Source organism: Bradyrhizobium zhengyangense (assembly GCF_022012555.1).
Lineage (GTDB): Bacteria > Pseudomonadota > Alphaproteobacteria > Rhizobiales > Xanthobacteraceae > Bradyrhizobium > Bradyrhizobium zhengyangense.
Genome location: NZ_JAKLTZ010000004.1, coordinates 678,721 through 735,183, shown reverse-complemented (window position 1 = coordinate 735,183; position 56,463 = coordinate 678,721). Strand labels below are relative to the sequence as shown.

Genomic DNA, 56,463 nt, shown 5'->3' with positions numbered 1-56,463 from the left:
GTTGCCCAGCAATAGCGCGCCGATCAGTTCCGCACCGTTGGCGCGGGCCGCTTCTTCGACGATGACCCAGTCGAATTGATCGCCATCGGCAATCATCTCCTCGATGATGTGCGACGATGTCGTGGCAAGCGTGACATCGGAAGAGCGCAGCAGCAGATTGTCGGTATCGCGAAATACGCGTTCCGCAACCGTCGCTTCCGACGCATCAACGGGCCGGAGCGCCTGCTTGATTTGATAGCGTTGGTTGACCATCATGCTTTCAGCGGCGTGGTCGACCGTCGAAACGGACCTAAGAAGATCAACGGAGCTCGCACGCAAGGAGCTGACTTCATCGGTCGATCGTGTCCGCTCGACACGAACGACGATCTTCGTGCCGCTCGCCAGTGTCGCCTTGAGTTCGTCCTCCATTTGAATCAAGGTCTCGTGGTTTTGCGCCGACACTAGAAGCCTTGCGTCCGGTGTTTTGTCCAGAATGCTTTTGACAAGATTCGAAATTAGGAACGTCTTGCCGACGCCAGGAGGGCCAACAACGACATTGATGGACTTGCCTGATACGATTGCGTCCCATGCCACCTTTTTCGAACCGTCCATCTCGTCCGGCGGCACCGCATTCGGGGTCGCAATATCACGTAATACTTCGTCCAGCGCGACCTGCGCCGGATCGTCAATCGCTCTCAAGAGTTCAATATTCGTCCGGGCCGCCACAATATTTTGAAGGCGGCGGCGAATTGCGCGTTCAAATCCACCATCTCTTCGAGGACGAAGAAAAAGAAGCTGCCCCGGTACAACAGCTTCGCTTGTCGCGAACGTGAACGGTAGGCGGCCGTCGACGACACCGCCCGTTCCCTCATAACTGAGTTCCGGAAATCGCTCCCGATCGCCGGCGAGCGCGTCGCTGCGTGAAAGAGTCCAATTTGGTTTGCCGTCGTCGTACTTCAATTCGCGCGCCAAGGCGTCGTATGCCGGGCGCAGTCCCATCAGCTTGCGTCGCATGTCCCGGTCGGGATCTTCGCGGGAGGCGATCCAGGCCAAATCTGAATCCCCGCCGGACGGCGGGTGAAGCACTTCGACGGGATAGATTCGGAATTGCTCCCGCAGCCAAGTAAAGGCTTCGAGAAGAATGAGGGCGTACCAAGTGGGAATCTCTTCGACTGATCGGCTCACTCCTGTTGTGACACTCGCGTCAATCCACGGTTTGGCGCCAGGGCCAAGCCTGCGTACTCGCTCTTCGGCGCTTCTCCGAGTTCGCGCAAGATGAATCCGGTGGCGAACCTCGACGGCATCATAGATGTAGTCGTCAGGCCGCCTCTTGTTGGCGTTCTCGATCATGCCGACATAGTCATCGATGACTTTCACGCCATACGCGGCAAGGTCGGTGACGATACGCACGAAGGCCTCATCTACGACAACAGTGCGTACCGTTGGTCCGCTGAGATCCTCTTCGACAAAACGGAGGACCGCATCCCTATCGTCAGCCGGGATGGTGCCCGATGTAAGCGATGCAAGGTCGCTTTGGGTAACCTGGGTGGAAGGGTAGAGAATTAGCTCGCCTTCGCCGCTTGACCCCGACCGGTCAAGATCGGCCACGACCTCGGCGATCTCGTTTAGCACGATACTTCCGTCGAAAAGCTGGTAGCGTGGCGGATCGGCAAGACGATTAAGCATGCGTCGCTCGATCGACAGCAGGGAAGGACCGCCGCCGTCCTCGGTCAGGCCGAGGATCCGCGACGCTGCCTGCCCAAGATCACTCCAGTCCCGGCGAAACGAGACGGTGCCGGAGGGCCGCAGCAGATGTCCCGCGCCGCCCACATCGCCGTCGGCAATGTGTACGCACGCTTCGTAGCCGCCGAGTCGGAAATCCTCTTTTTCATCGCTATGCGAAAAGATCGTATGTTCGCTGACAGCGCCGTGCACGATGCCCGCATCATGACAAAGTGCAAGTCCTTCAGCTACGCGCAAGATATTGCGCCAAAACATCTTGCGGCCGGTCGTCGTAAGCAGCCGGCCTTCTCGCGCTCGAACCCTGTGCAATGACCCGCAGATCGGACTGCCAGGATCAACCATTAAGATACCGATCTCTTCCTGGTCCTCGACGATCTCAAGAACCTCGACCAATAACTGGCGCGCACGGCGTGACGACAGAACACGCCGGACACGCCTGAGGCCGTGCGTGATGAGCCGCTTCAGGTCCTCGTCCAGCGGGGTTCCGGTCTTCTTGAACAGACGAAGAAGATAGTCCTCGCCGTCGGCGATGCCGGTGGCAAAACGAAGTTGAGAATTCCAACCTTCGGTGCCGCTCGAAAACGCGGTATCAGCAAACTTGAATCGTGCGTCGAGCGTCGCTTTGCCTTGCATGGTAGCTCGCGCCATAGCGCCGTAATCCATCCTTGAAACAGTACAAATGCGGTGATTCGTATATGATAGCGCAGTATATGCTTTGGGTCAGAGTTATCGACTGCAAAGCGATATTTTGCGCGTTTTCCCAAGCATGCTCTGTGTAAATTGGGGGAGTGGATGGCACCTATTGCAAGCAGCAACGAGATGCGGTTGGACCCGCCAAATCAAGCCAGCATGAGTGGCAATTGATCATCATCGAGCCCTGACCCAACAAACCCCCGAAACAGAGATACCGATTAACCGGATCGGCCTCTTTGGCGGCATAAGTTGCGCTAATAGTTCAAGAGCCAGGCTAGAGAGATCGTCCGCGGTGTCGTTCATGCGTACGGACGTGCTGCGAGTGATCAGCTCGAAATCTGAAAAGGATCGCCGTTTGGCCTCGCGCGCCCGTCGCCTCGCAGTGTTGCCGGACCTTGTCGACCAGTGGGCGCAGTTCGATGGTCAGCGCTTCGTGGTCTGCCAAGTCCCGCGAAACGTGCTTTCGGCGCCGACGGACCTTCGGATTCGGTTGGCACGGACAGGACGCTCGTCAATCCCCCGCGAGATCCAGTAATAATACGCCCCAGCTTTCCCAAAATTGGCGTTCATGAACTCGAGCGACTGATTGCGCATATTCATGCCGGTGAAGATGCCAAGGCCATGCATCTTCGCACTGGTCGCCGGTCCGATTCAATGGAATTTGCCGACTGGGAGATCCTGAACGAAGCTCGGCCTCATCTTTGGCGTGATCACGAACTGTCCGTTGGGCTTCCGTTGGTCGGACGCAAGTTTTGCCAGGAACTTATTGTAAGAGATGCCGGCAGACGCGGTCAGGCCTGTCTCGCTCAGGATCTTGACTCTAATCAAGGTCGCGATCTCTGTCGCGATTGGGAGGCCTTGGATGTTCTCGGTGACATCTAGGTAGGCCTCATCTAACGACAGGGGCTCAATGACGTCAGAATGCTCCGCGAAGATTGTCCGGACGTGTCGAGAGACCTCCTTGTAGACTTCGAAGCGCGGCGGCTTTACGAAAATTAGCTCTTTGCATTGCCGTTTGGCTGTCACTGACGGCAATGCCGACCTAACTCCAAACTTTCGCGCCTCATAGCTCGCTGCAGCTACGACACCGCGCTCTTTCGATCCCGCCCACAGCGACTGGCTTGCCACGCAAGTCCGGATTGTCCCGCTGCTCCACTGATGCGTAGAAGATGTCTATATCGACAGAATGATCTTGCGCTGATGCGGTGCTGGCCCCGTTTGGTAGTCGGTCTCGTCCGTCACGTCGTCGGCCCTATTGGGTCTTCCTTGACGCCGCGAGCGACGACCCGGAGGCTTCCGTCCGGAAGCGGCCTTTGCAATTTCAGTACTTCGTCCGCAGGGGCCGTCATCCAGGTCTCGACTTCATCTGGCGTTGTCAGGATCACCGGCATCGCCTTGGGGTGGATGGCGCCGACCTCGGCGTTGGGCTCCGTCGTGAGGAACGCGTAGAGGTCGTTGGTCGTCTCGCCTTCCTTGACCTTCCGGACGGACGTCCAGTTGGTCCAGATACCGGCGAAGCAGGCGAGGGGACGTGTCTCATCGAGCGCGAACCAGATATCACCGCCCTCGGCCTTGTTGAACTCGCTGAACGAGTTGAACGGCACCACGCAGCGATTTTCAGTCCCCAGCCATCGCGTCCAGTGCTTGCTCTTCACATTGCGGATGTTGGTCGTGCCGCCGTCCGGCTCCATTCGCAGCAATTCCTTGAAATCCACTGCCTTGCCCTTGGCCTGCAGCTTCTCGGCTCGCTTCTTCGTGGCGTCCATCAGCGCCTTTGATGACGACGGCATTCCCCATCGCGCCGTAGCGAGCTCGCGGCCCTCCACTCCGTTGCGCACGATCGGTGCCTTGTAGTCGGGAAAATCCCCCGGCATCGGCGCCAGATTTCCAACGTATCGGTTGACAACGCGGAACAGCGCGTTGATCGCGGCTTGATTGGTCGTGATCGAATAAAGATTGCACATCGGTCAGGATTCGGCTCGAGGGTGGCGCGGCTGCCAGGTCAACTGTAGCAGAGTCGCGGATGGACGCCGGCCGGCCTTGGCACATTTGCGACAGCGCAGCCGGCTGGCGAGATCGTGCACGAAGGTGGTCGGCGGGTGCTTCATCGCGGCCAGGTCGACATCGCTCGGCGTCTTGCAGCGCGCGCACCTGATCTCCAGCCAGGGGAAGCCTCCATTTACGGCCTGATCGATGGTCGGCGACGGATCGATCGGTTCGCCGTCACTCCACATCCGCTCGTTCCAGCTTTCGCAAAGCAGCCTGTCGGCTTGCTGGATCATCGCCCCGCCTTTGGCCCGCATCTCCGCCGATTGGGTCGCCAGCATGCTGGCCATCGCGCGTGCCTTGCCGAGCTCTTTCGCCAGAGCCTTGCGATCGCCGCCCGACAAGGGCGTAGGGTGATACTTCGGGGCCATCCAGACATCCAGGCGCAAAGAGATCGGATCGGCAAATCCAGAGCGGCTACGGCGTCTCGAACGCTGGCCAGCACCCGTCTTCTTCATGCCTGCCGGTGCGCTGCCGGCAGGTATTGTCGAGCAGCCGCTGCGCGACGTCCTTCCAGAGCGCGTTGGCGCCATACAGTCGAACGGCATCAGCGGTCTGGATTTCCACGGTCCGCTCGCAGCGGCGGCAGGAGACGCGCAGCACGTGACGCTGAATCTCGGAAAGACGTCGCTGCCGCATCTGAGCCCCGGTCGTGCCGGCGCGTGCGTCTTTCAGGACCGATTCCCAATATTCGGCCGGGAGGGGGGCATCTGGACCCGCAGCGGGCGGCGCTCGTCTGCGGTCGGCTTCAGCGGCCAATTTTTCCATCTGTTTCGGGGTCGGCATGCGCCAGCTCGCGGGTCGGTCGGTCATGCCCGAATTAGAACATAACAAGAACAAATGTCGAGTCCGGCCAGGCAGGCCGATGAGAAAAATCCCGCTGTGGGGCGGGTCGCGATGTCGGAACCAAGCCCGGTCGTTCGTCTTTAATCCGGCATCAGTAATGGAGTTCCCCGCGATGGCCCCCCGCGCCAACTGGAAAGGCTTCCTGCGTCTTTCCCTCGTCACCTGTCCGGTTGCGCTCTATCCGGCCACGTCGGAATCCGAAAAGGTCTCGTTCAACCAGCTGAATCGAAAGACCGGCCATCGGATCAAGTACGCTAAGGTGGATGCCGATACCGGCGAGGAGGTCGACAACGAGGACATCGTCAAAGGCTACAAGGTCGACACGGACACCTTCATCGAGGTGACGAAGGAGGAGCTAGAGAACGTCGCACTGGAATCAACGCGAACGATCGAAATCGACGAGTTCGTCGACCGCAGCGAGATCGATCCGCGATATCTCATTCGCCCCTACTATCTGCGTCCCGACGGTAAAGTCGGGCACGATGCTTTCGCCGTTATTCGGGAAACCATCCGCGAGATGAACAAGGTCGCGATCGGCCGTGTGGTGCTGACCAATCGCGAGCACATCATCGCGCTGGAGCCGTTGGACAAGGGCCTGATGGGAACGCTACTGCGCTATCCTTACGAAGTCCGTTCAGCTGATGAGTATTTCGACGACATTCAGGATGTCAAAGTCACCAAGGACATGCTTGATCTCGCCAAGCACATCGTCAATCAGAAGGCGGGCCATTTCGAGCCGGACAAGTTCGAAGACCAATACGAAACCGCCCTCATCGAACTGATCAATCAGAAGCGCGCCGGCAAACCCATCACCGCGAAAGCGCGTCCCCGCGGCGAGAACGTGGTGGACCTGATCGACGCGCTGCGAAAGAGCATCGGAAGAGAGGGCGCCTCAGCGACAGAGGCACCCAAGAAATCAGGAAAAAAGCCGCGCAAGGCGGCGGCCGGGCAGAAGGAAATGCTGATGCCGATCGCAGGCAAGAAGCCGGCGAAGGAGGCCGCGGCGAAAAAGCCGGCGGCCAAGCCGCAGCGGAAGTCGGCTTAGGTGTCGTGAAGCATCCGGTGACGCCGGACGGCACTCCTTCGTCGTCCGTGGCAGGCTCTGGCGAATGGCAAATCCGTCTCAACGAGGTCACGCGAGATCATCTCGTCGCCGTCTAATGGCGACCCGGCGGGTAGGTGCGTGCGCCAGGAAGGCGGCCGAGCGCGAGGCCGAAGTAACGGTGCATAGGACCGCGGACGAAGCTAAGCAGGCGCTTGGCGAACGCGGTCCCGTATGGCGGGACGACGGCTCGCCGGCTCTCGATTGCTCTGCAAAGTAGGAGCCATATGGCTGCGGTGAAAAAGACTTCCAGGAGATCGACCTTGAGCGCGGGCATTCTCGCATACCGCAAGGGAGGAGCTCGGGGGCTCGAGGTTCTGCTCGTTCATCCCGGCGGTCCGTTCTGGCGTGAGAAGGATGATGGCGCCTGGTCCATTCCAAAGGGCGAAATCGATGCCAATGATGTTCCGGAGAACGTTGCTCAACGAGAATTTGCCGAAGAACTCGGCCCGAGCGCTTCGATTGGTCCACTCCAGGCGCTGGGGGAGGTCCGACAGCGAGGAGGCAAGCGCGTCATCGCATTCGGCGGCGAGGGACACTTTGATCCGGCAGCACTGACCAGCAATACCTTCGATGTCGAATGGCCGCCTCGAAGCGGTCGACGGCAGAGCTTTCCCGAAGTCGACCGCGCGGAATGGTTTGATATCGAGTTAGCGCGGACCAAGATGCTGTCCGCTCAGGTAGAGTTTCTCGATCGTCTTTTGGCGATCTCGGCTGAGAGCGTCGGGAAATGATGTTCAGGATTGGAGTCATTTCGGACACGCACGGCCTGTTGAGGTCCGAGGCGGAGCGAGGCCTGACGGGCGTCGATCACATCATTCATGCCGGCGACATGGGACGCCCCGAGATCGTCGACGCGCTTCGCCGGATCGCACCCGTCACGGCCGTTCGTGGAAACGTGGACAGTGGCAAGTGGGCTCGCGACTACCCCGACACGAAACTCGTCCGTCTGGCAGGTAAGTCGATCTACGTTCTGCACGACCTGAAGACGCTGAAGACCGATCTCGGCGCCGGCTTCGACGTCATCGTCTCCGGGCATTCCCACGTACCGAAGATCGACACGGTCGGTGGCATTCTCTACCTGAATCCCGGCAGCGCGGGACCTCGGCGTTTCAAGCTGCCGATCACGTTTGCGACGCTCGAACTCACGCCTGACGGCATGCGACCGGAAATCCACGACCTTGGAGGCGAGTGAGTGTCGGCGGAGAGTGCATCAATCCTTTTTGCCGGCTTTCGCCGAAGGGAAGCTACTTGCGCGGACGTTCTCGCTCACGCACGACATCCTTCGCCCGCTTGTCGGACCTGAGCCCGAGGTAGACGGGCTGGCGCAGTTCGCCCTTGCTCGTCCACTGCGCAAATTTGACCTCGGCGACCAACGAGGGCTTGACCCAGGTCGTGGCGGCCTCGTCCTTCACTTTGGCAGGGAAGGGTGATTTCGGGATCGTCAGCTTCACGAGCTTGGCGTGGAGGTCTTCCAGGACCTTGTGGCTGAAGCCAGTGCCAACATGTCCGATATAGCGCCATGTGTCGTCTTCCCGCACGGCGAGGACCAGGGCGCCGAAGTATGGTCTTGTACGCCTCGGCGCCGTGAAGCCCGCGATCACCACTTCCTGCCGCTTTGCTGTCTTGATCTTCAGCCAATCCGCCGTCCGGCTTCCGGACGCATACGCGCTGTCGGCGCGCTTCGCCATGACGCCTTCCAGACCCTTCCGCTCGGCCTCGGCGAAGAATTTCATGCCGTTCGCTTTGCGGTGATGGCTGAAGGCGATCAACTTGTCGCGCGGCAGTATTGCCTTCAACCGCTTCTTCCGCTCGAGGAGGGGGTGGTTGCGCAAGTCCGCTGCGTTCTCAAACATGAGATCGAAGGCGCAGTACAGCAGCTTCGCCTCATGGCGCAGCGCGTTTTGAAGCAACTGGAAATGTGAGACGCCATCCTTACCGATCGCGACAAGCTCACCATCGATCACGGCGTCGCCCTTCACGCCCTCCAGCGCTTTGGCGACCTCAATATAGCTGCGGCTGATTATCTTGCCGTTGCGGCTGTAGAGCGCAACTTTGCCCCGCCGGATTTCCGCGATCATCCGGAAGCCGTCGTACTTGTCCTCGAAAACCCAGCTGGGGTCGTCGAACGGCGCCTCGGTAAGCGTAGCAAGCATCGGCTGCAGGCGCTTGGGCAGGGTCGACATCCGGCTCATTCAAGGCCAATCCTTAAGAGCGCGTTGCGAAATGCATGGACGTCCTTCAAGGATTGGGGAACGCTTCGGGGCCGCGTCGTGTTCCGCAGGCATGGTGGCGTGCGAGACGTTGACGATCGACGAGGGCGGATCAGACCGATGGCCAGAAAACTGAAGACCTATCAGACCTCGCTGGGCTTCTTCGATCTGGCGATCGCCGCTCCCTCCATGAAAGCGGCCCTCGAAGCCTGGGGCGCTGACAGCAATCTCTTCCACCAGGGCGCGGCGAAGGAAAGCGACGATCCGGACGTCATCGAGGCGACTATGGCTGCGCCGGGCATCGTTCTGAAGAGACCCGTCGGCTCCAACGGGCCATTCAGGGAGCATGCCGAGCTACCTACCGACCTTGCCAGCGGCAGCTCAAAGAAGACAGGCCGCCGTCAACCGCGGAAGCCTTCTAAGCGGGCCCACGACGATGCGGCCGACCGGAAGGCTGCACTTGCTTTAGAGAAGGAGCAGATGCAACGGGAGCGCGAACGTGCCAAGGAGGAGGCCGTCCGGCAGAAGGAGCGTGAGCGACGGCAGCACGCCGTCGACAAGGCGCAAAGTGCCTTGGACGCGGCCCGTCGCAAGCACGAAGAAAAGGCCGCTGACATTCAACAACAGCTCGAAGTTCTTGAGGAAAGCGCGCGGGACGAGGAAGCGCGTTGGGAAAAGGAGAAGGCCCGGTTGGAAGTCGCGTTACGACGCGCGCGAGGCTAGGTCTCAAAGTGCGACCATCTCGTGTCTTAGCGTTGACGCCTGATTTGCCGCCGAGACCGGAAATTGCCAGACTCTAAACTGCCAAGTCGCGAGCCTTAGCAGTTGCGCTCTTCCCGCAAGATGCGCTCCAGATCATCCTCGAAGATATTTTGCGTTGCTTCAAAGAGAGCCAGGAGCTTCAGAGCTTCTGCGATGTTTGCGCCACCCTTGCGGACCATCCGTTGCTGCCTTTCGACGATCTGACGTCCTTTGGCAACATGGTGACGGGCAAGGATGACACGTTCGGAATAATGAGACATTGGTGGCTCCTGCTGCAGGCGGGAGCGCGATTGGTCTCTCAGTCACCGGTGCCCGCGGGCAGAGTGCCTTTGCCGGTGATGACCAGATCATACTCCGTTTCGCGAATTCGGACACTGTCCAATTCAAGCAGGTCAATCTTGAATGGTGGGTCTCGAGCGGGCGCGCTCAGACTGGGCGCTCGCTGGTAACTATCGGTCGGAAACCGCCCGCCCTGCGGCCTCATTGACCTTTGCGCGGTCCCGCCTGTCCTCCGGAGACAGCTCCATAACCGCTCGATGGAGCTCCGCAGGGATCGTCAGCGGACTATCGAGCGGCTTTTCCGCCCACTCCCAGAAGCGGTCAAAGGCATCCATTACAGATCCTCCCGAAGCCCCCTGAAGAAGGGATGACGGACTTTTCCCTCCGCTGATTTTGCACGGTACTCTATCTCGGCCAGCAGCTTGGGCTCGACCCAGATTCCTTTGTGCGCAATCCGCTTTGCATAAGGCTGCGTCTTGCGGATCAGCGGCTTCAGACGCTTCTGAAGGTCGGCGGCTGATGCCTTGTCGAATCCATGGTCCACCTTCCCGGCGTATATTAGATCGTCGCCCTTACGCCGGCCGACGTAGATGCCGTCCCACTTCGTTCCATCGAGCGCGAAACCCGCAATAGTCAGGGTCTCACGCTGCACGCAGGTCTTCTTGACCCAGTCATTCGTGCGTCCGGCCGGATAGGCGCCGTCCCGGACCTTCGAGACGACACCTTCGAGGCCAAGCTTGCAGGCGTGCGCAAACATCTCGCGGCCGTCTATCGCGAAGCTTTCGCTGAACTGGATGTCGGTGCCGGTCAGGATCTTCTTGAGTTCGGCCTTGCGCTGAAAAAGCGGTAGCTTCCGGATATCTCGGCCGTTCAGATAGAGCAGATCGAACGCCACGAGCACGATGCTCCTCGACTTACCCTTGAGCTCGTTCTGCAGGACCGAGAAGTCGGTCGTGCCATCGGCAGCTGGCACCACGATCTCGCCGTCCACCACCGCAGAGTTCGCCTTGATCCGCCAGGCGTCATGAGCGACCTTCTTGAAGCGGTGCGTCCAATCGTGGCCGCGCCGGGTGGAGATCTTCGCCGTCTCGTTGGCCAGATGGACCTGAACACGGTAGCCGTCGAACTTGATTTCGTGGATCCAGCGCTCTCCCGACGGCACTTTCTCTGTCGAGGATGCCAGGGCCGGTTCGATGAAGGCGGGGAAAGGCGCCTTGACGCCGATAGCCGCCGGCTTGTTACGCTGAAACGCCACTGAAGAACTCCACGCTACAGCCGATTCAAATTGGCACAGTTCGAATCGTTCCGGAACCTGCGAATCCCTGTCGCGTTGCTTCGATGTCCCAACAGGAGGCACCGATGGCGGCAGCGAAGAAGAGCAAAACGGCGCGCGGACGAAAGCAGGACCGGGCGCGGGTGGCAGGCGGGCAGGACTACGAAGTGCAGTACGAGGCGAAGAAGACCGGAAAGTCGGCGCCGGCGGTGAAAAAGGCCGTCAAAAAGGTCGGCAACGCGCGCAAGCGGGTGGAGAAACGGCTAGGCCGCTGAGTAGCAGACGGGTCGGCGTCGGTGCTTAGCGCGGGTCCTCCTCGTCAGGGGGGCATTCTGGGCAGGTATCGCCAATCGAGTCGAGCACGTCGTGAAGCGCGGCCTCCGCGGCTTGACGGGAGACGTCTGCTGGCGGGTCTCGACGGGCAATATCGAAGGCTCGCTCTCGTGCATGCGGATCGGCGCGGTCCTGCATCCAACCATGCTCTTCGCATTCGCGGATGGCGCCCGCTTCCTGGAGCACGTGGATCGCCCAACCCTGCAGTGTCCGTATCGCCGGCCTTCGCTCACTGGTCATCAGCATTGAATAACTCCGAATACACGAATCTAGTGGTCCGCCGTTTGTTCCGGCTGCTAACACAAGGCTGGGATTCTCAGTCAGCAGAGGACAAGGTTTTCGCCCGTTCTGAGACCACTGTGAAATTGCCAGGCTGTTCTCGCAGGATTGCCAGCATCACTTTCGCTCAAGTCTTTTAGTGGTTGTGCGCGTGCGGCCAGGGCCGCACCGGGCTCTCGTGAACCGAGCCGCGCCGCGTCTCGGCCTGCGGCTTCGATCCCTCGCGCCAGAGCTTTGGTGCTCCTCGCCGGGGGCACTCGGAAAAGGGGCTCGCCTGCGGCGATCGTTATCACTGCCCCGTTCCCGGGTGCCCTTTTAACCGGTCTCGTCGCTGCACTCGGTCCCGCGTGCCGCCTTCGGCGTCGCTATGCTCACGCTCCTGCGGGTGCCATTTCTCTTGGGGCGATGCGCCCCTGGCGCACGCCGGATCAGGCCTGCGGCCTAAGGCAAGAAGCTGAGAGTAAGAGTGCAGGCTGGTTTTCCGTGACGGGTTACAATCTGCGAGAGAGGCTCGCGGTGCCCGTCGCGGAGACCCGCGATGTCAAACCCTAATGCTTGCGCGCGCGCCGGCCAGGACCGGGCGAACCTCTACAACGAAATCACCGACAAGATCATCGCCGAGCTTGAGGCCGGACGCGTCCCCTGGGTTCAGCCCTGGGGTACTGCCGCGGCGAAAGCGCCGCTGGCCATGCCGAAAAATGCGTCGACCAACCGGCAATACAGTGGTGTGAACATCCTCATCCTCTGGGGAGTCGTGATCGAACGCGGATTTACCGGTCAAAGTTGGCTCACTTTCCGCCAGGCACTCTCTCTTGGCGGCCACGTTCGCAAGGGAGAGCGCGGGACTACCGTCGTCTACGCGGATCGTTTCGTGCCGAATGATGAAAAGCGCCGCGCCGCCGAGACCGGCGAAGACGCGCAGGCGATCCCGTTCCTCAAGCGATTTACCGTTTTCAACACCGATCAGTGCGAGCAACTGCCCGACGACATTGCCACCGCTGCGCCGCCGCCGCCGGCCGGCCTCATCGAACCGACGGTCGATGCCCTGATCACGGCCAGCGGAATTCCATTTCGGATCGGTGGAGATCGCGCATTCTATGCAACAGCCGAAGACTATGTTCAGGTCCCGCCGCCGCAGGCCTATTTCGAACCCATCAACTGGCACCGTACGGCCTTGCATGAACTCGGTCATGCGACTGGGCACCCGTCGCGTCTCAATCGCGACCAGAGCGGATCCTACGGTACCAAGAAATATGCCTTCGAAGAGCTGGTCGCCGAATTGAGTTCCGCGTTCAGCTGCGCGTCGCTAGGGATCGTCCCCACCGTGCGCCATGCCGACTATATCGGCTCCTGGCTCGAAGTCCTGCGTGAAGACAATCGCGCCATCGTGCGGGCCGCCTCGCAGGCGAGCAAGGCCGCGGACTATTTGCTCGGTTTCGTTCCCGGGTCCATTGAGCCCGCATCGCTGGATTCGGCTGTCGCCGATCACGAGACGGCGTGATGCCTGGCCTCGCGCGAGAGTGAGAGGAGGGGAGGCTGTTCGCGACGGGTTGGAAGCCGAGAGAGAGTCTCACGGCCACCCGTCGTGGAGAGCCAAAATGACGAAAGCCGTACAAAAGATCACGCTGTCCCCTTCTCGGGACATTCCCTTCAACAAGCTCGTGCTCGGCCAGTCGAACGTTCGCCGCGTCAAGGCCGGTGTCTCGATCGAGCAGCTAGCCGAGAGCATCGCGCAGCGTACGCTTCTGCAAGGTCTGAGTGTCCGGGCCGTCGTCGATGCAGATGGCAACGAGACCGGCATGTTCGAGGTGCCAGCGGGCGGCAGGCGCTATCGCGCTCTCGAGCTCCTGGTAAAACAGAAGCGGATGTCAAAGACGCAGGCGGTGCCGTGCGTTGTGCGTGAAGGGGGCATCGCCGAGGACGATTCGGTGGCGGAGAACGATGAGCGGGTCGGCCTGCATCCGCTTGATCAGTTTAGGGCCTTCCAGACACTCCGCGATCTCGGCATGAGCGAGGAAGACATTGCCGCGCGTCATTTCGTGAACCCTGCAATCGTCAAGCAGCGCCTGCGCCTGGCGTCGGTCTCGCCAAAGCTGCATGAGGTCTATGCCGAAGACGGCATGACCCTCGAGCAGCTCATGGCGTTCTCGGTCACGGCCGATCACGCCCGCCAGGAGCAAGTCTGGGAGAATGTCAGCCGCTCCGGTTATGACGAGCCATACCAGATCCGCCGGCTGCTCACGGAGAACACCGTGCGCGGTTCCGATCCCCGGGCCCAATTTGTGGGCCTCGATGCCTATCAGAGCGCGGGTGGCGGCGTTCTGCGGGATCTGTTCGAGCACGACGACGGCGGCTGGCTTCAGGACGTCGTCTTGCTCGACCGCCTCGTAACCGAGAAGCTCAAGGCCGAAGCTGAGACGATTGCTGCCGAAGGCTGGAAGTGGATCTCGGTCGCCGTAGATTTCCCCTACGGTCACACTCAAGGCCTACGACAAATCGAAGGCAAGCCCGTCGATCTCTCGCCTGAGGAGCAGGCCACCATCGATGCGCTGAACGCCGAGCAAGCCAAGCTGGAAGTCGACTACCGGGATGCCGACGAGTTGCCCGACGAGGTCGATCAGCGTCTCGGCGAAATCGAGTCGGCCCTGGCTGCATTCGAAGACCGGCCGATGCTTTACGAACCGGCGGAGATCGCCCGAGCTGGTGTCTTCATCAGCATCGACTCCGAAGGACGCCTCGCCGTGGACCGGGGTTACGTCCGGCCGGAGGACGAGGTGCCGGCAACTGATCCTGATGTCGGGCAGGGCGCCGATGCGTCGTCGACCGAAGGTCTTGAAGTGGGCCCTTCCGTCCAGCGCACGGTCATCGCGGTCGCAGGCGGCGCTGCTGATGCCGAGGAGGATGATGAGGACGCGACCAAACCTTTGCCGGATCGTCTCATCATCGAGTTGACGGCGCATCGTACACTGACATTGCGTGATGCGTTGGCGGGAAATCCAGCGGTCGCGTTCCAGGCAGTTCTGCATAACTTCGTGCTGACGGCCTTTTACCGGTTCGCATCGTCCGGGAGCTGTCTTGAGATCAGCCTTCGCACGCCGAACTTTCCCGCCCAAGCTCCGGGGCTGAGGGAAAGCGTCTCGGCCAAAGCAGTCGAGGCGCGACATGAGGTCTGGAAGGCACGGTTGCCAAAGAGCGAGAACGATCTCTGGGATGCGCTGACGGCTCTCGATGGTGGTGCACAGGCGTCGCTGTTCGCCCACTGTGCGTCGTTTGCGGTCAACGCCGTCCATGAGCCAGCCAATCGCTACAATCAGGGTCGCGTCTCCGCCCATGGCGTTCGCACGCGTCTCGACCAGGCCGATGTGCTGGCGCGCGCGGTCGGGCTCGACATGGTGCAGGCCGGCTGGCGACCGACCGTCGACAACTATCTCGGCCGGGTTACCAAGCCGCGTATTCTGGATGCCGTGCGGCAGGCCAAGGGCGAGTCGTCGGCGCAACTGATCGACCATCTGAAGAAGGCCGACATGGCCAAGGAGGCTGAACGACTTCTGGATGGCTCGGGTTGGTTGCCGGAGCCGTTGCGTCTCCTCGATCCCGATGCGGCGTCAGAGCAGGAGAGCGAGGCGGGCCGGCTGCCCGAATTCCTCGCCGACGAGGAGGATCAGGAGACCGCCGCCGACGAAGATCCGCAACATCTCGACGCGGCTGAGTGATCATCACAGAGCGGGGCGGCTTTGGCCGTCCCGCGGTTGCTTGGGGACCGGTGTGTAGCGCTGGTCCCCATTCTTATTGGGAACGGCGGAGAGTGAGAGTCGGGCCGGGAAGGGTTTGAGCCGTCGGGGGCAAAGGAGAGCGCCTGATGGTTCGACCCATTCCTGCTCTCCGAAAGAATTCCTGCCATGACCGAATCTCTTGCCGGCGGCATCGCCACGCCGCTCTCCATGCGTGCCGCTGCAAATCTCACCTCTGCCGCTGTCAGGGCCGCGCGACAGGTCCTGACCGAGCTCGAACGCGGCCGTCGCATCGATGCCGCTGTTCTGCGTAGCGCCATGGAGTCTGCCTTTGGCGCCTCGGACACGGCCGGCGTTTGGAATTGGAAGACCGCCTATGACGTCTGCGAGGCGGCAGCCGTTCTGTTCCTTCGCAAGTTCGGCCCCGCGATGCGTGCCAAGGCTGGGTCGACGGCAGCAATGCTGCCGATGCTCACGAAGATCGCTAGCTGTCTGCCGACCCACACGCGGCGTTCCGAGGACAGCCAGGCGCTTCAGCAATTCTCGACGCCGATCCCGCTTGGGCTGGCCGCATGCGCCGCGGCTGGCATTACGCCGGCCGATCGCGTTCTTGAGCCTTCTGCTGGGACCGGTTTGCTCGCCGTCTTTGCCGAGCTCGCCGGCGGCGTTCTGGTCTTGAACGAGTTGGCCGAGGCCCGCGCGGCGCTGCTCGATCATCTCTTCGCAGGCGTTAAGGTCTCGCGGTTCGATGCTGCACAGATCGACGACCACCTCGACGCGAGTGTCGTGCCGAGCGTCGTTCTGATGAACCCGCCGTTCTCGGCATTGACGAACGTAGACCGACGGATGACGGATGCGGCTCTCCGTCACATCGCTTCAGCGCTCGCGCGTCTTGGCGACGGTGGACGCCTTGTCGCCATCACTGGCGCCAGCTTCGCACCGGATAACCCGGCATGGCGAGAAGCCTTTGTGCGGCTCCAGGAACGCGGGCAGGTAGCGTTTTCTGCGGCGATCGACGGCGCCATCTACGCGAAGCACGGAACACAAATCGACACACGGCTGCTTGTGATCGACAAGCTGCCCGCTGCCGATCCGACGGCTTTTCCGGCTTCGCCAGGCATGGCGGCCGACGTCGCTACCTTGCTCGACTGGGTGAACCAGCATGTGCCTCCAAGGCTGCCCGTCGCCATATCACCGGAGATCGTCGCTATCGAGCGGCCGGCTATGTCGCGATCGCTGGGCGCCGTTGCACCACGCTCATCGTCTTCTTCGAGAGACGCCGCGCCAGAAGGCGTCGAACTTACATACGAAACGGTCGAATGGTCGCCGCCGGAAGGCACCCGGCTCACCGATGCCCTTTACGAGGAATACGGATTGCAATCGATCCGTATTCCCGGATCGTGCGCACACCCGACCAAGCTCGTGCAGTCCGCGGCGATGGCGTCCGTTGCGTCACCGAAACCATCCTATCGTCCGCACCTGCCTTCGAGTCTGGTGGCAGATGGAGTTCTGTCGGACGCCCAACTTGAGAGCGTCATCTATGCCGGCGAGGCGCATTCTGAGTTTCTCGTGGGCTCCTGGACGGTCGATGCGACCTTTGATGTTATCGCCGCCGCGCGCGATGACGCAGAGAATGCCGTCCGCTTTCGCCGCGGCTGGTTCTTGGGCGATGGCACCGGCGCGGGCAAGGGCCGGCAGGTCGCCGGGATTCTGCTCGACAACTGGCTCAAGGGCCGCCGACGTGCCGTCTGGGTCAGCAAATCCGACAAGCTGATCGAGGACGCGCAGCGCGATTGGTCCGCGCTCGGGATGGAGCGCCTGCTCGTTACGCCCTTGTCCCGGTTTCGCCAGGGCACCCGGATCCGGCTTGCGGAAGGCGTCCTATTTACCACCTACGCCACGCTACGGACCGACGAGCGTGGCGAGAAGCTTTCGCGCGTCAGGCAGATCGTCGAATGGTTGGGCTCGGACTTCGACGGAGTGATCGTCTTCGACGAGAGCCACGCCATGCAGAATGCGATCGGGGGCAAGGGCGAGCGTGGTGACCAAGCGGCCTCTCAGCAGGGGCGCGCGGGCTTGAGGCTCCAGCACGCGCTGCCGAATGCCCGCGTGGTCTATGTGTCGGCGACGGGCGCAACCACGGTCCACAATCTCGCTTATGCCCAACGCCTCGGCCTTTGGGGCGGCGCCGACTTTCCGTTCGCCACCCGTGCCGAGTTCGTCGAAGCGATCGAGGAGGGTGGGGTCGCGGCCATGGAGGTGCTGGCGCGCGACCTCAAGGCGCTCGGCCTCTACGCAGCCCGCTCGCTCTCTTACGAGGGCGTCGAGTACGAGCTTGTTGAGCACCAACTGACGCCGGAGCAGGTCCGCATTTACGACGCCTATGCCGGTGCGTTCAGCGTCATCCATAATAACCTGGACGCGGCGATGCGGGCCGCCAACATCACCGGCGCAACGGGAACGCTGAACGGGCAGGCCAAATCTGCGGCACGCTCCGCCTTCGAAAGCGCGAAGCAGCGCTTCTTCGGTCACCTCCTGACCTCGATGAAGACCCCGTCACTGATCCGTGCGATCGAGAACGATCTTGAGGCTGGGCACGCCGCGGTCATCCAGATCGTGTCGACGGGCGAAGCGCTGATGGAGCGCCGGCTCGCGGAGATTCCAACTGAAGAATGGGGCGACGTCCAGGTCGACATCACCCCGCGCGAGTATGTCCTCGACTACCTCGCCCACTCCTTCCCGGTCCAGCTCTACGAACCCTTCACCGACTCGGAAGGTAACCTCTGCTCCCGGCCTGTCTATCGCGACGGCCAGCCGGTCGAGAGCCGGGAAGCCGTCGCACGCCGTGACCGCCTCATCGAGAAGCTTGCCTCGCTGCCGCCGGTACCTGGGGCACTGGATCAGGTCATCCAGCGCTTCGGCACCGAACTGGTCGCCGAGGTGACGGGCCGCTCGCGCCGCGTCATCCGCAAGGGCGACCGGCTGGTGGTCGAAAACCGCGCAGGCTCGGCCAATCTCGCCGAGACCTCGGCCTTCATGGATGACGTCAAGCGCATCCTCGTGTTCTCCGACGCCGGCGGCACGGGGCGGAGTTACCATGCCGAACTGTCGGCGCGGAATCGCCGGTTGCGCGTCCATTACCTGCTCGAGCCCGGCTGGAAGGCCGACGCCGCGATCCAAGGCCTTGGCCGCACCAACCGGACCAACCAGGCGCAGCCGCCGCTGTTTCGTCCGATTGCGACAGACGTGAAGGCCGAGAAGCGCTTTCTCAGCACCATTGCCCGCCGGCTCGATACGTTGGGAGCCATTACGCGCGGCCAACGTCAGACCGGAGGACAGGGCCTGTTCCGGCCCGAGGACAATCTCGAAAGCCAGTATGGACGTGATGCGTTGCGTCAGCTCTACACGCTGCTCGCGCGAGGCAAGGTCGACGGTTGCTCGCTTGGGAGGTTCGAGGATGCAACCGGTCTGAAGCTCATGGATGCCAATGGGCTCAGGAATGACCTGCCGCCGATCACGACCTTTCTGAACAGGTTATTGGCGCTCACCATCGACCTCCAGAATGTGCTGTTCACCGCCTTCGAGCAGCTCTTGACCGCTCGGATCGAAGGCGCGGTTGCATCCGGCACCTACGACGTCGGGTTGGAAACACTCCGTGCCGAGAGCCTTGTCGTCACCGACCGGCGGACGATCTATGACCAGCGGGGGACCGGCGCCGAGACCCGGCTGCTCACTGTCACACAGCGCCAGCGCAATCATCCGGTGAGTCTGGATGACGCTCTTGCTCGTCTTTCCGATCGTCAGGCCGTCCTGCTGGTCAATGAGCGCTCGGGACGAGCCGCCGTGCAGGTCCCCGCGGCGAGCGTCATGCTCGATGACGGCGAGATCGAGCGGCGCGTCCGTCTGATCCGGCCGATGGATCAGCACACGGTCCCCTTGAGCATGATGGCGGAGAGCCACTGGATCGAAGCGGACCGTGGGCGCTTCGCTGCGGCCTGGGTGGCGGAGCTTGCCGAGGTGCCCCAGTTCACGGAAAGCACGATCCACGTTGTGGCGGGCTTGCTGCTCCCTATCTGGAAGCGGCTGCCGAACGAATCAACCCGCGTCTATCGGCTCCAGACCGATGCGGGCGAACGCATCATCGGACGCAAGTTTTCGGCCACATGGGTCGCAAACGTCCTTTCGAGGGACGCGCCCGCGCTGACGCCGGACGCTGCCTTTGCCGCGCTGATGGAGGGACGCACCGTCCTCGACCTCGCGGAGGAACTCCAACTTCGCCGCGTCCGGGTGATGGGCGCCTATCGCATCGAGCTGTCCGGATTCAACGACACGATACGCGATCGCCTCCGTGCTTACGGCCTCTTTGGGGAGATCATCTCCTGGAAGCTGCGCATGTTCGTACCCACGGACGCGAGCGGCATCGAGGTCCTGTCCAGGGTGCTCGACACCTATCCGGTTACGGGCGTCAGTGAGCGGGAGGCCGCGTGATGGCCGGCGATGCTTCCGAACTGGCACGCCGCCTCTCGTGCGAGGCTGAGGCGGTGTGCCGACACTATCTCTCTAATGGCAGGCGGGCGGGGCGGTACTGGCTGGTCGGCGACGTCTACAATACGCCGGGCCGCTCGTTGTTCGTGCGGCTGCACGAATCACCGAAGGGACCCGCTGGGAAATGGACCGACGCCGCGACCGGAGAACATGGTGATCTCCTCGACATCATCCGCGAAAGTCTGGCCTTGCGAGACTTTCGCGAGGTCGCCGAGGAGGCGAGGCGCTTTCTGAAGCTGCCTCGTTCCGAGGAGCAATCACTCCCGAGGCCCGTTCGTCCAGTCGCGCCGGCCGGATCGCAGGAAGCCGCTCGTCGGCTCTTTGCGATATCCAACCCGATTGAAGGGACATTAGCCGAGGCGTACTTGCAGCGTCGCGGAATTAGTTGCATCAACCATGGTGGCAGCTTGCGCTTCCATCCTCGTTGCTACTATCGACCGGATGAGCATTCGTCGACCGAAACCTGGCCGGCGATGATAGCCTGTGTCACCGACCTCGATGGACGGATCACCGGCGTGCACCGCACCTGGCTAGATCCACACGGTTTTGATCGCGTGCGGCTCGGCAAGGCTCCGATCGACACACCACGACGCGCCATGGGTGACCTGCTCGGCAACGCCGTTCGCTTCGGCGTGGTCGATGATGTGCTCGCTGCCGGCGAGGGAATCGAGACCATGCTGTCACTGCGTTACGCACTGCCGGCCCTGCCCATGGCGGCCGCGCTTTCGGCTAATCATCTCGCAGCGATGATGCTGCCATCTGGCCTGCGTCGGCTCTATATCGCCCGCGATGACGATGCTGCCGGAGATACCGTACAGGCGATTCTCACGCAGCGCGCGGTAGAGGCCGGCGTTGAAGCGATTCCGCTGTCGCCTCGGGTGGGCGATTTCAACGAAGATCTGCACATCTTTGGCCTCGAAGCCCTCCGCGCATCGTTGCGGCTTCAGCTCGTACCAGAGGACGTCGTCCGTTTGCTGCATTCGTCGTTGGCAACCGCGGAATAGCCCCGGCAATTCGATGGGCATCGACAGGTCGGTCGCGGTGCGGCCACTGCCGGGAGAGCACGCGACCACGGCCTTCTAGAGGGCGATCGGACGGCAAGCGGCTCGGACCGGCAATGGCTGCGTCCGGCTATTTTCCGCCGCGCGCCGGCGACGAGAAGACACATTAGCCATCTGGCGAGCGCGCTTTGCATCGCGAAGCAAAATAGCCCGGCCTCCGCCATCCTCCGCTGCGCTTCGGCCCTCCGCTCTGCTCCGGGTTCTGGCCCGTTCCGCCTGCCGTCTGAGTGATCGCCACGAAGGCCGCGATGGTCGCGGCCGATCCGGCAAAGGATCGCCTCCATGACCGACCACGATGACATCGAACCACCGCACGACGCATCTCCGACCGAACACGTTCTTGCCGAATTGCAGCTCTTCGGTTACCGCCCCTTCGACGACCAGCCCGATCCACGGCCGCTTCCCGACGGCAGGATCATTACCGGTGCCGTCGTCGATATCTTCGATGCCCTGGTCGCGACGTTGAGCGACACGCGGCTCGAGCCGGACCTCGACGATCTGCTCTGGTCGACCGTCAACCTGTTCCACCGAGCCGTCGACCGCATCGGTCGCCAACTCGACGACAACGAACAGGCGCAACGGAAGAGTCAGCGCGAGCAGGACGGTTCCGAAGTTCGATCCGTCGAACTCGAACGCATCACGGCGGAAGGCACCACGTTGATCGAGCGACGCAACTGCCTGGAGCTCTTCCGTGACCAAGCCATCGAACGCTTCGAGACTCACACCGGCACATTATGGCGCCCCCGATCGGGATCGCTGGTGAACCACCGCACCCTGACCGCGGCGATGATCGACTCCCGCGACTTCATCGCAGCCAAGCGCCGCGCCGAGACCGAGATCCTGCTGCCCTCAGGGCCAAAGATCGCGCTCACCGGAGGGCTCGACTTCAACGACCACCACCTCATCTGGGATCGTCTCGACAAGGTTCATGCCAAGCATCCCGACATGGTCCTGCTGCATGGCGGCTCCCCGAGGGGGGCCGAACTGATCGCCTCGAAATGGGCGAGCAACCGCAAAGTGGCCCAGATCGCCTTCAAGCCCGACTGGACGAGGCACGCCAAGGCAGCACCGTTCAAGCGCAACGATGCCATGCTCGAACTCCTGCCGATCGGCGTCATGCACTTCCCGGGCACGGGCATCCAGGACAACCTCGCCGACAAGGCGAAACGGCTCGGCATCCCGGTCTGGATGTTCGGCGGCGCATGAGCGCCGTCTGCTCAACTGAAGTCTTTGAGGCGAAATTGCTCCCGCCGCAACTCCGCCTCGTTTCAGTCTCATATCCAGAGTTGCGCCGTGGTGGTGGTGGAAGGCGCGACTGGTAGATCTATGCACATGGAGCCACCACCATGCTCGCTATTGGGCTTGTTCTCAACACACTCGGCATCGGTCTGTTCTGCTGGGCGATCATTGCGCTTGCCGTGTATGCCCTGCCGTTTTTTGTCGCACTCATTATCGGGATGATGACGTTTCACAGCGACGCCGGCCTCATTGGCGCCATGCTTATCGCGACGGCCGGCGGTGCGCTGACGCTGGTCCTCGGCCAGGTCGCCTTTGCTGTTACTCGGTCCTCGGCCTTGCGCATCGCGATCGCAACAGCATTCGCTGTTCCCGCCGCCGTCGCCGGCTATCATGTGGTGTTCGCCGTGTCCAATATCGGGGTGCCCTCGCTGGCTTGGCGTGAAGTCTTCGCTTCCTTGGGCGCGGTTTGCGTTGGCGGCACGGCGATGACGCGCTTGGTGGTTTTGGCGAAGACCCGCCCGTTCGAGCCCGATGTGGTGGTGGAGAAACCGTCCTAGCCAATTCTTACGGCCGCATGGCCCCAGGGGCGATCGCTTACCGCTGCCATGTCGAATAGCTTCGTTTCGCGTAGATCGGCGCGGTGAACGGGATGATCGAACTTGAGCGCGGAGATCTCGTCCTGCTCGGAATTCATCGATCAAGCTGCCGACATTCGGTCTGGCCCACGCAGCCGCGGCAGAACGATCTTATCTCGATCCGTTCTTGGGAGACGATACCGCCTTTTGCAGGAGATTGTTTCTCTTTCCCCGCTGAATCGTTCACGCCTCTTGTTCATCAAAACCGAGATAGCCACGCTTCTCCAGATATCGTGGTTCAGCACGCGGACGCACGTGGCCTCGTTGATGGCTTGATCTGGCCGAAGACCGGCTTCGCCTCGATCGTCTGAGCCGCAACGCCGTTGATGCGACTTTCTTCCCCTGGGCTTCGCCCATTCCTCGCGAGGCAAGAAAGTCGCCACAACGACGTCCTCCGCTGCGCTCCGGCCCGAGCGGGTGCGTCGCCGATCGTCCTCGGCCCTAGATCGCCATCGAGGCCGCGGTGGTCGCGGGCTCGAAACACAACAGGAGAAGTGACATGGCTAACATCGGTTCTTTCAAGAAGGTCGGTAACGAATTCCAGGGCGAGATCGTCACCCTGAGCCTGAAGGCCAAGGGCGTCCGCATCGTCGCCGAGACCAACCGCTCCAATGACAACGCCCCCAGCCACCGCATCTATGTGGGCCGGGCGGAGATCGGCGCAGCCTGGTCGAAGCGTTCCGAGGAAGGCCGCGACTACCTCTCGCTCAAGCTCGACGATCCTTCCTTCAACGCGCCGATCTACGCGAACCTGTTCGACGACGAAGGCGGTGAAGGCTACACCCTGCTCTGGTCGCGGCCGCGCAAGACCGGCGAGTAGGCCACTTCATCAAGCCCCGTCCGGTCTGCCGGGCGGGGCTTCCCATCCTTCCAGGCGTCAGTGAGCGCGAACCGGCCGCCGGATCGAGCGGGTCGGCTCAATCACTCGGCCTGCCCCCGAGTCCTTTTCTTGGTGCTTGTGGGCGGGCGAGTGAGCAGGTCGGCGGCCTCGACACCCAGGCTGCGAGCGAGCCGATCGACAACGTCGATACCCGCCGCATAAACGCTTCGCTCGAGTGCGCTGATATAAGTGCGGTCAATTTCAGCACGATGAGCCAATTCCTCCTGTGACAAACCACGGGCCTGCCGGAGCTTCCGCAAATTGATTGCAAGTATCTCGCGTATATCCATACGCGAGAGGGCATGTCCTTGAAGAGTATTTCACCACGGAGTATTTTCGACAAAACGCGATCCGGACGGCTTCCGCGACAATTTTGGCGCTTCTGCTCCTTCCTGCCCGCGTGTTAGAAATTGTCTAAACTAAGGCGTGGAGTCTTATGAGGAAGCCGCCGCTCGACCCAGGCGTCGCCGACGCTGCGCCTGCAGATCAAATTCTCACTGCCTACGATGAGCAGCATGTCGTGACCTACATGCGCCTTCTGCAGGCCGAAAGCCAAGGGGCTGACTGGATGGAAGTCGCTCGAGTGGTGCTGCATATCGATCCGGTGCGGGAGCCGGACCGTGCGCGAAGCGCATATCAGAGTCATCTCGCGCGCGCCAAATGGGTGACCGAGCAGGGACGCCTCTTGCGCGGCACCGGCTCAAAATAGAAGAAAACCGCCGGCCGGCGACTTGCAGGCAGAACTATTTTCTTTTGCTGATCGGTGGTCATTCCGGTGCACCACGTGGTGCCAAACTAGGGGCTTCCTACAACCGCCTCGTTCATACCTATTGCGGCGCAATCGTTGTTAGCAGCGTGCAATGGGGCGGAAGCAATGCCTGAATTCGACTGGCGGTCGCCGGAATCCTACAAGAGCCTACAAGACGCCGAAATCACCGACATCGCCTGGGAATGTCTCCGCCGCAACGCCGGTTACCGGCGTGAGTACGAGGTGATGATTGCCAACAGCCCGAACGGCGAAGTGACTGACGAATTCAGGAGGAGGTGGGGCCTCTGCTTTCGCCCATGACCCGCGGCGGTCGTTCGATGAGCAGACGATCTTTTGGGCGCCTGAGGTTCTAGCGGCGGTCGTTCCGGTCAAGGTTGCCTCGGCCGCCGATCGCAGTTCAGCGCCTCAACCGCTGCTTGACCTTGCAGCAGGCCAGATGCGCCGCGCCGCCGACGGCTGGCACGCCGTGCTGCGCATCGGTGCAGTGGATCACCGTGTCTGGTCCAAGGATCCACCGGTGCTTGGCGCGTCATATGCAGCCGAACTGCCATTTGACGGCGATTTCGGCGCGCGTGCGTATGCAGCCCGCCGGCTGTGGCGCGCGATGAATGGACGCGCACCAGGTCCTGCCTTTCACCAACTATCTAAACAGCGGCGCGAACGCTTGAGCGCCGCGATCCGTGCGCTTGATGCTCGCAGCGCCGGCGGAAGCTATCGCGTTATCGCCGAAGCGCTCTTCGGCAAAAAGCGAATCCCCGACCGTGCCTGGAAGACCCATGATCTGCGCAATCGAACAATCCGCTTGGTGCAAGGCGGCCTTGCGTTGATGCGCGGTGGTTACCGCAAACTTCTGCGGTCCGGGCGCAGGGACGAATAGCCCTTCCGGTTGGGGGGTATCGAAAGCGGCCCCCTCCATATTCGGCATCCCCCTCCGAGATCTTGCTTCTCCATGATGACCGCACACACGCCGGCCTAGCCAGGCGTAGTGCGATGTCCTCCTGGAGTCCTCAAATGCCCGATCCGATGGCCGGTCTACCACCGCGATTCCTGCGTACACCTGAGGCCGCGCGCTATCTTGGCCTGTCCGGTCGCACGCTCGAGAAGCACCGCACGTACGGTACTGGACCGACGTATCGGAAGATCGGCGGACGTGTTGTCTACGCCGTCGATGACCTGAAAGCGTGGGCTGACCGCGGCGCCAAGACGTCGACGTCCGATCCCGGGAAGGGGACGGTACTGCCGGCCAAGAAGCAGCCCGCGCTGCGCCCGTATGCGGGCCAGGAACGTCGCTGATTGCCGCGTGAGAGTAGTGACCATGCGGCGCAAACACCATTCGGAGCGCGACCAGCTTGAGCTCTTTCGGGCGTTGCCCGGCGATCTTGCGCCGCGCGACGCGCAGGATCTGATGGCGTATCCGTTCTTCTCCCTCGCAAAGACTAAGCGGATCGTGCCGATCGACTTCCGTGCCGGTGCGATCGCAATTCGTGTCGAAGCCGTGCCGGAACACGGCATGGCGACGATCTGGGATGCAGACGTTCTGATCTGGGCCGCGTCCCAGATTGTCGAAGCCCGTGATGCCGGCCTGAAGACGTCGCGCCTGATGGCTGCAACGCCGTATGAAATTCTGACGTTCGTCGGCCGCGGCACCGGCGCACGCGACTATGATCGGCTGAAGGCGGGTCTCGACAGACTTCAGTCAACGACCGTGCTGACGTCGATCCGTCAGCCGGCAGAGCGGCGACGGCATCGCTTCTCCTGGATCAACGAGTGGAAAGAGACGGCCGATGCAAATGGCCGCCCATTTGGGATCGAGCTGATCCTGCCGGATTGGTTCTACGCTGGCGTCATCGATGACGCGCTCGTGCTGACGATTGATCGCGCCTATTTCGAGCTGACGGGCGGACTTGAGAGGTGGCTTTATCGTCTTGTGCGCAAGCACGGCGGACGCCAGGACGGCGGCTGGAGTTTTGATCTGGTGCACCTCCATGCCAAGTCCGGCATCCTCTCGCCCCTCAAGCACTTTGCTTACGACGTGCGCCAGATCGTCCAGCGCCAGACATTGCCCGGTTATCAGCTCGTGCTCACGCGCGACCCTGATGGCACCGAGCGACTGAACTTTGCACCCACGCCTGTTGATCCCTTAACGGCCCGCTTGCGCCGGCGCGGTCTCATTCCAAATTCGGAGGACAACCTGTGAATCAGCTCGTGCTATCGGGGACCGCAACCCTCGTGCTATCGGGGACCCGATCCTCGTGCTATCGGGGACCGGAATCGAGCTTAAGAGCTTGTTTCTCCGCGCTTTCCAGCCGCTCTAACTTTACTAACCGGAAATCCTTCGGATTTCTTCTAACGGAGCAGGCCGAAAGCGGCGTCGATGGCGCTCGGCAACGGCAGTCCGACAGGCCAGCCTGCCTTTGCAGGCGATACACACTCTCGACCGAGCCCCAAGCTCACGGCTGCCAGCCCCAGCGTCCGGGAGCCGCCGCATGAGCGATCTCACGGAAGTGGAAGTGTTGTGGCTCGAGAAGCGCATCGAAAACCGCATTCGGTTCGGTCGCATTGTCGGGGAACGGAAGCTTGATCGCCATCGGCGTGTCCTGTCATTCGCGCCAGGCAGCATCTTTGCCTTCGTCCGGTGGACCTCCAACGACTTTGGCACGATCATTTCGCGCATCGACATCTTGCGCGCGGTCGCACTGGGACAGCGCTGCTCGACCGTTCCTTATGTGACGCCCGGCGGTGAGATTCTGCTGCGCCTGTCCGGCTGGCCGAAGGTCGAGCGCGTGCTGCAGATGATCGATGCCGTTGAGGCGCTCGGCGTCGATCCGGCTGATGTCGCTCCCGACCATTGGCATCACGTTCACAACCGTCTGTCCGTTAATGAAAACCCGCGCCCGTATACGAAAGCGCGCCATCAGGCCTGGCTCCATCGCCAAAGGGTGATGCGATGACGGGCCGCCTACCGATGCTGGCCGTGACGATTGGGGTCGCTGCTGCGCTCATCGCGACGATCGTCCTGGAGCCGATTCCGCTATACATCTGGAACGCATCCGCGAGCGTGCCGATCGGTCTCTACCGCCTCCGACCGGCGGACCAATTCCAAGTTACTGAATTGGTCGCCGTGCAGCCGCCGGAGCCGCTCGCGACCTTCCTCGATTTGAACGGCTATTTGCCCATTGGCGTGCCCATGCTGAAGCGCGTGCTCGCCCTTCCGGGGCAGAGTGTTTGCAGAACCGGCCTCACGATTTCGGTCGACGAGGTCGCGGTGGGCGAGGCGAAGGACCGCGACGGACGCGGCCGGCCGCTGCCGAAATGGCAGGGCTGCCGCGTCGTCGGCGACGGCGATCTGTTTCTGATGAACTGGCAGTCGGACGACTCTCTTGATGGCCGGTATTTTGGATTTCTTCCGGCATCCAGCGTGATCGGCCGTGCGATGCCGGTGTGGACGTGGGAGGGGTGATCGTGCGTATTCGACGTGTTCTCCTCGCCATGCCCTTGTTCGATCGATTGCGGGATCATTCCTCCGTCTCGATCGATGTCTGCAAGGCTGGCGCGAGCCCGACCGCGTGCTTGGGTCGGTTGGGCACGCGCGTTTGTGCAGTCGTGCCCGTGATGCTTCTTCTGACCGCGTTCGACGGTGCTGCTTTGGCCCAGAGCGGATCAACCGCCCAGCCGGCGATCAGTCAGACCGCTCACTCATTTGCCGGCTTCATCAATGAAGCCGCACAACGCTTTGCGATTGCGCCGAACTGGATCCGATCAGTCCAACGCATCGAGAGTGCTGGTGACGTGCACGCCAGATCGCCAAAAGGCGCAATGGGCCTGATGCAAATCATGCCAGCGACTTGGGCGGAACTTCGTGTGCGCTACAATCTCGGGAACGACCCCTACGACCCGCACGACAACATTCTGGCCGGTACGGCGTACTTGCGCGAACTGCTCGATCGGTATGGCTCGCCTGGCGTGTTTGCGGCGTACAATGCGGGACCATCTCGCTATGAAGAGCATCTTGCGGGCGGCTCTCTGCCAGACGAGACGCGAGCATACGTCGCAAAGCTTGCAAATCTGCTTGCCGTCGAACTGCCGCCGAGGTGGACGTCCGGCGGACAGTCATCAGCAGCTGCGACGCTATTCGTCACGCGATCCGATCTCATGAAGACGCGTGATCGGTTGTTGGCGCTCATGCCGTCTAGCGGTGTCACGACCGCGTTCTCGGCGCCCGATGTTTCGCCCATGGTCCCCCGGCCAATTGGCATGTTCGTCCCTCGATCGGATTCGGGAGTATCGCGATGACCAGGTGTGCGGGTTCGCAAGCTGATGGTGTATGGGCGATGCCTTCGGCCCGCGCTCTACTCGTCGCTTCGCTCCTCACCGAGCCACCCTTCGGGTGTCTCGGCCCTTCGGGTAACGATCGCTATCGCAAGCGCTCGGAAGCAGTGGGGGCTTCGCGAGTTGGCGGCCAGGTCGCGGTGGCTCTTTCGGGAACCGGCGACCCGGAGACCACGACGGCAGGACGGCGAGATAAAAGGGGCTCGCCGCTCGAACCGCAAGCCATTGACATGGCTTGGGTTCCGGCGTGCCGGTCGGTCGGGGCGCGTGCCGCGCCTTGGATTTTTAAGAATGAGATCAACTACATTTTCGGCACTCTACGCGTTTTGGCGTCCTTCGAGGCGCAGTCATGACCACGGGCGACAGCGATCTGCGTATCCGGCCCGGGCGCATCCGCAGTACCCGCGCGCCGAAGCCGAAAAGCTTCATCAATCAGGTGCTACGCGCGGCGAAGAAAACCGGACACACCTCGGGTCAGACCCCGGCCGGCAGGCGTTCCGCGGCCCATGGGCGTTCGACGTTTGGCCGCGGGCGCCTCGCCTTTAGCCGGGCGAGATTGTTCAGCCCGACGCGGCGCGTTGTGGTGAAGGCGCGCGTGGTTCGCCACAAAGGACGAGCCTTCCGCTCAGCGCCGCTGACGGCCCATCTCTCGTATCTGAAGCGCGATGGCGTGACCCGGAGTGGTGAGCGGGCCGAGATGTTTGATGCCCGCGGCGACGGCGCCGATAGCGCGGCGTTTGCCGAACGCTGCAAGGACGACCGTCACCATTTCAGGTTCATTGTCTCGCCGGAGGACGCCGGCGATATGACCGACCTGAAGGCCTTCACCCGCGACCTCGCCAAGCAGATGGAAGCCGACTTTGGCACGCGACTGGATTGGGTGGCTGTCGATCATTGGAATACCGACAATCCTCACGTCCATCTTCTCGTTCGGGGGGTCGACGAAGAGGGCGCTGATCTCGTGATCTCCCGCGACTACATCAGCCGGGGCCTGCGTTCACGCGCCGAGGAATTGGTCGCGATCGAACTGGGTCCAAAACCGGAGCACGAGATCCGCAATTCGCTGGAGAGGGAAGTCTCGGCGGAACGATGGACGCGGCTCGACCGGGAGGTCCGACTGGCGGCGGAAGAGACCGGGTATATCGATCTTCGACCCAAGAATCCCGGCAGCGCGGATCCTGAGATCCGCCGCCTGATGGTTGGCCGTCTTCAGCACCTCGAGAAGATGGGCCTTGCCGCATCCGCCGCACCAGGGGAGTGGATGGTCGGACTCGAGGCCGAGCGCAGCTTGCGCGACCTCGGCATGCGCGGCGACATCATCAAGACCATGCACCGCGCCTTTACCGAGCGCGGGGAAGCGCGCGGCGTCGCCGACTTCGTCATCGAGGGTGGACAGCCGACGTCTCAGCTTATGGGACGACTGGTCGAGCGTGGATTGCATGACGAACTGACTGGCGAGGCCTACGCCCTGATCGACGGGACCGACGGACGCGCGCACCACGTGCGCTTTCGAGGTATCGAGGCCTTCGAACATGCTCCGCCCGTTGGGGGAATCGTCGAAGTCCGACGCTTCGGTCAAGCCGGCGATCCACGGCCGACCGTGGTGCTCGCCATCCGCTCCGATCTCGATCTTGCCGAGCAGGTCACCGCAAAAGGCGCGACCTGGCTTGACCACAGGCTGGTCGAACGCGACTCCATGCCGCTTGCCATGGGCGGATTCGGCCGAGAGACGCGCCAAGCCATGGAAGCCCGTACCGAGCATCTGATCCGGGAGGGCCTAGCGCGGCGGCAGGGCCAACGCATCATCTTGCAGCGCAACCTCCTGAACACGTTGCGCCAGCTTGAACTGGACCAGGTGGCCGCAAAAGTCTCGGCCGACACCAGCCTCCCTTACGTGAAGTCCGAATCCGGGGAGCATGTGGCGGGGACATATCGCCAGCGTCTGACGCTCGCCTCGGGACGCTTCGCCATGATCGACAATGGGCTCGGCTTCCAACTCGTGCCCTGGTCGCGCGAACTCGAAAGGAGGCTCGGCCAACACGTCACCGGCGTCGTGAAGGACGGCGGTGGAATCGAATGGGGCTTTGGTCGCAAGCGCGACCTCGGTCTCTAACAATCGCACCAATCCAGCTGCGGAAGGGCGTTCGGGATGTCCGGAACCAAAATCCTTTGGGGGCAGGTGATCGTGGTCGGCCTGATCGTTTTGCTGGCCATCTGGGGAGCAACCGAGTGGACGGCCTGGCGGCTCGCCTGGCAACCGGAGCTTGGGCGGCCCTGGTTCGAACTGTTGGGCTTCAAGGTCTATTACCCGCCCGTCTTCTTCTGGTGGTGGTTCGTCTACGACGCCTATGCGCCACGGGTCTTTGTCGAAGGAGCCTTCATTGCGGCGTCGGGGACCTTCGTTTCGATCGCGGTGGCGATCGGCATGTCGGTTTGGCGGGCGCGCGAAGCCAAGAATGTCGCGACCTATGGGTCGGCGCGCTGGGCTGGTGCGGACGAGGTTCGAGCGGCGGGACTTCTCGGTCCGGATGGTGTGGTGCTCGGCAAGCTCGACCGCGACTACCTTCGCCACGACGGGCCGGAGCACGTGTTGTGTTTTGCACCCACCCGATCCGGCAAGGGTGTCGGTCTTGTCGTCCCCTCGCTCCTGGCTTGGCCCGGCTCGGCCATCGTTCACGACATCAAGGGCGAGAATTGGCAACTGACCGCGGGCTTCCGCTCGCGACACGGCCGCGTCCTGTTGTTCGATCCCACCAACCCAAAGTCCTCAGCCTACAATCCGCTGCTCGAGGTCCGGCGCGGGGAATGGGAGGTTCGCGACGTCCAGAACGTGGCCGACGTCCTGGTCGACCCCGAAGGCTCCCTCGACAAGCGGAACCACTGGGAGAAGACCAGTCATTCGCTCCTGGTCGGCGCCATACTCCACGTTCTCTATGCCGAGGCGGACAAGACCTTGGCCGGCGTCGCCGCCTTCCTGTCCGATCCGAAGCAGCCGATCGAGACCACGCTGAGGGCGATGATGACTACACCGCACCTTGGCGAGCAGGGCGCCCATCCCGTCGTCGCCTCGACCGCGCGCGAACTCCTCAACAAATCCGAAAACGAACGCTCCGGCGTCCTATCCACCGCGATGTCGTTCCTCGGGCTCTACCGCGATCCCGTCGTGGCCCAGGTGACCTGTCGCTGCGACTGGCGGATTGCCGATCTGATCGCAGATGGTCGCCCGACGACGCTTTACCTCGTGGTGCCGCCGTCGGATATTTCTCGGACCAAGCCGCTGATCCGTCTGGTGCTGAACCAGATCGGCCGGCGCCTGACCGAGGATCTACACGCCCGCGACCGTCGGCATCGAGTGCTAATGATGCTCGACGAGTTCCCGGCGCTGGGGCGGCTGGATTTCTTCGAGTCTGCGCTCGCCTTCATGGCGGGGTACGGCATCAAGAGCTTCTTGATCGCGCAGTCGCTCAACCAGATCGAGAAGGCCTACGGGCCTAACAACGCCATCCTCGACAACTGTCACGTCCGCGTCAGCTTCGCGACCAACGACGAGCGGACCGCCAAGCGGGTATCGGACGCGCTCGGGACCGCGACCGAGATGCGGGCCATGAAAAACTATGCCGGCCATAGATTGAACCCGTGGTTGGGGCACTTGATGGTCTCGCGGCAGGAGACGGCCAGACCTCTCTTGACCCCGGGCGAGGTCATGCAGCTTCCACCGATGGACGAGATCGTCATGGTGGCGGGTACGCCGCCGATCCGGGCGAAGAAAGTTCGCTACTACGAGGATAGGCGGTTCACCGAGCGGGTTCTGCCGCCGCCAAATCCGGCGAGCGCCGGCCGATCATCGAGAACGGACGGTTGGTCAGCGCTAGGACCATTGAAGCCGACGGCGGGTCCAACTGACAAAGCCGCGGAGGTCGAGGAAGACACGGCGAACAGCGGACTCCGTCGCGAGCCCGAACTCCCCGATCACGTCGCGATCGCCAAGGAGACGACCGAACCGACGCCGGCAGAAGAATTTGCCGCCGTTCTTGACGATGACGAGGATGGGGTCCGCCAGTCCCGGCTCATACGCCAGCAGATGCGCGGCGTTGCGCGTCAGGTCGCCATGGACCCGAATGACGGTATGGAGCTCTGAGGCATTATGCGCGACCGGATGAACGTCTACTTCCCGCCAGAACTGCTGAAACAGATCTCAGAGCTCGCCGATCGCAAAAGACTTTCTCGGTCGGCGATCGTGGAAGCGGCAGTTGTTTCGTTTCTGTCCCCGGATGGAGCGGACAGGCGAGAAGCGGCGTTTACCCGGCGCCTCGATCGGCTGTCGCGCCAGATGCAGCGGCTGGAACGCGACGTGGGCTTGACGGCCGAAAGCTTGGCGCTCTTCATCCGCTTTTGGCTGACGATCACGCCGCCGCTACCCAACGACGCACAGGCTGCCGCGCAGGCAAAGGGCAGGGATCGTTTTGAAGGATTTGTCGAAGCACTCGGGCGCCGTTTGCAAAAGGGGCAAAGCTTTCTCCGGGAGATTCCAGAAGACATCGGTCGTCAGGAACCGGCCGAAGAAACTTGAGAGAGCCACGTAGACAGACCATTTCGCGGATCCTTCTTATTCTACGCCACCCTACGACCGCAGGGATTTACCCGAACTGACGAAAAGCTGGTCGCGCTATCGGCTCGCACGAGCTGACAGCAAGAGGGCCAGCATGCAAATTTCCGGGACATGGCGTCTCATCTCGCGCGTTTTTCTCCCGTTTGCTGCTGGATACTATCTTTCGTATCTGTATCGAACGATCAACGCTTTGATCGCCAGTCATCTCAGCTCGGATACCGCGCTCGGGACTGCCGACCTCGGGTTGCTTACGTCAGTCTATTTCCTGATATTCGCGGCGGCTCAGATCCCTGTCGGTATATTGTTGGATCGCTTTGGTCCGCGTCGCGTCCAGAGTGTTCTGCTCTTGCTAGCCGCAGCGGGCGCCGGACTCTTCGCGATATCGACCGGTTTCCTGTCGCTTTTGATCGCGCGTGCAATGATCGGGCTTGGCGTGGCGGCGGCGTTGACCGCAGGACTGAAGTCGATCGTCCTTTGGTTCCCCAGAGAACGAGTTGCCTTGCTTAACGGCTACATGATCATGCTGGGATCGCTAGGAGCGGTGACCGCTACGGTTCCCGTAGAATACCTACTCGCTTGGATGAGCTGGCGGCAGCTCTTTGAGATCCTAGCGGCGGCGACCGGCGCGACGGCCATTTTCATCTATGTCGTGGTTCCCGAGCGGGGCATTGTCCCATCAGCAGCCTGCGCCACTCTTAGCTCCGTTTTCAGCGATCGGCGCTTCTGGCGAATGGCCCCGTTGTCGGCGACTTGCGTCGGATCAGCCTGGTCTCTGCAGGGGCTGTGGGCATCACCGTGGCTGATCGACGTGGAGAGGCTTGATCGCACAAGTCTCGTCAGACAGCTGTTTACAATGTCCGTCGTACTAAGCGGCGGTGCCTGGTTGTTCGGTATGGCCGTCCATTACATCAAACGCAAAGGAATCGGAGCGGAGGCTATATTAGTGGTGGTTGCAGTGCTGTTCATCGCAGCCGATTCAGCCTTGATCTTGCGAGCGCCCCTGCCGTCCATCCTGCCCTGGTCGGTTGTCGCAATTGCCGGAACGGCAACCGTGGTCAGCTTCGCGGTAATAGCGGATTACTTTCCGCCGGAGCTTGCTGGTCGTGCCAACGGCGTCTTGAACGTCCTGCACTTTGGTTGGGCATTTCTGGCACAATACGCGACAGGCCTGATCCTGGAGCAATGGCACACGATCGATGGCCATAGGTCCGTCCAGGCCTATCAGGTCGCGTTCGGCCTCAACGTAGCGCTGCAGATCGCAGCCTTGGTCTGGTTCGCGCTGCCTTGGCGTAGAGTCTGCGCTTCATGGATGAGTTTAACTTCCCGCTCCACGCCAGCCTCTGTTTCCAATGGTGTCAAGTCGGTCGGCTTGTACGAGAATTCGCCCATCCTGATACCCGCGGACGACGGCGCGGAGTGGTGAGCGATAGCTCTTAGCGGACTGGTACGATTGAGCAGGAGTCCAATATCAGTTCTCAGTCTTCCTTTTTCTACGCCAGTCTACGATCACCGAAAGCGCTTGTTGCGCCAACTCCATAGGTGCTTTTTCTAATCATCCCATCTGAGGGCCCTTTGCGGACGCTCTCACTGGGTGGGGACGACGGTGCCAAGCCATTCCATTCAATCGGAAGCGAATTCGCGCGGCGCGCGCATGCTTCGTAGTGCGCTTGGCACAGCGATTGCCGGCTACCTCGAAGATGAAGCGATCATCGAGGTGATGCTCAATCCGGATGGGCGGTTGTGGATCGACAGGCTGTCGAGTGGCTTGATCGACACAGGCAAAACTCTCTCCGCAGCGGATGGCGAGCGCATTGTTCGCCTGGTAGCGCACCACGTAGGTGCGGAGGTGCATGCCGGGGCGCCACGGGTTTCGGCAGAACTGCCTGGAACTGGTGAGCGCTTCGAAGGCCTTTTGCCTCCGGTCGTTGCCGCCCCGGCCTTTGCTATCCGCAAGCCAGCGGTCGCGGTGTTTACCCTCGACGATTACGTCGCCAAGGAAATCATGACCTCGGAGCAGGCCGAGATCCTGAAGAGCGCGGTCGCCGCACGGAAGAACATCCTCGTCGCCGGGGGAACGTCGACCGGCAAGACGACTCTGACAAATGCGCTCCTGGCCGAAGTGGCAAAGACTGCCGATCGGGTCGTGCTGATCGAAGATACGCGCGAACTGCAGTGCACAGCGCCCAACCTTGTCGCTTTGCGTACCAACGATGGCGTGGCGACGCTATCGGACCTCGTTCGCTCCTCGCTGCGACTGCGTCCTGACCGTATTCCGGTCGGCGAGGTCCGCGGTGCCGAAGCCCTCGATCTGCTCAAGGCCTGGGGTACCGGGCATCCCGGTGGCATCGGGACCATTCATGCTGGTACCGCGCTCGGTGCCCTGCGGCGGCTTGAGCAACTCATTCAGGAAGCCGTCATCACGGTTCCGCGTGCCCTGATCGCCGAGACCATCAACGTTATCGCCGTGCTGGCGGGGCGTGGCGCTGATCGTCGCCTCGTTGAGCTCGCGCTCGTCCGGGGGCTTGGAGCTGCCGGCGACTACAGCCTTTCAACAGCAGGAGACTGACATGCGTCAGCAAATTCGTTTTCTTCGAGGTGCATCGGTGGCCGCCTTCGGCACGGTGCTTTTGGCGGCGGCGCCGGCATGGGCCGCTGGTTCGAATATGCCATGGGAGCAGCCGCTCAATCAGATCCTGCAATCGGTTGAAGGTCCGGTTGCCAAGATCATCGCGGTCATCATCATCGTCGTGACCGGGCTCACGCTCGCGTTCGGGGATTCGTCGGGTGGTTTCCGCCGGCTGATCCAGATCGTGTTCGGCCTGTCGATCGCATTTGCCGCCTCGAGCTTCTTCCTATCGTTCTTCTCCTTCGGCGGCGGCGTGGTGGTTTGATGGATGAACCGGTCACAGGTTTTGTCGTGCCCGTTCACCGCGCACTCACTGAGCCGATTCTGATGGGCGGCGCGCCGCGGTCCGTCGCGATCGTGAACGGCACGCTTGCTGCGGCCCTTGGACTTGGATTGCGGCTCTGGATCGCGGGTCTCATCCTCTGGTTCATCGGCCACATGGCCGCCGTCTGGGCCGCCAAGCGCGATCCCGCATTTGTCGATGTCGTGCGCCGACATCTGCGCATTCCCAGCCACCTCAACACCTGAGCGCTCCGCCATGATGAACCTTGCCGAATATCGTCATTCCAACGCGCGTCTCGCCGACTTCCTGCCCTGGGCAGCTCTCGTCGACGAGGGAATCATCCTGAACAAGGATGGTTCTTTCCAACGGACAGCAAAGTTCCGGGGACCTGACCTCGACAGCGCGGTGCCGGCCGAACTCGTTGCCGTCGCCGGTCGTCTGAACAACGCCTTGCGCCGCCTCGGATCCGGCTGGGCCGTGTTCGTTGAGGCGCAGCGTCATTCTGCGGGCGCTTATCCTCCAAACACCTTTCCGGATGTCGCGTCTGCGCTGGTCGATGCCGAACGCAGAGCGCAATTCGAGGAGGCAGGTGCCCACTACGAGTCCAGTTATTTCCTGACCTTCCTCTATCTGCCGCCGGAGGAGGGAGCGGCTAAGGCGGAGCGATTGCTCTATGAAGGTCGCGACCGCACCGTTGGAGCAGATGCCCGGGAGGTGTTGCGCGGCTTTATCGATCAAACCAACCGCGTGCTGCAACTCGTCGAAGGGTTCATGCCGGATTGCGCCTGGCTCGATGATCAGGCCACGCTGACCTATCTGCACTCGACGATCTCGACTAAGCGTCACCGCGTTCGCGTGCCCGAAATTCCCATGTACATCGATGCGCTTTTGGCCGACCAGCCACTGACCGGCGGGCTTGAGCCGATGCTGGGTTCAGCGAACGTGCGGGTCTTGACGATTGTCGGCTTTCCGGGCGCGACGACCCCGGGGGTCCTGGACGACCTGAATCGCCTGGCATTCTCGTATCGTTGGTCGACGCGCGCAATCATGCTCGACAAGACCGATGCCACCAAGCTGCTGACCAAGATTCGGCGGCAGTGGTTCGCCAAGCGAAAATCCATTGGCGCCATTCTCAAGGAGGTCATGACCAACGAGGCGTCGACGCTGCTCGATACCGACGCCCACAACAAGGCGATCGACGCCGACGCGGCGTTGCAGGAACTGGGGTCGGATCAGATCGGACAAGCCTTTGTTACGGCCACCCTCACTGTGTGGGACCGAGATCCCAACGCTGCCGATGAAAAGCTGAGGCTGGTCGAGAAGGTCATTCAGGGCCGCGATTTCACCTGCATGATCGAGACGGTGAACGCTGTCGAAGCCTGGCTCGGTAGCCTGCCGGGACATGTCTATGCGAATGTGCGGCAGCCACCGGTCTCGACGCTCAACCTCGCCCATATGATTCCGATGTCAGCCGTGTGGGCCGGTGAGGCGAGGGATCTGCACTTCAAGGCGCCGGCACTCCTGTTTGGCAAGACTGAGGGATCGACGCCCTTCCGATTCTCTCTCCACGTCGGCGACGTCGGCCACACCCTCGTGGTGGGCCCGACCGGCGCCGGAAAATCCGTTTTGCTGGCTCTGATGGCGTTGCAATTCCGCCGTTATCCGAACTCTCAGGTCTTTGCGTTCGACTTCGGCGGTTCAATTCGGGCGGCTGCGCTCGCCATGGGTGGCGACTGGCATGATCTCGGCGGTGCATTGTCAGACGGGGACGAAAACCCCGTCGCCCTGCAGCCGCTGGCCTGGATTGAGGATCCTTCCGAGCGCGGATGGGCGACGGAATGGATCGGCGCGATCCTGGCACGGGAAAAGGTCGAGATCACCCCGGAGGTCAAGGATCATCTGTGGTCGGCACTGACATCTCTCGCTTCGGCGCCGAGGGAGGAGCGGACCCTGACGGGCTTGTCAGTCCTGCTCCAATCGAACTCTCTGAAACGCGCCTTGCAACCTTATTGCCTCGGCGGACCTTCCGGGCGCTTGCTCGACGCCGAATTCGAGCGCCTTGGCGAAGCCTCGGTCCAGGCGTTTGAGACCGAAGGTTTGATTGGAACGGGTGCTGCGCCGGCCGTGCTGTCGTACCTCTTCCATCGCATCGGGGGCCGTCTCGACGGCCGGCCTACACTCCTTATTGTCGATGAAGGTTGGCTTGCCCTCGATGACGAGGATTTTGCGGGGCAACTCCGGGAATGGCTGAAGACGCTTCGGAAGAAGAACGCGTCCGTCATCTTCGCCACACAGTCGCTTTCTGACATTGATGGCTCCGCGATAGCACCGGCGATCATCGAAAGCTGCCCGACGCGCCTGTTGCTGCCGAACGAACGGGCGATCGAACCGCAGATCACCGCCATCTACCGCCGCTTCGGACTCAACGATCGCCAGATCGAACTTCTGAGCCGGGCAACGCCAAAGCGCGACTACTATTGCCAGTCTCGTCGCGGCAACCGGATGTTCGAACTTGGCCTTGGTGAGGTTGCGCTCGCCTTCACCGCAGCCTCTTCCAAGACAGACCAGGCAGCCATCGCGCAGCTCCTTGCCGAACATGGACCTGACGGCTTCGTGCCCGCCTGGCTCCAGCACCGCGGCGTCGCCTGGGCCCTCGACCTGATCCCCAACCTCGTCAATCTGGAGAAATCGCAATGAGACCTCTTGGCCTATTGGCGACCACGGCCGCCTTCGCGCTGCTGCTTGGCGTCACGGTGCCTGCACGGGCGCTGATCGTCTTTGACCCCACCAACTACGTCCAGAATGTCCTGACGGCCGCGCGGGAGCTCCAGCAGGTTAATAATCAGATCACCTCGTTGCAGAACGAGGCACAGATGCTGATCAATCAGGCAAGGAATTTGGCAAGCCTGCCGTATTCATCGCTGCAGCAACTGCAATCATCGATCCAGCGGACCCAGCAATTGCTGGCCCAGGCCCAGCGGATCGCCTACGACGTTCAGCAGATTGATCATGCCTTCTCGACAAGTTACGCGCCAGCGACCAGCAGCCAATCGAACCAGTTGCTGATCTCCAACGCTCAGTCACGTTGGCAGAATTCCTATGCCGCAACGCAAGACGCGCTTCGCGTCCAGGCGGGCATTGTTGGCAACCTCGACACCAATCGCATCCAGACATCCGCGCTCGTAACGTCAAGCCAGGGTGCCAGCGGCGCGCTGCAGGCAACGCAGGCTGGCAATCAGATTCTCGCGCTGAACGCGCAGCAGCTCGCCGACCTCACCGCCGTCGTGACGGCGCAAGGTCGGGCGCAGAGCCTTGAAGCGGCTCAGCGCGCCTCGGCCCAGGATCAGGGACGAGAACAGCTTCGTCGGTTCCTGACTCCGGGACAGGGCTATCAGTCATCCAACGTACAGATGTTCCACTGATGACGGACATAAGGGCATTCAAGGCGTTGTCGCTGCTTACGACAATCGGCGTGTTGGTCGTCACTGCCTGCACGATTCAGCTTCGCGGTGGTGACGAGCAGCCCGCGCTGCCGAAGGCCGCGCAGACGACAGATGCAACCAGCTCTGACCTCGCACGCTGCCGCAGCGTCACTGCGGAGGAAACGGCAGGTTATCAGCATTGCAGGCAGGTCTGGGCCGAAAACCGGCGACGCTTCTTGGCCAAGAAATCTGGTGCCGCGGTTCGTGGCCAAGAAGAACCCGCCGCTGCGTTGGCGCCGGCCCCAAAGGATCAGAGCCGGATCCCGCAGGGATATCTGCTACCGGCGACACCTGAGGCGAGCAAGCCATGACGGGTACGGGGATTATCGACCAATTCCTGGAAACGTTCACGCGATATATCGACAACGGCTTCGGCCTGCTCGGTAGCGACGTCGGCTATCTCGCAACGACCCTTGCCGCGATCGACATCACGCTTGCTGCGTTGTTCTGGAGTTGGGGGCCGGACGAAGACATCGTCGCGCGCCTCGTCAAGAAGACGCTCTTTGTAGGCGTCTTTGCCTATCTAATCGGTAATTGGAACAGTCTGGCACGCATCGTTTTCGAGAGCTTTGCCGGCCTTGGGCTAAAAGCATCAGGCGCAAGTCTCTCCGCGTCGGACTTCCTTCGGCCGGGAAAGATCGCTCAAGTCGGACTTGACGCTGGCCGACCGCTGCTCGATTCGATCTCCAATCTGATGGGCTACATCAGTTTCTTCGAGAATTTCGTCCAGATCGTCGTTCTCCTGTTTGCCTGGATCGTGGTGCTGCTCGCCTTCTTCATTCTGGCGATCCAACTCTTCGTCACCCTGATCGAGTTCAAACTCACGACGCTGGCCGGCTTCGTGCTCATTCCCTTTGGGTTGTTTGGCAAGACAGCCTTCGCGGCAGAGCGGGTCTTGGGCAACGTCATCTCTTCAGGGATCAAGGTCTTGGTCCTGGCCGCCATCGTCGGCATCGGCTCGACTTTGTTCTCGCAGTTCACCGCTGGCTTTGGTGGCAATCAGCCGACCATAGAAGACGCGATGACCCTGGTCCTTGCGGCGCTCTCCTTGCTTGGCCTGGGCATCTTCGGTCCTGGAATCGCCAACGGCCTGGTGTCGGGTGGGCCTCAGCTCGGTGCCGGTGCCGCGGTTGGAACAGGCCTTGCTGCCGGTGGCATTGTTGCGGCGGGCGCGGGTCTTGCCGCCGGCGGTGTTGGTCTCGCTGGCGGCGCGATTGCGGGCGCCGCGCGCGGTGGTGGCGCTGTCATAAGGGGAGCGTCAGCCGCCTATCGAAGCGGCGGCCTTGCTGGCGTCGCTGAGGCGGGCAGCTCGGCTGCCATGAGTCCATTGCGTCGTGCAGCGGCTGCCTTCGGGGGCGAGCAAGCTGGCGAGCAGGCCGCAAGCGCTTCGGCCGAAGGGCTGCCCGATTGGGCGCGCCGCATGAAGCGCGCCGAGACTATTCGGCATGGTGCCTCGGCTGCTGGTCACGTCCGCTCGGGCGATCATGGTGGCAGCGGCTCCTCCGTCGATTTGTCCGAAGGAGAGCGCTGAGACGCATCACCGCACTTTCGCCACCCGCCACGCGGCAGCGCCTCAAACCCAGACACTACACGGCTCAAAGCCGATCACTTGATCTCAGGGGCAATCATCAATGATCAAACGACCATTAGTTCACTACGGGCGCATGCCCGAACCGATCACGCCTTATCAAAAAGCAGCCCAAGTTTGGGACGAACGCATTGGATCCGCCCGCGTGCAAGCCAAAAACTGGCGGCTGATGGCGTTCGGTTGTCTCATACTGTCAGCCGGTCTCGCTGGTGGGTTGGTCTGGCAATCAAGCCATGGGTCGATCACGCCCTGGGTGGTCGAAGTCGACCATCTTGGCCAAGCCCAGAGGGTTGCGCCGGCCAACTTCGACTATCAACCGACTGATGCGCAGATCGCCTACCATCTGGCGCGCTTTATCGAGGATGTCAGAGGTCTGCCGGCCGACGGCATCGTTCTACGCCAAAACTGGCTCCGGGCCTATGATTTTACGACCGATCGCGGCGCCGCTGCGCTCAACGACTACGCGCGGAACAATGACCCCTTTGCCAAGCTCGGTAAGGCGCAAATCTCCGTCGACGTCTCGAGCGTCATTCGCGCGTCGTCGGAAAGCTTTCGGGTCGCATGGACCCAGCGCACCTATGACAACGGTTCGCTGAGCTCGACCGAACGCTGGACCGCAATTCTCACCATCGTGATCGAGATGCCCCGCGATGCCGAACGCCTGCGCAAGAATCCCCTTGGCGTTTACGTCCGCGCCATCAACTGGTCAAAGGAGTTGAGTCAGTGACCAAGACGCCGTTTGACGTTTATTCGAAGCGCCCCGCCCCGGACTGCGGGATCGGTCCCACTTGGCCCGCGTTCTTGACCGCGAAGCGAGCAGTTTTGTTTGCTCTCCTGCTTGGTTCCTCGGCGCTCGGTGGGTGCGCGACCTACATTCCTCCGGAGATCAGCTATGACGCCGAAGTGCCTCCGTTACCGGCTACGCCGGTGGCTCTCGACGACAGATCGCGACCGCTTCACATTCCACCCCTCTGGAAGCCGGCTCTCGGCGGCAAGTCGGGAGGGAAGGAAGACGCTGAACCTGTGAGCCGGGTTGAGACAGCAAATAGCGCGGCCCGGGTCGAACCGCGCAAGCGAGGGTATTTCAACGCAGCGCAAATCTACGCCTACAGTCCTGGGGCGCTCTATCAGATTTACGCCGCGCCGGGGCAGATCACGGATATCGCGCTCGAGGAAGGAGAACTTTTGACGGGATCAGGGCCGATCGCGGCCGGAGATACCGTACGCTGGGTCGTGGGCGATACCGAGAGCGGGAGCGGCGACACACGGCGCGTCCATATCCTGGTCAAGCCGACCCGAGCCTCGATCGAGACCAACCTGGTGGTCAATACTGACCGGCGCACCTACCTGATTGAGCTCCGCTCTCGCGAGCGGCCGTACATGCCATCCGTTGCTTGGTACTATCCTGAGACGGTACGCGAACGGTCGCGTTCAGCTGCTCTGAAGCCCGTTCTTCCGGACCCAGCGCAGCGTATCTCCCGCTATTCCATCGAAGGCGACAGTCCTCCCTGGCGGCCGCTAGCCGCATATGACGATGGCCGCAAGGTCTACGTCGAATTCCCGCTCGGCATCGTGCAGGGCGAAATGCCTCCGCTCTTTGTCATCGGCCCAGACGGCAAGACAGAACTCGTCAACTATCGCGCCTACGGCAATGTGTTGATCGTCGATCGGCTGTTTGCGGCCGCCGAACTCCGGCTCGGCGGTGAGCACCAGCAGAAGGTCAGGATTGTCAGGACCGACGGGAGACCGTCGTCATGAACACCCGGAATGAAAACGATCACGAGCAAGCAGTTCCGCCGGAGACACAAGCGGAGCAGTCCGAAAGTTTCCGCTTGAGAGCGGAGCATCCGCGCGTGACGCGGTTGTCGCGGAAGGTCTTGGCTGGCGGGAGCGCGGTTGCCCTGCTTGTTATCGGCGGAGCAGTGTTGTGGTCACTTCAGAGCAATCGTGCTCGAAATCAGGCGGCCGATGAGCTTTACAGCACCGACCATCACAATGTTGCCGACGGCATTACGACCCTGCCGAAGGACTATGCTGGCGTTCCGCGCCAGCCAATCCCGCAGCTTGGTCCGCCGCTCCCCGGTGACCTCGGTCGACCGATCCTTGCCGCTCAAGGCCAGTCGCCGACGAGCGGCGCTGATCCGGACCAGCAGCGCCGGGATCAGGAGACCGAAGCAGCCCGCATCAGTCATCTGTTCGCTTCGACCAATGGACGAGAAGTGCGTCCGTCCGCGACTGCGGCTGTTGGAAGCGAGCGGGTCGTGCCACCGAACGCAACGAGCACCGGCGACGATGGATCTGTGCAAAACGGTCAGGACCGGAAGCTTGCCTTCGTCAACGCCTCTGTGGACCGTCGCACGGTAAGCCCTGACCGCATCACCAGGCCGGCCTCACCGTATGTCGTGCAGGCTGGGACGGTCATTCCGGGTGCCCTGATCACCGGGATCCGATCAGACCTTCCGGGCCAGGTTACAGCGCAGGTAACCGAAAATGTTTTTGATACCCCGACCGGCCGCTTTCTGCTTGTGCCTCAGGGAGCGCGTCTGATCGGCATCTACGATAGCCAGGTCACTTTCGGCCAGTCCCGCGTCCTGCTCGTCTGGACCCGGCTGATCATGCCGAACGGACGTTCTATCGTTCTCGAGCGGCAGCCTGGCGTTGACGCTGCCGGGTATGCAGGCCTCGAAGACCAGGTCGACAATCACTGGGGTGAGCTGTTCAAGGCTGCGGCCCTATCGACGTTTCTGGCGGTCGGGACCGAACTGGGTGCCGGCTCGGACACCAACAGCAACGACAGCGCAATTATCCAGGCCTTGCGACACGGCGCCTCGGACTCACTGAATCAAACCGGACAACAGGTGGTTCGGCGCAGTCTCAACATCCAGCCGACCCTGACGATCCGCCCGGGTTTTCCGGTTCGTGTCATCGTCAACCGGGATCTCCGCCTCGAGCCTTACACAGGATGACAACCTCAATGACGAAGCTGAAGATCGCCGCCGTCCCAGACGACAAGCCGGTGAAGGTGACCGCGGAGTTGCCTGCATCCGTCCACCGGGACCTTGCTGCGTACGCGGAGGCAATCGCGCGTGAAACGGGTCAGCGCGCCGATCCAACAAAATTGATCGCGCCGATGCTGGCGCGGTTCATGGCGGCTGACCGAGGATTCGCCCGTCTACGACGCGCGTGTCAATCGCCGAGAGATGGGGAGGAATAGCGCTCCGCCAGCATTTCGAGAAAGCGGTTGAGGGCTGGATTCTCGTTGTCAGCGCACCAGTGTGCAGAAAAGCCGATATGGCTTGATCCTGTCCCGTCCCGTAGTTCGCGATATTTCAGTCCGGCGAAACTCGCGCCCATATCGGACTCCATGACGAGGCTAATGCCTAGTTTCATACTGACGAGACCCTTGATCATGCTTCGGCTGACGTCGTGTCGGTCGATCTTGGGCCGATCGTCCGTAGATACAAATTTCGATATGATGAGATCTTCAAACTCGCGGCTGGAATCGTGATGGCTTAGTAGTACGGTTTCGTCGCGAAGATCGGTCCAATAAACCGCGTCGCGCGCCGCCAAAGGGTGATCCTCAGGCAATGCAACGAGGACGCGTTCGCTCCAGACCCTGAGCGTCTTGTTGTCCGATGATGGCGTGTCGCTCGTAACGATGAGAACGTCGAGTGTTCCGCTCCGGAGCGCGTTCATAAGCAAAGTGCGCGGCCGTTCGGCTATAGCGAGTTCGATCCGAGGAAATCTCGTTCTAAAGTCGAGGAGGGTAGTCCGCAGATTGCCTGCTGAAATCGACGTGCAGAAGCCGACCGAAAGGTGGCCAGTTTCGCCACGACCAATTGATCTGCCGGTTGCAACGAGTGTATCAACCTGCTCCAGCACCATTCTTGCGATCCGCACGACTACTTTACCAGCAAGTGTTGGCTGGACTCCCGCGGTCGACCGCTCAAACAAGCTGGTCCCGACTAGGCGCTCGAGTTGGCCAATGGAGCGGCTCACGACAGAATGTGGAATGGAAAGTAATTCAGCGGCTTGCCGAAGACTTCCACAGTCGTTGGCAACGACTGCAAACCGAAGCAGGCGCAGGCCGATGACGGGCATTCCGGTCGTGCGCTGCTGGTTGTCAATGTTGTTGATTTCCATCATGCCTGTAGCCCGTCAGTAGGCGAAACTGCGTCCCAGGGGTCCGCTGTGCGACCGTTCTAGGCGACGCGCAATACAGGCGCCCAGAGCACTGGCCCGGAAAGTCCGCCTGCCCCACGGAGTTTCGCGAGCGCCGCACTGGAGATATCCAGATATCCAGCGACGGCGAGAGTGTTCCCAATCTTAGAGGGAGCGCCGATTCGACGTAGCGGCCACCCAGCGCGCCGCAGGATCCTTTCCATTCGGGCGTCGGTAACGGTAACAATATCGCTCAGATGCCGCGAAAGCCCAAATTCCACCATGCCAGCAAACAACTCGTAGGTGGCACAAGCTATTCCGTGTTCTCCTTTTGGTGTGTCGAGTCTAGCGTCGATCGCAAAGCGGCTGCTTTCCCATATCTGCGGACTCATGGGCATCGGCTGACCATTCAGAAGCGCGGGAAATGTGTCGCGGAGCATCGTCGGTCCCTTGGTTGGAAGCAGGCGGACGCAGCCTTGTACCCGGCCGTCGTCCGAGAGTTGGGCGAGGTATGCCGGATGCAACGAGTCGAACTTGTCAACTTCCATGTCGCCGCTAATTTGAACGTCCCAGTCCATCCGGACCTTGAAGACGCGATGTCGTAGTTGGTGTATTGCAAAGAGCGTATGGGAGAATTCGCCGTACCAAGGCTCCGTGATGAGCTGAATCATGACATCCTCCAAGGTTGCCATGATTCTTTGAGGCGAAGTTACGCTAAGAAGCATCACCCCTAGTTGTGGGAGGAGTTCGCCTTAGTTTTGCTGTTCTCGTTTGGCAGCGGCCACGCGTAGTGCCGCTTGAACAACGGTTCGCACTCCCAATTTTGCTTTCGCGTTGTTCAGGTAAGAGATAGCAGTGTGATGCGATATTCCCAGAATGCGTCCGATGTCCCAAGCGCTCTTGCCGCGGGCGGCCCACTCCAGACATTCGAACTCGCGGGCGGACAAAGCTGCTCCATCAACACGAAGATCGCTCGCGAGTTTGCGGCGAACGTGTGAGTGGAAGAACATCGCCATCAACTGAAGCATTCGAGGGTTCGACGTGACGAAGCGTTCGAATTGAGCTTCCCGTTGGTTGCCGGCAAAGGTGACGGCGGCAACGGGGCCGTGTCCGTCATGGATAGGAACGGTGAATCCTAGCCGAATGCCATATTGGGAGGCTTCGTCCAGCAACCGCTTCTGTGCCGGCGAAAGATATCGTTCGGTCGATCCGATTCCCCAGCGAAACGGCTCGGTGTCCCGTAGCGCCTGCATGATAACCGGATCGATCCGTTCGTAGTGGCTCCTTAGGTAGTGTGAAGTCCACTCCTTTGGGTATGTCGACATAAGACGGGGTGTCCCATCGAGCTTTTGCGGTAGCGCGAGGTACGCAAAGCAAGACAGGTCGAGAGCCGCGGCTGTGACGGCCATGGCTCCCGAAAGCTCTGCTTGATCTTCAGCGCTCGAAAGATGATCAATGAAGTCTTGAAATATGCGATGCATGTCGAGCTAGGTTAGGTGGCGTCGGTACTTGATCTCCGGCACGGCTGTCCCGGTTAAACCTTCCTTATCGAACGGTCAGAGCAGCACGGACATCGTTGACGATTGCGGGTGATGTCCAAAAGGGTACTCAAATCCATAAAAGAAGCCCGGGACCCGTCATCGGACCCCGGGCAGTCTAGGGAGGACGCCCTCAGGCGCTTGCTGCCATTTACTGACACCTTCGCGTCAGACCGCCGACAACGAGCGGGACCACGGGAAATCAAGCGATGGCCTGTGCGATGAAAGGCAGGGTTTCAGATTGTTCCTGCCATTGAGGGAGAGAACATTGGGTCACTTCCCGGCAATCAACTCTGCAGCTTTCTCCGCCATAGCCATGATCGGCAGATTGGTGTTTCCGCTGATCACGGTCGGCATAAGTGAACCGTCGATAACGCGTAGATTGTCGATGCCCCGAACCCGAAGCTTGCTATCGACCACGGCGTCGCGATCCTCACCCATGCGACATGTTCCGACCGGGTGGTAGATCGTTTCTGCGCGGGCTCGTATCCACTTTTTGCGGGATTCCGTGCTGGTAAACGGATCGATATCGAGTTTGCGCTTAATGTGTTTTCGGAGCGCCGGCTGATCGATGATCTCGCACATCTGCCGAACGCCTTCTTGCATGCTGACGAAATCACTTTCATCGGATAGAAAGCGGGGGTCGATCGCCGGCGCGACGAAGGGATCGGCCGACCGCAGGCGCAGCGTTCCACGACTCTTCGGACGAAGCTGGCATACGCGAATGGCAAAGCCGTGCGGGACGCGCTCGCCCTGCGGCGGGTTTCGCAGCGCGACGATGAGATGAGCCTGCCACTCAGGCCACGATGAGGTTTTATCGGGCCCCCAGAAGGCTCCGGCTTCGACCCCCTGTGAGGTGCCGGGCCCCGTGCCTCGGAGCATATATTGTGCGCCGGCCAAGGCACCTCTGAACAATCCGATGTACGGCGTCAGTGTGATCGGCTGCGACGCCTCCAATCGAATTGCGCAATCCAAATGATCTTGCAGATTGCTTCCAACGCCGGCGGAATCGAGCACCGGCTTGATGCCGAGTGAACGGAGGTGATCGGCCGGTCCAATTCCTGACAGCATCAGTAATTGCGGCGAACCAATGGCCCCGGAAGTCAGCAAGACTTCTCGTTCGGCCGAAACGGTGACCTCACGCCCGTTGTGGTCAATGACAACACCCCGAACGCGCGTGCCTTCGACCGCGAGGCGCCGAACCTGAGTGTTGGCCATGATGGTCAGATTGCTTCGTCCTTTCCCCTGGTCGAGAAACTTGAAAGCACCTGAACGCTTGCCGTCTGAAATCGTAAGTTCGTAGAAGCCTGCGCCCATCTGAGACGGACCATTGAAGCCGTTGTTCTCGGGGAGGCCTGCCGACTTGGCGCTCTCAATAAATGCCTTCGAGATTGGATGCTGCAACACGCCATAAGAAAGTCGGATCGGACCCGAATAACCTCGGTCCTGATCGGGCTGGGACGTTACCTGGGCGGCGTCCTCGATTTTTCTAAGGTAGGGGCGGAGGTTTTCGTACCCCCACCCACGACAGCCTTGCGCTTCCCATGAGTCGTAATCCTGAGGATTTCCCCGGATCGCAATCATGGAGTTGATGGCGGACGACCCTCCCACCACCTTGCCACGGGGAATATAGATCTTGCGATTGTTGAGTTCGGTCTGCGGTTCGGTCCAAAATTGCCAGTTATGCTTCGGACTCGTGTAGAGCACGCGAATGCCCGCCGGCATGTGAACGAAGATTGAAGAAGAGGGACGTCCGGCCTCGAGCAGCAACACCTTGACGTTGGGATCTTCGCTCAATCGAGCGGCGAGCACGCATCCTGCCGATCCTGCGCCGACAACGATATAATCGTATTTCGAGAGCTTCATCCTCCGTCCCCTATTTCAAAAGCCGACGATCGGTTCGTTTTTGCGACCAGTTTCGCCAAGGTCAGGCCTTCCCGACTTGCAAAAGCCATCGCCAAACTATAATTGGTCCTACCAATCAGGTCGATCCAATTATAGCGACGAAGGCCTGGTAGTCAACGGAGAGCTCGTCTCATGTTTCAATACCGGAGGATCGTGGCCGCGTTCCTGCTCCTCGGCGCAGGGCTCGCCGTTTTGCTGCTCGCTCCTGCCAAACCTGCCATCCAGCCGGACCAAGAGACGATTCGACGAGTGATATGGGCTCTTGGCCCCTAGCCGACTTCGGGACGTCCGATATCGATGATCCGTCGCTCACTTAGATCTTGGATGGCCGCCGAGTCGTACTTCAGTATCGACTTGAGGATGTTTGCAGTATCCTCGCCTCGCCGCGGCGGTCCTTTGGCATATTCGATCTTCGTTCCGGAAAACTTTATCGGATTGGCGACGAGAGGGGCTGTTGTTCCGGAAGAATGAGGAAGATTGACCTGCATCTCCCGATGGATAACCTGAGGGTGAGCGAACACCTGATCCAGCCGGTTGATCGGTGCGCAAGGCACGCCCACGGGCTCCAGAATGGAAATCCAATGCTGGGTCGTCTGCTGTATCAGATGCGCATCGAGTAGGGGGATGAGTTGATCACGATTCTTAAGCCGGTCGGTGTTAGTGACGAAACGGCTATCGGTTGCCAGGCCGCTTAAACCAGTAGCTGCACAGAACTTCCGGAATTGCTGATCATTACCAACGGCGAGCACGAAGGAACCGTCGCTGGTTCTGAAGACCTGATATGGAACGATGTTTGGATGCGCGTTGCCGAACCGTTTCGGCGGCGTGCCGGTCGTGAGGAAATTCAAATTTTGGTTGGCGAGAACCGCGACCTGGACGTCCAGCAGTGCCATGTCGATATGCTGTCCTTCTCCGGTGCGTTCGCGATGCAGTAATGCGGAGATGACGCCGGCGGCGCTATACATGCCAGTGAGAATATCGACGATCGGAACCCCGACCTTCTGCGGACCCCCGCCTGGCTTGTCATCACTCTCTCCGGTAATGCTCATCAGGCCGCCGATGGCCTGAATGGCCATATCGTATCCTGCGACGTCCTTCATCGGGCCGGTCTGGCCATAGCCGGTGATGGAACAGTAAATGATGTCAGGCTTGACCCTTTTAAGCGCCTCGTAGTCGAGGCCGTAACGCGCCATGTCGCCGACCTTGTAGTTCTCGATCACGAGATCGGCTTGCTGGGCAAGTGCGCGCACAATGGCGCTACCCTCGTCAGTCGATATATCGACGCATATCGAATGCTTGCCGCGATTGGCGCTCAGGAAATACGCGCTTTCGGTCGTATCAATTCCACCGTCTTTCCGCAGAAAGGGCGGGCCCCACTGCCGCGTATCGTCGCCGGTGCCAGGGCGTTCGATCTTCCAAACCTCGGCTCCTAGATCAGACAGCAACTGCGCTAACCAAGGCCCCGCGAGGATTCTCGAAAGATCCAGCACTCGATAACCTGCCAACGGTCCAGCCATCACGCTTCCTTGAAGTCTGCGGGTCAAATAGCCGCGCGCCGTGCGAGGCCGCACTAACTATATGTGGAGCGACCAGATTGGTCAAACCAAATGCTGCTTGACACCGCGCATCACGCGACATACGGTCCTGCCAAATTGGTTTAACCAATTAATGAAAATACCGGGAAGAACGTGAAGGTCTGGCTGTATGGCGCGAGTAACTCTCCAGAATGTCGCGAAATCCTTTGGAGGAGATCGAGGGCCATGGGCCGTTCAGGACTTTTCGTTGGATATTGCCGATGGCGAACTGGTCGTGTTCGTCGGCCCGTCCGGCTGCGGCAAGTCCACGACGTTGCGAATGCTCGCCGGTCTAGATGACGTCACATTCGGCAAGATTCTGATCGACGGAAGGGACGTCACCGCGCTTCCGCCGAAAGATCGCAACATTGCGATGGTTTTTCAGAACTACGCTCTCTATCCACAGAAGACGGTCTTCGAAAACATGGCCTTCGGCCTTCGGGTCCGTAGGACGCCACAGCAGGAGATCGATCGTCGGGTGCGCAGCGCGGCATCAAGTCTCGGATTGGAGGCCCTGCTGGAGCGCAAGCCACGCCAATTGTCGGGTGGTCAGATGCAGCGCGTAGCGCTTGGTCGCGCGTTAGTCAGAGATCCCGACGTATTCCTCCTCGACGAACCCCTCTCGAACCTTGATGCGAAGCTGCGGGTCCGGACGCGAGAAGAGATTGCGACGCTACACGCCCGATTGGGCGCGACGATGATATTTGTTACCCACGATCAGGTCGAGGCCATGACGCTCGGCGATCGTATCGTGATCATGCGTGACGGATTCATCCAACAGGCGGGCAGTCCGCTTGACCTTTATGATCGGCCCGCGAACGCCTTCGTGGCGACTTTCATCGGGTCTCCAGAGATGAACCTGATTGATGGCGGGTTGATGCGCGACGGGGGCGCGCTCGTAATGCGCTCCGGCGGTTTGAGCGTCAACTTGCCTGCCCAGTCATTCTCCGAAGCGGAAAGGGATGTCACGCTTGGCATTAGGCCCGAGCACATCGAGCGCGCGGAAACCTCCACGGCTTTTGAGCTGGTAGTCGGCTTGGTCGAGCAAATCGGCGCGCAAACCTATGTGCTGGGTAAGATCGATGGCAACAAAATCCGCGCGGTATTTGCTCGGGACGATGCGCTGAGGGCGGGCGACCGAATTTTTGTGAATTTGTCTCAAGAGAAGTTGCACCTGTTCTCGCGCGAGAGCGGCAAGACACTGAGGCGGACCTCGACGAAAGGCGAAAATGGCAACGGGAGAGAACTTCATGGACAAGCTCAGCTTAGGCGCGCCGAGTTCCAAGGCTAACGTGAGCGACATCGATCGGCGGCGTTTTCTCAAAACGACGGCTGGTGCAGCGGCTGGCATCGCGGGCTCACTTTCCGCGCCCTATGTCAACGCACAGTCCGGGGTAACGCTTCGCATTTTGAACGCTGAAACGACTGCTGCGAGCCAATCGGCCTTGCGCGATGCGTGCAATGAATACGAGAGCAAGTTCGGCGTAAAAATCGTCGTCGACTCGACGCCGATTAGTGGTGGTTATGCGAAGTCGATGGCGGCCATCAATGCTGGCGCTCCTTACGATATCGCCACGGCGGGATACATTGCGCACATCTTGCAATACGCGATGGCGGGTCACATCGTGCCGTTGACGGATCTTGTCAAAAAATATTCGTGGGGGAAGCAGGGAACCTGGTCATATAAGGGAGAAAATTGGTTCTATCCCTATGACTACAATTTGGTGACGGTTTTCTACAGAAAAGATCTGTATCAGGAGAAGGGCCTGAAGGTTCCCAACACATGGGCCGAGTTCCTTGAGAATTGCCGGGCGCTGACTGTCGCGAAGGATGGCAACATAGAGCGAGGGGGGTGCGTCATACCGCTCGCGAGTGACAGTGCCACCAACTGGGCGAGCTTCGGCAACTTGTTTGCAGACGCGCCGAAGTTTTATGACGACAAGTGGAACGTCGTTCTCGATGCGCCGGGGAATGCCGGACCGACCGGCCGTTTTCTCGATCTATATGCCGATCTTTATAAAACGATGCCGGCTGGCATGAACACGGTCAGCTATGCTGAGCTGATGAGTCTTTTCGCGACGGGAAAGGTTGCGCATACCGTCTATTCGGGCCGCGTAGTCGAGGCGCTGGAAGCTCGCAATCCGGACCTCGCAAACAAGTATGGTATTTTCGCTTCTCCAGACAGTGCTGGTAAGCAGAACGCACTGTCCTTCGCCTTCGATGGCTTTATTCTTTACAAGACTAAGCAGACTGAGGCGGCCTTTAAGTTTCTACAATGGTTTATTGACGCGCACTATATTCGCTGGCTGCACTCCGCCTGGATGAATTTCCAACCGGCGCGATTGGACATTTACGAAGATCCACGGTGGAAAAATCATCCGATGATTCAGAAGCATTGGGCGACGATGGAGCAGATGAAGTCGTTCATTGATGAAGACAGCAAGACGGTTCTTAACTCAATAGATATGACGGGTCCGTCGTTTGATCTGCGACCGTGCAAGGTCTTTGATGCGAACATTATGCCGGAGATGCTGCAAAATCGGGTTCTTAAGAACATGTCGTCAAGCGACTGCGTGAAAGCCGCCGCCGATCGAATCCGAAAAATTGGCTGAGCATCGGAACTGGTGAATAGAGGCCCGAGGCTATGCGACAGGACTGGCGAATCATCGGTTTGTTCATCGGGGGTGTACTGGTACTCGGTACAATTGTTGGCGGACCTCTCCTCTATTCGATAAAGCTCTCCTTCTACACAGCGGCGTCGTTCATCGACCCGCCGCAGTGGGTGGGACTTGGCAATTACGTGAAGGTTCTTAGTGAGCCGCTGTTCTGGGGCTCGCTGTTAAACGGTGTCACGATCGCCATCTCGGCGATCGTGCTGCAAGTCGTTCTCGGCGTCACCATTGCGCTCGTCCTCAATAGGCAGTTTGTGGGGCAGACTGTCGTGCGGGCGCTGTCAATCGTGCCGTATTTTCTTCCGACGGTCGTCGCCTGCCTCATCACGCAGTGGATTCTTGATCCCAACTACGGCCTTCTCAAGAGTGTCTTCGCGTCATTCGGATATGGGATGTTCGATTGGGGAGGTAATTCAACGAGCGCGAAGGCGACTATTGTCCTTGTTAGCGTTTGGATCTGGACGCCGTTTGTCGTGACCTGTGTTCTTGCCGGCCTTCAATCCATTCCGGCTCAACTGTATGAAGCGGCCCGGGTCGATGGAGCAGGGGTTATGAAGCAATTCTGGCATGTCACGCTGCCAGGATTGAGGTCAGTGTTGATCGTGGTCATCCTCCTGAGAGGGATCTGGATGTTCAACAAGTTCGACGTGATCTGGCTTCTAACGAAGGGCGGACCGCTCAACGAAACCGAGACGCTTCCCACGTTGGCCTACCGAAAAGCGTTTCTCGAGTTCGACTTGGGAGGGGGGGCCGCTGTCGCCACCATCTCGTTCTTGATGTTGGCGAGCATTATCTTGATTTACCTCAGGGTTTTTCCGATCGACGAGGCCAAGCAGGGACGATGACGATGTCGACTCAAAATCAAGCCCGCTCTGCTGCCGCTGTCGTCGTTGGTTCACGAGCGGTGCGGATGTTGCATAGCTCTAGCGGCTCAGGAAGAGAAATCTCAGACTCCACACCTTCAGTCTCGCACGGGAAAACGACGCGGTATTACGGCAAGTCGCTGAAGCAGATTGCCGGCCGCGTCGGTTTGTATGCCGCGGTTGCGCTAATCTGCATCTATTCCTTCTTCCCGATCTACTGGATGATCCTCTCCAGTCTGAGGTCGCCCGAAAAGCTATTTCTGGATTCATCCTTGGTTTTCTGGCCACCCGATCTAAGCTCTTACAAGTCACTCTTGCAGCTTACGAACTATCCGGCGAATTTCGTTAATAGCGTCATGATGGCTATGGCTACGATTGCCGTGGCGACGACGCTGTCATCATTCATTGCTTATGGAGCGACGCGTTTACGGTTTCGGGGCAAAACGACGTTGGTCGCGTCCATGCTGTTCGCCTACATGTTTCCGCCATTGATGTTGGTTATTCCGATGTCCGCCTTGTTCCGAATAGCTGGCTTAGCCGATAGCTTGTGGGGCCTGCTAATCGCTCACCTGGCGATTTCGCTGCCGCTGGCGGTGTGGCTGCTATGGGGCTTTTTCAAATCGATGCCGTTCGATCTGGAGGAAGCGGCAATGGTGGACGGCTGTTCCCAATTCGGCGCCTTCATCAAGGTGGTCCTTCCGCTTTCGGCCCCCGGCTTGATTACGGTCGGCATCTTCTCGTTTTTGCTGTCCTGGGCGGACTACGTATTCGCGCTCATCCTCATCATGAGTGATGATCGCAAGACATTGCCCGTGGGCTTGGCATCAATGCTTGGCGCGCAAGATCTGCGTTGGGGTGAGATACTCGCCGGCGCAACCCTTATTGCTCTGCCGTTGTTCGTTATCTTTATGTTCTGCTATCGATATTTCGTCGCAGGGCTGACGGCGGGTGCGCTCAAAGGTTAGGCACTGTTCGAGCGAAGCACGTCCTCGTGCTTCGCGCTAGACCGTGGGTATTTCGCGTAGAGATGGCGGACGGGGTGCCCGGCAAGACTAACGTTTTGTGACTTTGGTTTCCCCTAGAAGCGATTGCCATGCCTCCACTGTTCGCGAGAGGTGAGCGTTCATCTGTTGTTCGGCTAGGCCTACCCGCCGCTCTTCGATCGCTTCCAAGATGGTGCAATGGTCCTCATAAGATTGTCGACCTCGATTTTGGTCGGCAAAGTAGACCTTCCGTCGATGCCTGGACAGTTCGTAGAACGATCTCGCCACGCGCAGCAAAATGTCGTTCTTGGTTGCAGCAAAAATCGCAAGATGGAACGCCTCGTCCTCGCGCTCTATGCTTTGCTTTTTGGATAGGCGCTTGTTGGTCTCTTCAAGTATGGCGGTGATCTCGCGAATGTTGTCCGCGGTCCTGCGTGTGCAGGCCAACCTGACCGCCTGCCCTTCGAGCATGCGCCGGACCTCCATGACGTCGGCGATTTCCTTGGCCTCGAATGGAACTCCGGATTCAGCATAAAGCACTAGAGCATCGATGCTGCTCTCTTCGATCTTTCGCAGATAGATTCCAGAATTTGGGCGCCGTTCTATCACTCGCATGGTTTCAAGTGCGGCCAGAGCCTCTCGAACCGCGCCGCGACTGGTGTCGAACTTTTCCGCAAAGTCGCGTTCTGATGGCAACCGTTCGGAGGGCTGATAGCGGCGCTCACGGATGAAGGAAAGGATCTTTCCGATGGCGTTCGAAGGAGCCTCAAGCTTGTCGGTTCGATTTCGCTCAGTCATCTAAAATATCCTGCCTGGTCCTGCCGACCACTTGATTTCGATTTCCTCGGTAGCTAATCATGGCCGACCAAATTGGTCGACCAGTACTTTGGAGGAACCTTGAGGATCTCGGTCGAATCCGCCCTGCTTCAGTAGATATCAGGTTGAGGAAATTGAAGCATCTGAAACGCGCCAAATCCACCTAAAGAATTGATTTCCCAGCATGGATAGCTTTGAGACGGATCTGTTTGTCATAGGTGGCGGCTCGGGCGGCGTGCGCGCCGCGCGGATCGCCGCTGGCCATGGCGCCCGCGTCATGATCGCCGAGGAATATCGGATGGGCGGCACTTGCGTCATTCGCGGGTGCGTACCGAAGAAGCTATTCGCCTACGCCTCGCATTTCAGCCACGACATCGCGGATGCCGCGGGCTTCGGCTGGACCGTTCCGCCGGCGACGTTCGACTGGGCCACCCTGATCGCCAACAAAGACAAGGAGATCGCCCGGCTGGAAGCGGCCTACACCACCAACGTGGAGAAATCTGGCGTGCAGGTGATCAAGTCGCGCGCCGTGTTCGAGGACCCGCATACGCTGGTGCTCGACGGCGGCAGGAGGGTGCGCTCGAAGTATATCCTGATCGCCACGGGCGGCGCACCGAACCACGGCA

Annotated in this window: 56 protein-coding genes and 1 pseudogene (2 of these 57 cut by a window edge); 41 read left to right on the top strand and 16 right to left on the bottom strand. The window is 60.7% G+C overall.

Annotation, left to right across the window (positions count from 1 at the left end; all coding sequences use genetic code 11):
- From L6639_RS19020 to L6639_RS19000, 5 genes and pseudogenes are all read right to left on the bottom strand, one after another.
- On the bottom strand, positions 1-2,355 hold the 5' portion of the coding sequence (locus L6639_RS19020) for a DEAD/DEAH box helicase (protein ID WP_006022639.1). Its footprint begins 1,089 nt before the window's first position; the window shows 2,355 of its 3,444 coding nt (coding positions 1-2,355); the start codon lies at positions 2,353-2,355; the stop codon falls past the left edge of the window.
- A 234-nt stretch (positions 2,356-2,589) separates the two neighbouring features.
- A pseudogene (dinB, locus tag L6639_RS19015) lies at positions 2,590-3,657 on the bottom strand (DNA polymerase IV).
- Complete coding sequence (locus L6639_RS19010) at positions 3,654-4,379, bottom strand: SOS response-associated peptidase (RefSeq protein WP_006022636.1); 726 nt, start codon at positions 4,377-4,379, stop codon at positions 3,654-3,656. Before L6639_RS19010 ends, dinB begins: the two are co-directional and overlap by 4 nt.
- A gap of 3 nt (positions 4,380-4,382) precedes the next feature.
- Complete coding sequence (locus tag L6639_RS19005) at positions 4,383-4,832, bottom strand: hypothetical protein (protein WP_006022635.1); 450 nt, start codon at positions 4,830-4,832, stop codon at positions 4,383-4,385.
- A 46-nt stretch (positions 4,833-4,878) separates the two neighbouring features.
- Positions 4,879-5,274, bottom strand: a complete 396-nt coding sequence (locus L6639_RS19000) for a hypothetical protein (RefSeq protein WP_024337238.1) — start codon at positions 5,272-5,274, stop codon at positions 4,879-4,881.
- A gap of 145 nt (positions 5,275-5,419) precedes the next feature.
- Here L6639_RS19000 and ku point away from each other — a divergent pair, with 145 nt between their 5' ends.
- The 3 genes from ku (at position 5,420) to L6639_RS18985 (ending at position 7,604) form a co-directional block, all read left to right on the top strand.
- On the top strand, positions 5,420-6,352 hold the full coding sequence (gene ku, locus L6639_RS18995; protein WP_006022633.1) for a non-homologous end joining protein Ku: 933 nt from the start codon (positions 5,420-5,422) through the stop codon (positions 6,350-6,352).
- 284 nt (positions 6,353-6,636) lie between these two features.
- On the top strand, positions 6,637-7,143 hold the full coding sequence (locus L6639_RS18990) for an NUDIX hydrolase (RefSeq protein WP_028145790.1): 507 nt from the start codon (positions 6,637-6,639) through the stop codon (positions 7,141-7,143).
- Entirely contained in the window at positions 7,140-7,604 is a 465-nt protein-coding gene (locus L6639_RS18985) for a metallophosphoesterase family protein (protein WP_006022631.1), read from the top strand. Before L6639_RS18990 ends, L6639_RS18985 begins: the two co-directional genes overlap by 4 nt.
- Positions 7,605-7,656: 52 nt before the next feature.
- Here L6639_RS18985 and ligD (L6639_RS18980) read toward each other — a convergent pair whose 3' ends face one another.
- Complete coding sequence (gene ligD / locus L6639_RS18980) at positions 7,657-8,604, bottom strand: non-homologous end-joining DNA ligase (RefSeq protein ID WP_006022630.1); 948 nt, start codon at positions 8,602-8,604, stop codon at positions 7,657-7,659.
- Between the two features lie 138 nt (positions 8,605-8,742).
- Between ligD (L6639_RS18980) and L6639_RS18975 the strand changes: the two genes are divergently transcribed.
- Positions 8,743-9,345 carry a hypothetical protein gene (locus L6639_RS18975; RefSeq protein WP_006022629.1) on the top strand — a complete coding sequence of 201 codons (603 nt, stop codon included), beginning with the start codon at positions 8,743-8,745 and terminating at the stop codon, positions 9,343-9,345.
- Positions 9,346-9,440: 95 nt separating this feature from the next.
- On the opposite strand, the gene L6639_RS18970 is transcribed toward L6639_RS18975, so the two are convergent.
- Together L6639_RS18970 and ligD (L6639_RS18965) are read right to left on the bottom strand one after the other, a co-directional pair.
- On the bottom strand, positions 9,441-9,644 hold the full coding sequence (locus tag L6639_RS18970; protein WP_006022628.1) for a hypothetical protein: 204 nt from the start codon (positions 9,642-9,644) through the stop codon (positions 9,441-9,443).
- Between the two features lie 353 nt (positions 9,645-9,997).
- Positions 9,998-10,918 (bottom strand): non-homologous end-joining DNA ligase, encoded by a 921-nt coding sequence (ligD, locus tag L6639_RS18965; protein ID WP_006022626.1) that lies wholly within the window; start codon positions 10,916-10,918, stop codon positions 9,998-10,000.
- 104 nt (positions 10,919-11,022) lie between these two features.
- Between ligD (L6639_RS18965) and L6639_RS18960 the strand changes: the two genes are divergently transcribed.
- Positions 11,023-11,211, top strand: a complete 189-nt coding sequence (locus L6639_RS18960) for a DUF3606 domain-containing protein (RefSeq protein WP_006022625.1) — start codon at positions 11,023-11,025, stop codon at positions 11,209-11,211.
- A gap of 25 nt (positions 11,212-11,236) precedes the next feature.
- Here L6639_RS18960 and L6639_RS18955 read toward each other — a convergent pair whose 3' ends face one another.
- Entirely contained in the window at positions 11,237-11,515 is a 279-nt protein-coding gene (locus tag L6639_RS18955; RefSeq protein WP_006022624.1) for a hypothetical protein, read from the bottom strand.
- Between the two features lie 571 nt (positions 11,516-12,086).
- On the opposite strand from L6639_RS18955, the gene L6639_RS18950 reads away from it, so the two are divergent.
- The 8 genes from L6639_RS18950 to L6639_RS18915 all read left to right on the top strand — a co-directional run bounded on the left by L6639_RS18950 (position 12,087) and on the right by L6639_RS18915 (position 23,579).
- Complete coding sequence (locus L6639_RS18950; protein ID WP_024337240.1) at positions 12,087-13,049, top strand: ArdC family protein; 963 nt, start codon at positions 12,087-12,089, stop codon at positions 13,047-13,049.
- Positions 13,050-13,146: 97 nt separating this feature from the next.
- Positions 13,147-15,261, top strand: coding sequence for a ParB/RepB/Spo0J family partition protein (locus tag L6639_RS18945; RefSeq protein ID WP_006018709.1), 2,115 nt, complete (start codon positions 13,147-13,149; stop codon positions 15,259-15,261).
- 186 nt (positions 15,262-15,447) lie between these two features.
- Positions 15,448-19,767 carry a bifunctional class I SAM-dependent methyltransferase/DEAD/DEAH box helicase gene (locus L6639_RS18940; protein ID WP_006018710.1) on the top strand — a complete coding sequence of 1,440 codons (4,320 nt, stop codon included), beginning with the start codon at positions 15,448-15,450 and terminating at the stop codon, positions 19,765-19,767.
- On the top strand, positions 19,767-20,828 hold the full coding sequence (locus L6639_RS18935) for a DUF7146 domain-containing protein (protein ID WP_006018711.1): 1,062 nt from the start codon (positions 19,767-19,769) through the stop codon (positions 20,826-20,828). Before L6639_RS18940 ends, L6639_RS18935 begins: the two co-directional genes overlap by 1 nt.
- Positions 20,829-21,167: 339 nt before the next feature.
- Positions 21,168-22,091: a DUF2493 domain-containing protein gene (locus tag L6639_RS18930; RefSeq protein WP_006018712.1), complete on the top strand. Its 924-nt coding sequence runs from the start codon at positions 21,168-21,170 to the stop codon at positions 22,089-22,091.
- Positions 22,092-22,231: 140 nt separating this feature from the next.
- On the top strand, positions 22,232-22,681 hold the full coding sequence (locus L6639_RS18925) for a hypothetical protein (protein WP_006018713.1): 450 nt from the start codon (positions 22,232-22,234) through the stop codon (positions 22,679-22,681).
- Between the two features lie 92 nt (positions 22,682-22,773).
- Positions 22,774-23,070, top strand: coding sequence for a hypothetical protein (locus L6639_RS18920; RefSeq protein ID WP_080654815.1), 297 nt, complete (start codon positions 22,774-22,776; stop codon positions 23,068-23,070).
- A 188-nt stretch (positions 23,071-23,258) separates the two neighbouring features.
- The gene (locus L6639_RS18915; RefSeq protein WP_006018714.1) at positions 23,259-23,579 is read left to right on the top strand and encodes a DUF736 domain-containing protein; all 321 of its coding nucleotides are present in this window, start codon (positions 23,259-23,261) and stop codon (positions 23,577-23,579) included.
- A gap of 101 nt (positions 23,580-23,680) precedes the next feature.
- On the opposite strand, the gene L6639_RS18910 is transcribed toward L6639_RS18915, so the two are convergent.
- Entirely contained in the window at positions 23,681-23,929 is a 249-nt protein-coding gene (locus tag L6639_RS18910) for a helix-turn-helix domain-containing protein (protein ID WP_024337241.1), read from the bottom strand.
- Between the two features lie 146 nt (positions 23,930-24,075).
- Here L6639_RS18910 and L6639_RS18905 point away from each other — a divergent pair, with 146 nt between their 5' ends.
- The 23 genes from L6639_RS18905 to L6639_RS18795 all read left to right on the top strand — a co-directional run bounded on the left by L6639_RS18905 (position 24,076) and on the right by L6639_RS18795 (position 44,539).
- Entirely contained in the window at positions 24,076-24,348 is a 273-nt protein-coding gene (locus L6639_RS18905) for a hypothetical protein (RefSeq protein WP_006018715.1), read from the top strand.
- A gap of 165 nt (positions 24,349-24,513) precedes the next feature.
- Complete coding sequence (locus tag L6639_RS18900; protein WP_006018716.1) at positions 24,514-24,708, top strand: transcriptional regulator domain-containing protein; 195 nt, start codon at positions 24,514-24,516, stop codon at positions 24,706-24,708.
- 136 nt (positions 24,709-24,844) lie between these two features.
- Entirely contained in the window at positions 24,845-25,285 is a 441-nt protein-coding gene (locus L6639_RS18895) for a DUF2285 domain-containing protein (protein ID WP_024337242.1), read from the top strand.
- A gap of 134 nt (positions 25,286-25,419) precedes the next feature.
- The gene (locus L6639_RS18890; RefSeq protein WP_006018718.1) at positions 25,420-25,701 is read left to right on the top strand and encodes a helix-turn-helix transcriptional regulator; all 282 of its coding nucleotides are present in this window, start codon (positions 25,420-25,422) and stop codon (positions 25,699-25,701) included.
- 22 nt (positions 25,702-25,723) lie between these two features.
- Positions 25,724-26,605, top strand: coding sequence for a replication initiator protein A (locus L6639_RS18885; RefSeq protein ID WP_006018719.1), 882 nt, complete (start codon positions 25,724-25,726; stop codon positions 26,603-26,605).
- Between the two features lie 289 nt (positions 26,606-26,894).
- Positions 26,895-27,359, top strand: a complete 465-nt coding sequence (locus L6639_RS18880; RefSeq protein ID WP_006018720.1) for a DUF2840 domain-containing protein — start codon at positions 26,895-26,897, stop codon at positions 27,357-27,359.
- Entirely contained in the window at positions 27,356-27,868 is a 513-nt protein-coding gene (locus L6639_RS18875; protein ID WP_006018721.1) for a S26 family signal peptidase, read from the top strand. The genes L6639_RS18880 and L6639_RS18875 overlap by 4 nt, the downstream gene beginning before the upstream one ends.
- A 2-nt stretch (positions 27,869-27,870) precedes the next feature.
- Positions 27,871-28,701 (top strand): lytic transglycosylase domain-containing protein, encoded by an 831-nt coding sequence (locus tag L6639_RS18870; protein WP_006018722.1) that lies wholly within the window; start codon positions 27,871-27,873, stop codon positions 28,699-28,701.
- Between the two features lie 385 nt (positions 28,702-29,086).
- Complete coding sequence (locus L6639_RS18865) at positions 29,087-30,850, top strand: relaxase/mobilization nuclease domain-containing protein (protein WP_006018724.1); 1,764 nt, start codon at positions 29,087-29,089, stop codon at positions 30,848-30,850.
- Positions 30,851-30,886: 36 nt separating this feature from the next.
- A complete protein-coding gene (locus L6639_RS18860; protein ID WP_006018725.1) occupies positions 30,887-32,875 on the top strand; it encodes a conjugal transfer protein TraG in 1,989 nt (662 codons plus the stop codon).
- Positions 32,876-32,881: 6 nt separating this feature from the next.
- Positions 32,882-33,307 (top strand): ribbon-helix-helix domain-containing protein, encoded by a 426-nt coding sequence (locus tag L6639_RS18855; protein WP_006018726.1) that lies wholly within the window; start codon positions 32,882-32,884, stop codon positions 33,305-33,307.
- Positions 33,308-33,440: 133 nt separating this feature from the next.
- Positions 33,441-34,769, top strand: coding sequence for an MFS transporter (locus tag L6639_RS18850; protein ID WP_006018727.1), 1,329 nt, complete (start codon positions 33,441-33,443; stop codon positions 34,767-34,769).
- Between the two features lie 228 nt (positions 34,770-34,997).
- Complete coding sequence (gene trbB, locus L6639_RS18845) at positions 34,998-35,912, top strand: P-type conjugative transfer ATPase TrbB (protein ID WP_006018728.1); 915 nt, start codon at positions 34,998-35,000, stop codon at positions 35,910-35,912.
- A 1-nt stretch (position 35,913) separates the two neighbouring features.
- On the top strand, positions 35,914-36,237 hold the full coding sequence (locus tag L6639_RS18840; RefSeq protein ID WP_006018729.1) for a TrbC/VirB2 family type IV secretion system protein: 324 nt from the start codon (positions 35,914-35,916) through the stop codon (positions 36,235-36,237).
- On the top strand, positions 36,237-36,500 hold the full coding sequence (locus tag L6639_RS18835) for a VirB3 family type IV secretion system protein (RefSeq protein WP_006018730.1): 264 nt from the start codon (positions 36,237-36,239) through the stop codon (positions 36,498-36,500). The genes L6639_RS18840 and L6639_RS18835 overlap by 1 nt, the downstream gene beginning before the upstream one ends.
- A gap of 10 nt (positions 36,501-36,510) precedes the next feature.
- Positions 36,511-38,952, top strand: coding sequence for a conjugal transfer protein TrbE (gene trbE, locus L6639_RS18830; RefSeq protein ID WP_006018731.1), 2,442 nt, complete (start codon positions 36,511-36,513; stop codon positions 38,950-38,952).
- Positions 38,949-39,677, top strand: a complete 729-nt coding sequence (gene trbJ, locus L6639_RS18825) for a P-type conjugative transfer protein TrbJ (protein ID WP_006018732.1) — start codon at positions 38,949-38,951, stop codon at positions 39,675-39,677. The genes trbE and trbJ overlap by 4 nt, the downstream gene beginning before the upstream one ends.
- 26 nt (positions 39,678-39,703) lie before the next feature.
- Positions 39,704-40,048 (top strand): putative entry exclusion protein TrbK-alt, encoded by a 345-nt coding sequence (trbK-alt, locus tag L6639_RS18820; protein WP_338076544.1) that lies wholly within the window; start codon positions 39,704-39,706, stop codon positions 40,046-40,048.
- On the top strand, positions 40,045-41,268 hold the full coding sequence (gene trbL / locus L6639_RS18815; protein WP_006018734.1) for a P-type conjugative transfer protein TrbL: 1,224 nt from the start codon (positions 40,045-40,047) through the stop codon (positions 41,266-41,268). Before trbK-alt ends, trbL begins: the two co-directional genes overlap by 4 nt.
- A 100-nt stretch (positions 41,269-41,368) precedes the next feature.
- Positions 41,369-42,052: a conjugal transfer protein TrbF gene (gene trbF, locus L6639_RS18810; RefSeq protein ID WP_006018735.1), complete on the top strand. Its 684-nt coding sequence runs from the start codon at positions 41,369-41,371 to the stop codon at positions 42,050-42,052.
- Positions 42,049-43,083 carry a P-type conjugative transfer protein TrbG gene (gene trbG / locus L6639_RS18805; RefSeq protein ID WP_006018736.1) on the top strand — a complete coding sequence of 345 codons (1,035 nt, stop codon included), beginning with the start codon at positions 42,049-42,051 and terminating at the stop codon, positions 43,081-43,083. The genes trbF and trbG overlap by 4 nt, the downstream gene beginning before the upstream one ends.
- On the top strand, positions 43,080-44,291 hold the full coding sequence (locus tag L6639_RS18800; RefSeq protein ID WP_006018737.1) for a TraB/TrbI/VirB10 family type IV secretion system protein: 1,212 nt from the start codon (positions 43,080-43,082) through the stop codon (positions 44,289-44,291). The genes trbG and L6639_RS18800 overlap by 4 nt, the downstream gene beginning before the upstream one ends.
- Positions 44,292-44,299: 8 nt before the next feature.
- Entirely contained in the window at positions 44,300-44,539 is a 240-nt protein-coding gene (locus L6639_RS18795; protein ID WP_006018738.1) for a DUF2274 domain-containing protein, read from the top strand.
- Here L6639_RS18795 and L6639_RS18790 read toward each other — a convergent pair.
- From L6639_RS18790 to L6639_RS18770, 5 genes are all read right to left on the bottom strand, one after another.
- A complete protein-coding gene (locus tag L6639_RS18790) occupies positions 44,512-45,468 on the bottom strand; it encodes a LysR family transcriptional regulator (RefSeq protein WP_013500405.1) in 957 nt (318 codons plus the stop codon). The genes L6639_RS18795 and L6639_RS18790 overlap by 28 nt on opposite strands.
- A 59-nt stretch (positions 45,469-45,527) precedes the next feature.
- On the bottom strand, positions 45,528-46,157 hold the full coding sequence (locus L6639_RS18785) for an acyl-homoserine-lactone synthase (protein ID WP_006018740.1): 630 nt from the start codon (positions 46,155-46,157) through the stop codon (positions 45,528-45,530).
- 81 nt (positions 46,158-46,238) lie between these two features.
- Positions 46,239-46,967 carry a LuxR family transcriptional regulator gene (locus tag L6639_RS18780; protein WP_013500406.1) on the bottom strand — a complete coding sequence of 243 codons (729 nt, stop codon included), beginning with the start codon at positions 46,965-46,967 and terminating at the stop codon, positions 46,239-46,241.
- Positions 46,968-47,297: 330 nt separating this feature from the next.
- Complete coding sequence (locus L6639_RS18775; protein WP_006018742.1) at positions 47,298-48,890, bottom strand: GMC family oxidoreductase; 1,593 nt, start codon at positions 48,888-48,890, stop codon at positions 47,298-47,300.
- Between the two features lie 308 nt (positions 48,891-49,198).
- A complete protein-coding gene (locus tag L6639_RS18770) occupies positions 49,199-50,446 on the bottom strand; it encodes a CaiB/BaiF CoA transferase family protein (RefSeq protein WP_006018744.1) in 1,248 nt (415 codons plus the stop codon).
- Between the two features lie 187 nt (positions 50,447-50,633).
- Here L6639_RS18770 and L6639_RS18765 point away from each other — a divergent pair, with 187 nt between their 5' ends.
- From L6639_RS18765 to L6639_RS18750, 4 genes are read left to right on the top strand one after another with little or no spacing between them, the layout of a single operon-like run.
- Complete coding sequence (locus L6639_RS18765; protein WP_006018745.1) at positions 50,634-51,794, top strand: ABC transporter ATP-binding protein; 1,161 nt, start codon at positions 50,634-50,636, stop codon at positions 51,792-51,794.
- A complete protein-coding gene (locus L6639_RS18760) occupies positions 51,754-53,115 on the top strand; it encodes an ABC transporter substrate-binding protein (protein ID WP_006018746.1) in 1,362 nt (453 codons plus the stop codon). The genes L6639_RS18765 and L6639_RS18760 overlap by 41 nt, the downstream gene beginning before the upstream one ends.
- A 32-nt stretch (positions 53,116-53,147) precedes the next feature.
- Positions 53,148-54,020: a carbohydrate ABC transporter permease gene (locus L6639_RS18755; protein WP_006018747.1), complete on the top strand. Its 873-nt coding sequence runs from the start codon at positions 53,148-53,150 to the stop codon at positions 54,018-54,020.
- Positions 54,017-55,003: a carbohydrate ABC transporter permease gene (locus L6639_RS18750; RefSeq protein WP_013500408.1), complete on the top strand. Its 987-nt coding sequence runs from the start codon at positions 54,017-54,019 to the stop codon at positions 55,001-55,003. Before L6639_RS18755 ends, L6639_RS18750 begins: the two co-directional genes overlap by 4 nt.
- A gap of 87 nt (positions 55,004-55,090) precedes the next feature.
- Here L6639_RS18750 and L6639_RS18745 read toward each other — a convergent pair whose 3' ends face one another.
- Entirely contained in the window at positions 55,091-55,819 is a 729-nt protein-coding gene (locus tag L6639_RS18745; protein ID WP_006018749.1) for a FadR/GntR family transcriptional regulator, read from the bottom strand.
- Positions 55,820-56,021: 202 nt separating this feature from the next.
- On the opposite strand from L6639_RS18745, the gene gor reads away from it, so the two are divergent.
- Positions 56,022-56,463: the 5' end (the start) of a glutathione-disulfide reductase gene (gene gor / locus L6639_RS18740; protein WP_006018750.1), read on the top strand. Its footprint extends 944 nt past the window's final position; 442 of the gene's 1,386 nt are visible here — the first part of the coding sequence; the start codon lies at positions 56,022-56,024; its stop codon lies off the right edge, out of view.

Coding starts and splice junctions, on each gene's coding strand:
- L6639_RS19010 (WP_006022636.1), bottom strand. CDS start 4,379: ATGTGCAATCTTTATTCGATCACGACCAATCAAGCCGCGATCAACGCG.
- L6639_RS19005 (WP_006022635.1), bottom strand. CDS start 4,832: ATGGCCCCGAAGTATCACCCTACGCCCTTGTCGGGCGGCGATCGCAAG.
- L6639_RS19000 (WP_024337238.1), bottom strand. CDS start 5,274: ATGACCGACCGACCCGCGAGCTGGCGCATGCCGACCCCGAAACAGATG.
- ku (WP_006022633.1), top strand. CDS start 5,420: ATGGCCCCCCGCGCCAACTGGAAAGGCTTCCTGCGTCTTTCCCTCGTC.
- L6639_RS18990 (WP_028145790.1), top strand. CDS start 6,637: ATGGCTGCGGTGAAAAAGACTTCCAGGAGATCGACCTTGAGCGCGGGC.
- L6639_RS18985 (WP_006022631.1), top strand. CDS start 7,140: ATGATGTTCAGGATTGGAGTCATTTCGGACACGCACGGCCTGTTGAGG.
- ligD (WP_006022630.1), bottom strand. CDS start 8,604: ATGAGCCGGATGTCGACCCTGCCCAAGCGCCTGCAGCCGATGCTTGCT.
- L6639_RS18975 (WP_006022629.1), top strand. CDS start 8,743: ATGGCCAGAAAACTGAAGACCTATCAGACCTCGCTGGGCTTCTTCGAT.
- L6639_RS18970 (WP_006022628.1), bottom strand. CDS start 9,644: ATGTCTCATTATTCCGAACGTGTCATCCTTGCCCGTCACCATGTTGCC.
- L6639_RS18960 (WP_006022625.1), top strand. CDS start 11,023: ATGGCGGCAGCGAAGAAGAGCAAAACGGCGCGCGGACGAAAGCAGGAC.
- L6639_RS18955 (WP_006022624.1), bottom strand. CDS start 11,515: ATGCTGATGACCAGTGAGCGAAGGCCGGCGATACGGACACTGCAGGGT.
- L6639_RS18950 (WP_024337240.1), top strand. CDS start 12,087: ATGTCAAACCCTAATGCTTGCGCGCGCGCCGGCCAGGACCGGGCGAAC.
- L6639_RS18945 (WP_006018709.1), top strand. CDS start 13,147: ATGACGAAAGCCGTACAAAAGATCACGCTGTCCCCTTCTCGGGACATT.
- L6639_RS18940 (WP_006018710.1), top strand. CDS start 15,448: ATGACCGAATCTCTTGCCGGCGGCATCGCCACGCCGCTCTCCATGCGT.
- L6639_RS18935 (WP_006018711.1), top strand. CDS start 19,767: ATGGCCGGCGATGCTTCCGAACTGGCACGCCGCCTCTCGTGCGAGGCT.
- L6639_RS18930 (WP_006018712.1), top strand. CDS start 21,168: ATGACCGACCACGATGACATCGAACCACCGCACGACGCATCTCCGACC.
- L6639_RS18925 (WP_006018713.1), top strand. CDS start 22,232: ATGCTCGCTATTGGGCTTGTTCTCAACACACTCGGCATCGGTCTGTTC.
- L6639_RS18920 (WP_080654815.1), top strand. CDS start 22,774: ATGATCGAACTTGAGCGCGGAGATCTCGTCCTGCTCGGAATTCATCGA.
- L6639_RS18915 (WP_006018714.1), top strand. CDS start 23,259: ATGGCTAACATCGGTTCTTTCAAGAAGGTCGGTAACGAATTCCAGGGC.
- L6639_RS18910 (WP_024337241.1), bottom strand. CDS start 23,929: ATGGATATACGCGAGATACTTGCAATCAATTTGCGGAAGCTCCGGCAG.
- L6639_RS18905 (WP_006018715.1), top strand. CDS start 24,076: ATGAGGAAGCCGCCGCTCGACCCAGGCGTCGCCGACGCTGCGCCTGCA.
- L6639_RS18900 (WP_006018716.1), top strand. CDS start 24,514: ATGCCTGAATTCGACTGGCGGTCGCCGGAATCCTACAAGAGCCTACAA.
- L6639_RS18895 (WP_024337242.1), top strand. CDS start 24,845: ATGCGCCGCGCCGCCGACGGCTGGCACGCCGTGCTGCGCATCGGTGCA.
- L6639_RS18890 (WP_006018718.1), top strand. CDS start 25,420: ATGCCCGATCCGATGGCCGGTCTACCACCGCGATTCCTGCGTACACCT.
- L6639_RS18885 (WP_006018719.1), top strand. CDS start 25,724: ATGCGGCGCAAACACCATTCGGAGCGCGACCAGCTTGAGCTCTTTCGG.
- L6639_RS18880 (WP_006018720.1), top strand. CDS start 26,895: ATGAGCGATCTCACGGAAGTGGAAGTGTTGTGGCTCGAGAAGCGCATC.
- L6639_RS18875 (WP_006018721.1), top strand. CDS start 27,356: ATGACGGGCCGCCTACCGATGCTGGCCGTGACGATTGGGGTCGCTGCT.
- L6639_RS18865 (WP_006018724.1), top strand. CDS start 29,087: ATGACCACGGGCGACAGCGATCTGCGTATCCGGCCCGGGCGCATCCGC.
- L6639_RS18860 (WP_006018725.1), top strand. CDS start 30,887: ATGTCCGGAACCAAAATCCTTTGGGGGCAGGTGATCGTGGTCGGCCTG.
- L6639_RS18855 (WP_006018726.1), top strand. CDS start 32,882: ATGCGCGACCGGATGAACGTCTACTTCCCGCCAGAACTGCTGAAACAG.
- L6639_RS18850 (WP_006018727.1), top strand. CDS start 33,441: ATGCAAATTTCCGGGACATGGCGTCTCATCTCGCGCGTTTTTCTCCCG.
- trbB (WP_006018728.1), top strand. CDS start 34,998: ATGCTTCGTAGTGCGCTTGGCACAGCGATTGCCGGCTACCTCGAAGAT.
- L6639_RS18840 (WP_006018729.1), top strand. CDS start 35,914: ATGCGTCAGCAAATTCGTTTTCTTCGAGGTGCATCGGTGGCCGCCTTC.
- L6639_RS18835 (WP_006018730.1), top strand. CDS start 36,237: ATGGATGAACCGGTCACAGGTTTTGTCGTGCCCGTTCACCGCGCACTC.
- trbE (WP_006018731.1), top strand. CDS start 36,511: ATGATGAACCTTGCCGAATATCGTCATTCCAACGCGCGTCTCGCCGAC.
- trbJ (WP_006018732.1), top strand. CDS start 38,949: ATGAGACCTCTTGGCCTATTGGCGACCACGGCCGCCTTCGCGCTGCTG.
- trbL (WP_006018734.1), top strand. CDS start 40,045: ATGACGGGTACGGGGATTATCGACCAATTCCTGGAAACGTTCACGCGA.
- trbF (WP_006018735.1), top strand. CDS start 41,369: ATGATCAAACGACCATTAGTTCACTACGGGCGCATGCCCGAACCGATC.
- L6639_RS18800 (WP_006018737.1), top strand. CDS start 43,080: ATGAACACCCGGAATGAAAACGATCACGAGCAAGCAGTTCCGCCGGAG.
- L6639_RS18795 (WP_006018738.1), top strand. CDS start 44,300: ATGACGAAGCTGAAGATCGCCGCCGTCCCAGACGACAAGCCGGTGAAG.
- L6639_RS18790 (WP_013500405.1), bottom strand. CDS start 45,468: ATGGAAATCAACAACATTGACAACCAGCAGCGCACGACCGGAATGCCC.
- L6639_RS18785 (WP_006018740.1), bottom strand. CDS start 46,157: ATGATTCAGCTCATCACGGAGCCTTGGTACGGCGAATTCTCCCATACG.
- L6639_RS18780 (WP_013500406.1), bottom strand. CDS start 46,967: ATGCATCGCATATTTCAAGACTTCATTGATCATCTTTCGAGCGCTGAA.
- L6639_RS18775 (WP_006018742.1), bottom strand. CDS start 48,890: ATGAAGCTCTCGAAATACGATTATATCGTTGTCGGCGCAGGATCGGCA.
- L6639_RS18770 (WP_006018744.1), bottom strand. CDS start 50,446: ATGGCTGGACCGTTGGCAGGTTATCGAGTGCTGGATCTTTCGAGAATC.
- L6639_RS18765 (WP_006018745.1), top strand. CDS start 50,634: ATGGCGCGAGTAACTCTCCAGAATGTCGCGAAATCCTTTGGAGGAGAT.
- L6639_RS18760 (WP_006018746.1), top strand. CDS start 51,754: ATGGACAAGCTCAGCTTAGGCGCGCCGAGTTCCAAGGCTAACGTGAGC.
- L6639_RS18755 (WP_006018747.1), top strand. CDS start 53,148: ATGCGACAGGACTGGCGAATCATCGGTTTGTTCATCGGGGGTGTACTG.
- L6639_RS18750 (WP_013500408.1), top strand. CDS start 54,017: ATGACGATGTCGACTCAAAATCAAGCCCGCTCTGCTGCCGCTGTCGTC.
- L6639_RS18745 (WP_006018749.1), bottom strand. CDS start 55,819: ATGACTGAGCGAAATCGAACCGACAAGCTTGAGGCTCCTTCGAACGCC.